This window comes from Rhodanobacter panaciterrae, assembly GCF_014651895.1.
GTDB classification, from domain to species: domain Bacteria; phylum Pseudomonadota; class Gammaproteobacteria; order Xanthomonadales; family Rhodanobacteraceae; genus Rhodanobacter; species Rhodanobacter panaciterrae.
Genome location: NZ_BMXT01000001.1, coordinates 629,640 through 686,238 on the forward strand (window position 1 = coordinate 629,640; position 56,599 = coordinate 686,238).

General features: G+C 64.2%; 51 protein-coding genes, 1 tRNA gene, 1 pseudogene and 1 riboswitch (1 of these 54 running past the window's edge). Of the genes and pseudogenes, 24 read left to right on the plus strand and 29 right to left on the minus strand.

From position 1 onward, the window contains the following. Positions 1-39: 39 nt before the first annotated feature. Positions 40-429: a cytochrome c gene (locus tag IE071_RS02830; RefSeq protein ID WP_189439651.1), complete on the minus strand. Its 390-nt coding sequence runs from the start codon at positions 427-429 to the stop codon at positions 40-42. Between the two features lie 144 nt (positions 430-573). On the opposite strand from IE071_RS02830, the gene IE071_RS02835 reads away from it, so the two are divergent. Beyond that, on the plus strand, positions 574-1,359 hold the full coding sequence (locus tag IE071_RS02835) for a tRNA threonylcarbamoyladenosine dehydratase (protein WP_189439652.1): 786 nt from the start codon (positions 574-576) through the stop codon (positions 1,357-1,359). A gap of 151 nt (positions 1,360-1,510) precedes the next feature. Here the strand turns inward: IE071_RS02835 and phbB are convergent, their stop codons facing one another. Both phbB and gluQRS read right to left on the minus strand, forming a co-directional pair. Then, positions 1,511-2,251: an acetoacetyl-CoA reductase gene (gene phbB / locus IE071_RS02840; RefSeq protein WP_189439653.1), complete on the minus strand. Its 741-nt coding sequence runs from the start codon at positions 2,249-2,251 to the stop codon at positions 1,511-1,513. A 110-nt stretch (positions 2,252-2,361) separates the two neighbouring features. Then, entirely contained in the window at positions 2,362-3,228 is an 867-nt protein-coding gene (gene gluQRS / locus IE071_RS02845) for a tRNA glutamyl-Q(34) synthetase GluQRS (protein WP_189439654.1), read from the minus strand. Positions 3,229-3,374: 146 nt separating this feature from the next. Between gluQRS and htpX the strand changes: the two genes are divergently transcribed. The 3 genes from htpX (at position 3,375) to IE071_RS02860 (ending at position 7,307) form a co-directional block, all read left to right on the plus strand. Next, on the plus strand, positions 3,375-4,268 hold the full coding sequence (gene htpX / locus IE071_RS02850) for a protease HtpX (RefSeq protein ID WP_189439655.1): 894 nt from the start codon (positions 3,375-3,377) through the stop codon (positions 4,266-4,268). 156 nt (positions 4,269-4,424) lie between these two features. Next, on the plus strand, positions 4,425-6,293 hold the full coding sequence (gene htpG / locus IE071_RS02855) for a molecular chaperone HtpG (RefSeq protein ID WP_189439656.1): 1,869 nt from the start codon (positions 4,425-4,427) through the stop codon (positions 6,291-6,293). A 207-nt stretch (positions 6,294-6,500) separates the two neighbouring features. After that, entirely contained in the window at positions 6,501-7,307 is an 807-nt protein-coding gene (locus IE071_RS02860; RefSeq protein WP_189439657.1) for an isocitrate lyase/PEP mutase family protein, read from the plus strand. A gap of 401 nt (positions 7,308-7,708) precedes the next feature. Here IE071_RS02860 and IE071_RS02865 read toward each other — a convergent pair whose 3' ends face one another. The 4 genes from IE071_RS02865 to IE071_RS02880 form a co-directional block, all read right to left on the minus strand. Continuing rightward, positions 7,709-8,344, minus strand: a complete 636-nt coding sequence (locus IE071_RS02865) for a hypothetical protein (protein WP_189439658.1) — start codon at positions 8,342-8,344, stop codon at positions 7,709-7,711. A 9-nt stretch (positions 8,345-8,353) separates the two neighbouring features. Then, positions 8,354-9,181, minus strand: a complete 828-nt coding sequence (locus tag IE071_RS02870; RefSeq protein ID WP_229792711.1) for an HNH endonuclease — start codon at positions 9,179-9,181, stop codon at positions 8,354-8,356. A 231-nt stretch (positions 9,182-9,412) separates the two neighbouring features. Beyond that, entirely contained in the window at positions 9,413-10,375 is a 963-nt protein-coding gene (locus IE071_RS02875) for a restriction endonuclease (RefSeq protein ID WP_189439659.1), read from the minus strand. 344 nt (positions 10,376-10,719) lie between these two features. Further along, entirely contained in the window at positions 10,720-11,616 is an 897-nt protein-coding gene (locus IE071_RS02880; RefSeq protein ID WP_189439660.1) for a LysR family transcriptional regulator, read from the minus strand. A 107-nt stretch (positions 11,617-11,723) separates the two neighbouring features. On the opposite strand from IE071_RS02880, the gene IE071_RS02885 reads away from it, so the two are divergent. The 4 genes from IE071_RS02885 to IE071_RS02900 all read left to right on the plus strand — a co-directional run bounded on the left by IE071_RS02885 (position 11,724) and on the right by IE071_RS02900 (position 15,996). Beyond that, on the plus strand, positions 11,724-12,593 hold the full coding sequence (locus tag IE071_RS02885; RefSeq protein WP_189439661.1) for an aldo/keto reductase family oxidoreductase: 870 nt from the start codon (positions 11,724-11,726) through the stop codon (positions 12,591-12,593). A gap of 152 nt (positions 12,594-12,745) precedes the next feature. Next, entirely contained in the window at positions 12,746-14,146 is a 1,401-nt protein-coding gene (locus IE071_RS02890; RefSeq protein ID WP_189439662.1) for an ATP-binding protein, read from the plus strand. Position 14,147: 1 nt separating this feature from the next. After that, positions 14,148-14,813, plus strand: a complete 666-nt coding sequence (locus IE071_RS02895) for a response regulator (RefSeq protein WP_189439663.1) — start codon at positions 14,148-14,150, stop codon at positions 14,811-14,813. An 82-nt stretch (positions 14,814-14,895) separates the two neighbouring features. Next, a complete protein-coding gene (locus IE071_RS02900) occupies positions 14,896-15,996 on the plus strand; it encodes a S41 family peptidase (RefSeq protein WP_189439664.1) in 1,101 nt (366 codons plus the stop codon). Positions 15,997-16,126: 130 nt separating this feature from the next. Here the strand turns inward: IE071_RS02900 and IE071_RS02905 are convergent, their stop codons facing one another. The 7 genes from IE071_RS02905 to IE071_RS02935 form a co-directional block, all read right to left on the minus strand. After that, positions 16,127-16,669 carry a PAS domain-containing protein gene (locus tag IE071_RS02905; RefSeq protein WP_229792713.1) on the minus strand — a complete coding sequence of 181 codons (543 nt, stop codon included), beginning with the start codon at positions 16,667-16,669 and terminating at the stop codon, positions 16,127-16,129. 168 nt (positions 16,670-16,837) lie between these two features. Continuing rightward, positions 16,838-17,770, minus strand: a complete 933-nt coding sequence (locus IE071_RS02910; protein WP_189439666.1) for an alpha/beta hydrolase — start codon at positions 17,768-17,770, stop codon at positions 16,838-16,840. Positions 17,771-17,910: 140 nt separating this feature from the next. Next, on the minus strand, positions 17,911-19,038 hold the full coding sequence (locus IE071_RS02915) for a flavin-containing monooxygenase (protein ID WP_189439667.1): 1,128 nt from the start codon (positions 19,036-19,038) through the stop codon (positions 17,911-17,913). Between the two features lie 59 nt (positions 19,039-19,097). Then, positions 19,098-19,757, minus strand: coding sequence for a DUF4124 domain-containing protein (locus IE071_RS02920; RefSeq protein ID WP_229792714.1), 660 nt, complete (start codon positions 19,755-19,757; stop codon positions 19,098-19,100). A gap of 73 nt (positions 19,758-19,830) precedes the next feature. Further along, positions 19,831-20,412, minus strand: a complete 582-nt coding sequence (gene pnuC / locus IE071_RS02925; protein ID WP_189439668.1) for a nicotinamide riboside transporter PnuC — start codon at positions 20,410-20,412, stop codon at positions 19,831-19,833. Next, positions 20,412-22,625 (minus strand): TonB-dependent siderophore receptor, encoded by a 2,214-nt coding sequence (locus IE071_RS02930; RefSeq protein ID WP_189439669.1) that lies wholly within the window; start codon positions 22,623-22,625, stop codon positions 20,412-20,414. The genes pnuC and IE071_RS02930 overlap by 1 nt, the downstream gene beginning before the upstream one ends. Positions 22,626-22,682: 57 nt before the next feature. Beyond that, a riboswitch (TPP riboswitch) is annotated at positions 22,683-22,779 on the minus strand. 21 nt (positions 22,780-22,800) lie between these two features. Continuing rightward, positions 22,801-23,937: a phosphotransferase enzyme family protein gene (locus IE071_RS02935; protein WP_189439670.1), complete on the minus strand. Its 1,137-nt coding sequence runs from the start codon at positions 23,935-23,937 to the stop codon at positions 22,801-22,803. A 136-nt stretch (positions 23,938-24,073) separates the two neighbouring features. On the opposite strand from IE071_RS02935, the gene IE071_RS02940 reads away from it, so the two are divergent. From IE071_RS02940 to IE071_RS02955, 4 genes are all read left to right on the plus strand, one after another. After that, a complete protein-coding gene (locus IE071_RS02940) occupies positions 24,074-24,967 on the plus strand; it encodes an AEC family transporter (protein ID WP_189439671.1) in 894 nt (297 codons plus the stop codon). A gap of 71 nt (positions 24,968-25,038) precedes the next feature. Continuing rightward, a complete protein-coding gene (locus IE071_RS02945; RefSeq protein WP_189439672.1) occupies positions 25,039-25,629 on the plus strand; it encodes a response regulator in 591 nt (196 codons plus the stop codon). Positions 25,630-25,692: 63 nt separating this feature from the next. Beyond that, the gene (locus IE071_RS02950) at positions 25,693-26,091 is read left to right on the plus strand and encodes an RNA-binding S4 domain-containing protein (protein WP_189439673.1); all 399 of its coding nucleotides are present in this window, start codon (positions 25,693-25,695) and stop codon (positions 26,089-26,091) included. A gap of 94 nt (positions 26,092-26,185) precedes the next feature. Then, positions 26,186-26,830 carry a response regulator gene (locus IE071_RS02955; RefSeq protein WP_189439674.1) on the plus strand — a complete coding sequence of 215 codons (645 nt, stop codon included), beginning with the start codon at positions 26,186-26,188 and terminating at the stop codon, positions 26,828-26,830. A 56-nt stretch (positions 26,831-26,886) separates the two neighbouring features. Here IE071_RS02955 and IE071_RS02960 read toward each other — a convergent pair whose 3' ends face one another. Continuing rightward, positions 26,887-28,329 carry a catalase gene (locus IE071_RS02960; RefSeq protein ID WP_189439675.1) on the minus strand — a complete coding sequence of 481 codons (1,443 nt, stop codon included), beginning with the start codon at positions 28,327-28,329 and terminating at the stop codon, positions 26,887-26,889. 410 nt (positions 28,330-28,739) lie between these two features. Between IE071_RS02960 and IE071_RS02965 the strand changes: the two genes are divergently transcribed. Further along, complete coding sequence (locus tag IE071_RS02965; RefSeq protein WP_189439676.1) at positions 28,740-29,087, plus strand: hypothetical protein; 348 nt, start codon at positions 28,740-28,742, stop codon at positions 29,085-29,087. 252 nt (positions 29,088-29,339) lie between these two features. Here the strand turns inward: IE071_RS02965 and IE071_RS02970 are convergent, their stop codons facing one another. Then, positions 29,340-29,816: an Lrp/AsnC family transcriptional regulator gene (locus IE071_RS02970; protein WP_189439677.1), complete on the minus strand. Its 477-nt coding sequence runs from the start codon at positions 29,814-29,816 to the stop codon at positions 29,340-29,342. Between the two features lie 94 nt (positions 29,817-29,910). Here IE071_RS02970 and IE071_RS02975 point away from each other — a divergent pair, with 94 nt between their 5' ends. Next, positions 29,911-31,095: a trans-sulfuration enzyme family protein gene (locus IE071_RS02975; RefSeq protein WP_189439678.1), complete on the plus strand. Its 1,185-nt coding sequence runs from the start codon at positions 29,911-29,913 to the stop codon at positions 31,093-31,095. A gap of 65 nt (positions 31,096-31,160) precedes the next feature. Here IE071_RS02975 and mutS read toward each other — a convergent pair whose 3' ends face one another. Beyond that, on the minus strand, positions 31,161-33,737 hold the full coding sequence (gene mutS, locus IE071_RS02980; RefSeq protein WP_189439679.1) for a DNA mismatch repair protein MutS: 2,577 nt from the start codon (positions 33,735-33,737) through the stop codon (positions 31,161-31,163). 84 nt (positions 33,738-33,821) lie between these two features. Here mutS and IE071_RS02985 point away from each other — a divergent pair, with 84 nt between their 5' ends. The 6 genes and pseudogenes from IE071_RS02985 (at position 33,822) to IE071_RS03010 (ending at position 39,304) form a co-directional block, all read left to right on the plus strand. Then, positions 33,822-34,331: a CinA family protein gene (locus tag IE071_RS02985; protein ID WP_189439680.1), complete on the plus strand. Its 510-nt coding sequence runs from the start codon at positions 33,822-33,824 to the stop codon at positions 34,329-34,331. A 135-nt stretch (positions 34,332-34,466) separates the two neighbouring features. Continuing rightward, positions 34,467-35,374: pseudogene (gene recA, locus IE071_RS15960) on the plus strand (recombinase RecA). Positions 35,375-35,406: 32 nt separating this feature from the next. Next, positions 35,407-35,946 (plus strand): regulatory protein RecX, encoded by a 540-nt coding sequence (locus IE071_RS02995; RefSeq protein WP_189439681.1) that lies wholly within the window; start codon positions 35,407-35,409, stop codon positions 35,944-35,946. Between the two features lie 84 nt (positions 35,947-36,030). Beyond that, positions 36,031-38,658: an alanine--tRNA ligase gene (gene alaS, locus IE071_RS03000; RefSeq protein ID WP_189439682.1), complete on the plus strand. Its 2,628-nt coding sequence runs from the start codon at positions 36,031-36,033 to the stop codon at positions 38,656-38,658. A gap of 272 nt (positions 38,659-38,930) precedes the next feature. Next, complete coding sequence (gene csrA, locus IE071_RS03005) at positions 38,931-39,134, plus strand: carbon storage regulator CsrA (protein ID WP_189439683.1); 204 nt, start codon at positions 38,931-38,933, stop codon at positions 39,132-39,134. Between the two features lie 77 nt (positions 39,135-39,211). After that, positions 39,212-39,304, plus strand: a tRNA-Ser gene (locus IE071_RS03010). A gap of 313 nt (positions 39,305-39,617) precedes the next feature. On the opposite strand, the gene IE071_RS03015 is transcribed toward IE071_RS03010, so the two are convergent. From IE071_RS03015 to IE071_RS03045, 7 genes are all read right to left on the minus strand, one after another. Beyond that, positions 39,618-40,346 carry a UDP-2,3-diacylglucosamine diphosphatase gene (locus tag IE071_RS03015; protein WP_189439684.1) on the minus strand — a complete coding sequence of 243 codons (729 nt, stop codon included), beginning with the start codon at positions 40,344-40,346 and terminating at the stop codon, positions 39,618-39,620. 8 nt (positions 40,347-40,354) lie between these two features. Next, positions 40,355-41,059 carry a peptidylprolyl isomerase gene (locus IE071_RS03020; RefSeq protein WP_189439685.1) on the minus strand — a complete coding sequence of 235 codons (705 nt, stop codon included), beginning with the start codon at positions 41,057-41,059 and terminating at the stop codon, positions 40,355-40,357. A gap of 71 nt (positions 41,060-41,130) precedes the next feature. Continuing rightward, entirely contained in the window at positions 41,131-42,651 is a 1,521-nt protein-coding gene (locus tag IE071_RS03025) for a Ppx/GppA phosphatase family protein (RefSeq protein WP_189439686.1), read from the minus strand. Positions 42,652-42,718: 67 nt separating this feature from the next. Then, on the minus strand, positions 42,719-44,812 hold the full coding sequence (ppk1, locus tag IE071_RS03030) for a polyphosphate kinase 1 (RefSeq protein ID WP_189439687.1): 2,094 nt from the start codon (positions 44,810-44,812) through the stop codon (positions 42,719-42,721). Positions 44,813-44,860: 48 nt separating this feature from the next. Then, the gene (gene phoR / locus IE071_RS03035) at positions 44,861-46,129 is read right to left on the minus strand and encodes a phosphate regulon sensor histidine kinase PhoR (RefSeq protein ID WP_189439688.1); all 1,269 of its coding nucleotides are present in this window, start codon (positions 46,127-46,129) and stop codon (positions 44,861-44,863) included. Between the two features lie 79 nt (positions 46,130-46,208). After that, the gene (gene phoB, locus IE071_RS03040; RefSeq protein ID WP_189439689.1) at positions 46,209-46,898 is read right to left on the minus strand and encodes a phosphate regulon transcriptional regulator PhoB; all 690 of its coding nucleotides are present in this window, start codon (positions 46,896-46,898) and stop codon (positions 46,209-46,211) included. Between the two features lie 91 nt (positions 46,899-46,989). Further along, entirely contained in the window at positions 46,990-48,717 is a 1,728-nt protein-coding gene (locus tag IE071_RS03045) for a beta-barrel assembly-enhancing protease (protein ID WP_189439690.1), read from the minus strand. 125 nt (positions 48,718-48,842) lie between these two features. Between IE071_RS03045 and grxC the strand changes: the two genes are divergently transcribed. The 4 genes from grxC (at position 48,843) to IE071_RS03065 (ending at position 51,932) form a co-directional block, all read left to right on the plus strand. Then, on the plus strand, positions 48,843-49,106 hold the full coding sequence (gene grxC, locus IE071_RS03050) for a glutaredoxin 3 (protein WP_189439691.1): 264 nt from the start codon (positions 48,843-48,845) through the stop codon (positions 49,104-49,106). Further along, positions 49,103-49,483, plus strand: a complete 381-nt coding sequence (locus IE071_RS03055; protein ID WP_189439692.1) for a carboxymuconolactone decarboxylase family protein — start codon at positions 49,103-49,105, stop codon at positions 49,481-49,483. Before grxC ends, IE071_RS03055 begins: the two co-directional genes overlap by 4 nt. A 171-nt stretch (positions 49,484-49,654) precedes the next feature. Beyond that, the gene (locus IE071_RS03060) at positions 49,655-50,668 is read left to right on the plus strand and encodes an isocitrate dehydrogenase (RefSeq protein WP_189439693.1); all 1,014 of its coding nucleotides are present in this window, start codon (positions 49,655-49,657) and stop codon (positions 50,666-50,668) included. Between the two features lie 115 nt (positions 50,669-50,783). Further along, positions 50,784-51,932 carry a helix-turn-helix domain-containing protein gene (locus tag IE071_RS03065; RefSeq protein WP_189439694.1) on the plus strand — a complete coding sequence of 383 codons (1,149 nt, stop codon included), beginning with the start codon at positions 50,784-50,786 and terminating at the stop codon, positions 51,930-51,932. Here IE071_RS03065 and IE071_RS03070 read toward each other — a convergent pair. The 5 genes from IE071_RS03070 to IE071_RS03090 all read right to left on the minus strand — a co-directional run. Further along, positions 51,890-53,305: a serine hydrolase domain-containing protein gene (locus tag IE071_RS03070; protein WP_189439695.1), complete on the minus strand. Its 1,416-nt coding sequence runs from the start codon at positions 53,303-53,305 to the stop codon at positions 51,890-51,892. The two genes, IE071_RS03065 and IE071_RS03070, sit on opposite strands and share 43 nt — an antisense overlap. Before the next feature lie 172 nt (positions 53,306-53,477). Further along, a complete protein-coding gene (locus tag IE071_RS03075; RefSeq protein WP_189439696.1) occupies positions 53,478-53,933 on the minus strand; it encodes a carboxymuconolactone decarboxylase family protein in 456 nt (151 codons plus the stop codon). Between the two features lie 37 nt (positions 53,934-53,970). Continuing rightward, the gene (sigJ, locus tag IE071_RS03080) at positions 53,971-54,876 is read right to left on the minus strand and encodes an RNA polymerase sigma factor SigJ (RefSeq protein WP_189439697.1); all 906 of its coding nucleotides are present in this window, start codon (positions 54,874-54,876) and stop codon (positions 53,971-53,973) included. A gap of 57 nt (positions 54,877-54,933) precedes the next feature. Further along, the gene (locus IE071_RS03085; RefSeq protein ID WP_189440868.1) at positions 54,934-55,890 is read right to left on the minus strand and encodes an aspartyl/asparaginyl beta-hydroxylase domain-containing protein; all 957 of its coding nucleotides are present in this window, start codon (positions 55,888-55,890) and stop codon (positions 54,934-54,936) included. A 41-nt stretch (positions 55,891-55,931) separates the two neighbouring features. Next, positions 55,932-56,599: the 3' portion of a class I SAM-dependent methyltransferase gene (locus IE071_RS03090; RefSeq protein ID WP_189439698.1), read on the minus strand. The gene runs 454 nt beyond the window's last position; 668 of the gene's 1,122 nt are visible here — the last part of the coding sequence; the start codon falls outside the window, past its right edge; it ends in the stop codon at positions 55,932-55,934.

Genomic DNA, 56,599 nt, shown 5'->3' on the forward strand with positions numbered 1-56,599 from the left:
AGGGGGAGGAGCAAAGCGGTGCTCCTTGACCACTACAGTTCAGCGATATTGCTGATGGCAGCTCTTGCAGGTTTCGCCGATCGGCTTGACCACCGCAGCCAGCGCCGCGCAATCCGCCGGCGCCGCCTGCACGGCCTGCTGCAGATGGGTCTGCAACTCGCCCGCCTTGTCGGTGAACGATTTTTCGTCGATGCCGAACACCGGCACGATGTCGGTGGCGGTGGACTGCAGGCGTTCCAGGTGATGCTGGATCGTCGCCGCGTCGCACTGCTTGGCCTTCAGTGCATGGCTCAGTTCGCCCATGTGATAACCCATGGTATGCATCACTGCCTTCGGCATCGGATTGCGCGCGGCCAGCGCGTTCATGACCTGGCTCGTGCCGAGCACGCCAATCACCAGTCCCAGCAAGATCAACAGGGCAACGCGCATCGGTTCGATTCCGTGACAGACGAAGAGAGCCGCAAGAATAACCCGCGTCGACGCCGCACGCGATAAAATGGCCGTCATACCGCAGCAGGCCACACCCGTGACACTCACAAACACGATCAAGCGCGCCGTCGGCAGCCTGCCGGCATGAGCGAGATGGAATTTCCGGCCGAACGCTTTGCCGGCGTCGAACGTCTCTACGGCACCGGCAGTGTGGCCACGCTGGCGCAGGCGCATGTATGCGTGATCGGCATTGGCGGCGTCGGCTCATGGGCGGCCGAAGCACTGGCGCGCAGCGGCGTGGGCCGGCTCACCCTGATCGACGCGGATGAAGTCTGCGTGTCCAACACCAACCGCCAGCTGCATGCGCTGGACGGCGAGTTCGGCAAGTCGAAAGTGGGCGTCATTGCGGCGCGGGCGAAGGCGATCAATCCGGCGATCCAGTTGGAGCCGATCGAACGTTTCCTCACGCCATCGACACTGGACGAACTGCTCGATCGCGGCTACGACGTGGTGCTGGATGCCTGCGATGCGTTCCGCGTGAAGCTGGAGACGATCGCCTGGTGCCGTCGGCGCAAGCTGCCGATCGTCAGCGTGGGCTCGGCCGGCGGGCGCACCGATTCCACCCAGATCCGCGTGCGCGACCTGTCGCGCACCGAGCACGATGCGATGTTCAGCTTGATCCGCAAAAAGCTCCGCACCGATTTCAACTTTCCGCGCAATCCTGATCGCTACTTCGGCGTGTCCGCGGTGTACTCGTTGCAGAACGTGCAATACCCACAACCGGACGGCACCGTGTGCGGCAATCGGCCGCCGGGCGGGGATGCGTTGAATCTTGCCTGTGGTGGAGGGCTGGGCGCGGCCACGCATGTCACTGGCGCGTTTGCGTTTGCAGCGGTGGGCAAGGTGCTGGAGAAGTTGCTCCAACCGTGATTCTTCTCCCCTCTGGGGAGAAGATGCCCGCAGGGCAGATGAGGGGCGGGTGCTCGCGGCGAGGAGGATCGAAGCGTGCTCTGATGCAACATCAGTCGACCGTGACCCCTCACCCCAACCCTCTCCCCGCAGGGGAGAGGGGAAGCGGCACTTACCAACCCATGTAATGCCCGCCATTGATCGCCAAGTTCGCTCCGGTGATCCAGCTGGCCTGATCGCCAGTGAAGAACGCCACCGCATGTGCGATCTCATCCGGCCGACCAAGGCGTCCCACCGGAATCTGCGCCACGATCTTCTCGCGCACTTCCTCGGGCACTGCCATCACCATGTCGGTGCCGACGTAGCCCGGCGAGACGGTGTTCACCGTGATGCCGAACTTCGCGTTCTCCTGCGCCAGCGAGATGGTGAAGCCGTGCATACCGGCTTTGGCGGCGGCGTAGTTGGCCTGACCGTACTGGCCCTTCTGACCGTTGATCGAGCTGATCTGCACGATGCGGCCCCACTTGCGCGCACGCATGCCGTCGATCACCGGGCGGGTGACGTTGAAGCACGCGTTCAAATTGGTGCTGATCACGTCCGTCCACTGCTGGTAGTTCATCTTGTGGAAGGTGCTGTCGCGGGTGATGCCGGCGTTGTTGACCAGGATGTCGATCGGGCCGCATTTCTCTTCGATCGCGCGGATCATCGCGTCGCAGGCGGTCGGATCGGTGACGTCACCCTGCACCATGCATACCTCGATGCCGTCCTTCGCCATCGCGTCGTGCCATGCCTCGGCCTTGGCCTGATCGCGGTAATTGGTGGCGACCCGATGCCCTTGGCCGGCGAGGTAGCGGATGATCGCGCTGCCGATGCCGCCAGTGCCGCCGGTGACCAATGCCGTGCGCTGTGTCATGTCCCTGATCTCCTGAAGAAGGTGTAGCGGAAGGCTGTGGCGTCGGAGCATGACAGGCCAAGATTGCAGCCATGGTCACGAAGCCGGCGCGTCTGCGCATTTATAGCCTTTCAGGCGAAAGAGTGACCGCTGCACTGCGGCAAAAGCGCGGGATCGAAATTTGCCAGCGCATGCGCCAGCAAATCCTGCACCTCGGTCGCGGTAGCCAGGACCGGCACCGACAGGAACGCCAGCGCCTGTCGCAACGCGGGCAGCGGGTCTGCTGGATCGACCGGGCTGGCCTGCTCGGACTTGGACAGCTTGCGGCCGTCCGCCCCCATCACCAGCGGCAGATGCCGATACGCCGGCGTCGGCAGGTCCAGGCAGCGCTGCAGCCAGATCTGCCGCGCGGTGGAATCGAGCAAGTCGCTGCCGCGCACCACTTCGGTGATGCCCTGGAACGTATCGTCCACCACGCAGGCCAGTTGGTAGGAATAGAAACCCTCGGCGCGGCGTATCACGAAGTCGCCGACGCTCTCGCGCAGGTTTTCGTGCTGTGGCCCCAGCAGCGCGTCGTCGAAAGCCACCTCGATGTCCGGCACGCGCAGGCGCCATGCCGGCAGCCGATCCGGGTCGGCGGCGGCCACACACTGCCCATCGCGATGCAAACCGCCGCCGGCAGCCAGCTCACTGCGGCTGCACCAGCACGGAAACAACTGGCCTGCCGCACGCAGCTGCTCGAACGCCACGTCATACGCCTCGATGCGCTGCGACTGGAACAGCGGCGGTGCATCTGCCACCAGCCCGAACGCCGGCAGCGCGGCGAGGATGCTTGCGGCCGAGCCAGCCACTTCACGCGGCGGGTCGATATCCTCCATCCGCACCAGCCATTGCCCGCCGGCGTGCCGCGCACACAGCCAGCTGCCCACCGCTGCCACCAGCGAGCCGAAATGCAGTTGTCCGGTGGGTGAGGGGGCGAAGCGGCCGTGGTAGGTCATGCCGCCATTTTAAGGCACAGCTCCGCCGTCGACAGACACCCCACACCCTTGAAACTGTGCACTTGCGCCCCGAATTTTCATCCACGCGCCAGTGTCTACACCGACGTGTATCCCTTTCATGACTGCCACACCCAAGAGAGACAGCCATGCGTCGCATTGCATTGTTCATCGGTACCAATCTCGCCGTCCTGCTCCTGCTGAGCATCGTCTGCCACCTGTTCGGCATCGACCAGATGGCTGCAGCCCGCGGCTATGGCGGCATGGGCGGTCTGCTGGCCTACGCCGCCGTGTTCGGCATGGGCGGCGCCTTCATCTCGCTGGCGATGTCCAAGATGATCGCCAAGTGGACCACCGGCGCGCGGGTGATCACCCAGCCGCAGAACGAGACCGAGCGTTGGCTGGTCGATACCGTGCGCCGCCACGCGCAGAACGCCGGCATCGGCATGCCCGAGGTGGCGATCTACGACGCGCCGGAAATGAATGCGTTCGCCACTGGCATGACGAAAAACAGCTCGTTGGTCGCGGTCAGCTCCGGTCTGCTGCAGCAGATGGATCGCGAGCAGGTCACCGCCGTGCTCGGTCACGAGATCGGGCATGTGGCGAACGGAGATATGGTCACGCTGACCCTGATCCAGGGCGTGCTGAACACGCTGGTGATCCTCGCCGCGCGCATCGTCGGCCGGCTGGTCGACAGCTGGATGTCAGGCGGCCGCGACGACAACCGTGGCGGCGGTGGCATCGGCTACTTCGTGGTGGTGATGGTGCTGCAGATCGTGTTCGGCCTGTTCGCCTCGATGATCGTCGCCGCATTCTCGCGTTGGCGCGAATTCCGCGCCGATGCGGCGGGCGCCAAGTTCGCCGGCAAGGGCGCGATGATTTCCGCACTACAGCGGCTGCAGGCGAACCATGGTGAAAGCACATTGCCGAACACCATCGCCGCGTTCGGTATTTCCGGCCCGCTGGCTGACGGCTTCAAGAAACTGTTCATGAGCCATCCGCCGCTGGACGAGCGCATCGCCGCGTTGCAGAACGCCGTTTGACTAACTCCCTCCCCTGCTTGCAGGGGAGGGCTGGGGAGGGGTTGCTCTTCGCCACGAAGTCAACTCAAGATCAAAAGCGAACCCCCTCCCAACCTCCCCCTGCTTGCAGGGGGAGGGCCATTTTCCTTAATCAACGCATCAACGGAACATCCACGCATGACAGCACCCGCCGAAACCCGCAAATTCGAAGCCGAAGTCGCCCAGGTGCTGCACCTGGTCACGCATTCGCTGTACTCGCACAAGGAAATCTTCCTGCGCGAGCTGATCTCCAACGCCTCCGACGCCTGCGACAAGCTGCGCTTCGAGTCGATCGCCAAACCCGAGCTGATGGCCGGCGACAGTGAGCTGCATATCGACGTGAGTTGGGATCCGGACGCGCGCACCGTCACCATCCGCGACAACGGCGTCGGCATGAACCGCGACGAGGTGGTGGCCAACATCGGCACCATCGCCAGCTCCGGCACCAAGCGCTTCCTGGAAGCGATGTCGGGCGAGCAGAAGGCCGACGCGCGACTGATCGGCCAGTTCGGCGTGGGCTTCTATTCCGCCTTCGTGGTCGCCGACAAGGTCACCGTCATCACCCGCCGCGCCGATGCGCCGGCAAGTGACGGCGTGAAGTGGGAGAGCGACGGCAAGGGTGAGTATTCGCTGGAGCAGGTCGAGCAGGCCGAGCGCGGTACGTCCGTCATCCTGCACCTGAAGACCGACGAGGACGAGTTCCTCAAGCGCTGGCAGCTGCGTTCGCTGATCACCAAGTACTCCGACCACGTCGCCTTCCCGATCCGCATGCCGGTGGAGAAGGACGGCAAGCCGACCGACGAATGGGAAACCATCAACGCCGCCTCGGCACTGTGGACCAAGCCGAAGTCGGAGATCAGCGACGAGGACTACCAGAGCTTCTACAAGTCGCTCGGCCACGATTTCAACGACGCGCTGGCGTGGACGCACAACCGCGTCGAGGGCAGCCAGAGCTTCACCACCTTGCTCTACATCCCGTCGCAGCCGCCGTTCGACCTGATGATGGGCGGTCGCGACGAGCGCAAGGGGCTGAAGCTCTACATCAAGCGCGTCTTCATTATGGACGCGGCCGAAGAGCTACTGCCGAACTACCTGCGCTTCGTGCGCGGCGTGGTCGATGCCGACGACCTGCCGCTCAACGTCAGCCGCGAGATCCTGCAGCAGAACCGCCAGCTCGAGCGCATCAAGTCCGCCTGCGTGAAGCGCGTGCTCGACCTGATCGAGAAACTGGCCAAGGACGAGCCAGAGAAATTCGCCACCTTCTACAAGGCGTTCGGCAACACGCTCAAGGAAGGCATCAGCGAAGACGCCAACAACCGCGAGCGCATCGCCAAGCTGCTGCGCTTCGCTTCCACCATGGGCGACGGCAGCGCGCAAACCGTCTCGTTCGACGACTACATCGGCCGCATGCCGGTGGGCCAGGGCACCATCTGGTTCATCACCGCCGACAGCTACGCCGCCGCGCTGGGCAGCCCGCAGCTGGAAGCGTTCAAGGCCAAGGGCATCGAAGTGCTGCTGATGTCCGACCGCATCGACGAATGGATGCTCGGTTCCTTGAGCGAATACAGCGGCAAGAAACTGCAGAACGTCGCCAAGGGCGAACTGCCGCTGGACGAAGCGGACAAGAAAAAGCAGGAGGAATCCGCCAAGGAGGCCGAGCCGCTGGTCAAGAAACTCAAAGAGCTGCTCGGCGATCGCGTCGGCGACGTGCGCGTCTCCGCCCGCCTCACCGATTCACCGTCCTGCCTCGCGCTTGCCGACTATGAGATGGCTCCGCATCTGGCCCGCCTGCTGCGCGAAGCCGGCCACGACATGCCCGACAACAAGCCGACACTGGAGATCAATCCGCAGCACGCGTTGTTGAAGCGCGTCGAGGCGGAAACCGACGAGGCGAAGGCGAAGGATCTGGCTACGCTGCTGCTGGAGCAGGCGGAGATTGCAGCGGGTGCGCAGTTGCCGGATCCATCGGCATTTGTGCAGCGGATGAATCGAGTATTGCTGGGGTGAGGCGCGGAGCGCCTTGCTGATATGAAGAGGCCCGCCACTCGGCGGGCTTTTTCTTTACCCCCTCTCCCCTTGCGGGAGAGGGCTGGGGAGAGGGGGTAGGTGTGCGCTTCGCGATATCACTGCGAACCGTTGCAAATGCGTGCCTGTCGCCGTGATGAAACTTCAAGCAGAATGCACGTCCCCATCGGTGATGCATCGGAGCTCGACATGTCAGCGAACGCAGCCATCTTCCGTCAATTGCATAGTGGTCCGCGGCCACTGCGGCTACCCAATGCCTGGGACGCCGGCAGTGCCAGGTTGTTCGAAAGCCTGGGCGCTGCGGCCATCGCCACCACCAGCGCGGGTTTGGCCTGGGCGCTTGGCTACGCGGATGGAGGAAAGCTGCCGGTGGACGCCGCGATCCATGCCGCAGCCGGCATCGCGCGCGTCCTCACGGTGCCGTTGTCGGTCGACATGGAAAACGGCTACGCCGATGATGCGGCGACAGTAGGCGAGACGATCCGGCGACTGCTCGATGTCGGCGTCGCCGGCATCAATATCGAGGACGGTTCCCACGCGCCGGCCGTGCTCGCCGCGAAAATCGAAGCGATCAAGAACACTGCAGCAAAGGCAGGTTCGGACATCTTCGTGAATGCACGCACCGACGTGTATCTGGCCAACCTGGCCGATGCCTCGCGACGAGTCGATGAAACGCTGTCACGCGGCGCGATCTATCGCGCCGCCGGTGCCGACGGCTTGTTCGTTCCCGGCCTGCACGAACCGGCGGAGATCCAGGCCATCGTCGCGGGAGCAGGATTGCCGCTCAACGTGATGGCGTGGCCGGGCCTGATGCCGGTCCACGAGCTGGGTCAGCTCGGCGTGCGGCGCTTCAGCGCAGGCTCCGGCATTTCGCAGATGCTGTGGGGGCAGGCGGAAACACTGGCGCGGGACTTTCTCGATAGCGGGCGCTCCGAGTCGCTGGCTACTGGTGCTATGCCTTACGGCCGGATCCAGGCGTTGTTTGCGGGAGCGTAGGCGACAAGCCCGAGGTGTTGCCCCTGATTGGTCGCCGGTTCATCGGTGCGAATTTCACCGCTGACGAGCAAGAGCTTTCGTGCCGCTGCGCGGCCCGAGTTACTTTCTCTTGCGTGGCCAAGAGAAAGGTAACCAAAGAGAAGGCCACCCCGCTTGGCGCTTGCCGGGCATCCATGCCCGGCAAGTCCGTGAGCTGTGGCCGGGCTTTTCGACAGCACATCCCTGTGCTGGCGAAAAGGAATCGGCCTCCTGCCGATTCCCGCTACGCGGCCTGTCGTCCCCAGCTCACCGCCGCACAGGGGCCCCGGGTAGAGCGGCGGGCCATCCTGGCCCGCACTCGGTGCGCCCGCTGCGCGGGCAAACGTATCCAACGCGAGTGACTACGCCGTCTCCAAATCGAATCAGAAGCAGTTGGGAGACAATGAGCAATCCCATTTGCCATCCGTGCGTAGGAATCGGCATGTCAGATCTCGCAGGCCACCCCACAATGGGAGCGAAGCGATTTCTTCTGCTGTGGCCGGGCGGAGGCCCTGAAATTCATGGAAAGCGTGATCGTCATCGGTAGGACCACCACCAAAGGTAAAGAGCTGATCGCACAGTGCGGGCACTCCGACTTGCTCGGCAACGAAGCATCCATCCGCGTCACAACACTCGCGGATTAGATCTTCTTCAACGTCTCGGCTTGCGCCGTAAAGAAGCAACATACCACCGGCCTTGTAATTCGAGGCGTCACGGTACTGATAAATGAAGACTTGGCGCTCGCCATCGTCTTCGTCCTCATGCCGAAAATAGATGGCATCAGGAGTGTCCGAAGTCCACTCGCGTCGGGTCATGATGTAGCCCAGCTTGTTTACGATGTGAAACCCCGGCATGGCGTACCAGTTTTCATCTTCGTAAGCACCGGTATCTACGATGGTCCACACGCGTTCGAGCGGCTCATCTTTGACGTCGTCGAAATCGAACATGCCACCATCGGACGTTTGGATAACGCCCCAGTCATCCCAGAATTCGTCTTCGGAAATGTATTCGTCGCTCACTGGCTGACCTCAGTCGATAGGGTATGAGTCAAGCATGGTGCGTCGATGTTTTGCTATGAATGACGGATCGGGCGCGAAGCGCTCGGGCATTTCGATTTGCTTGCCCTCGCTTGGCCAGAACACCTCACGTAGGAAGGTGTCTTTGCTGGATTTTATGCGCGACGAGAGCACGACCTGCCAGTCGTCACTGAGTGTGAAAAGGTGGTTGTCAAAAGCTTTGTCGTGTATCGCGGACAGGCACAAGCCGTTGCTTGGGTTTAGGCGGTTCGCTTTGTCGGCGCTCCACGGCACGATATGGCTCGCAATGAGTAGGCGCTTGTCGGATACACCGGAGATGCAGCAGCGGTCGCGATAGCTGCTGAGGACGGCACGACGGAAGAAGTTCTGTTTGACGCGCTGCTGGATGATCGCTTGGCGTGTTTCGCCAGTGAAGTCGGTGAGTGGAAACTCGTCAGCGCGTGCGGATGGCACCTGTGCCGATAAGCCATGCTCTTGTAATAGGTGCTGGCGTAGCTGCTCACATTCGACCGTAAGGCGCTCCCAGTCGGCGTGGAATTCGTTCCAAGTTTCTCGGTCTAGCGCCGATGCGCCGCTCAAACCTTTGCGACCGGTTCCGGTGATCGAAGGATCGAGACTGGCAAAGTTGACCAATTTCATCGCTAGAGCGCTGGGCGTACGACCGATGAGCTTCGCCAGTTCGATAATCTGCGGGTTCCTGCTGTGCAGCTTGCCGAAAGGCGTTTGGCAGTAGAAATAGAATGCTAGCTTGAGCTGTTCGGCGGTCCAGTTTCCTTTGCTGACAAACGCATTTGGCGGAACGTTAATCGAATCGATCACGATGGTTTCCTTGAGAAGTAACTTGGCAACTACGGACTCTGCCAATAACGAACCGACCAGCGGAAACAGTGGTAGTCGTCCGTCTCATTTGGCGCGACTGCACTGCGATGGTTGCTAAGCAGATGCGCAGTTAGCCGCATAGCATCAGGGAGGACGTAAAATTTCAGGACGGGGCTTAGCAAGTTTGGGCTCATAGACATTTCATTCTAGACATGATGGTGCGAGACGACGTCAGCGCAACGGCATCTCCTTCGTCGTCTTCTCCAGAATTTTCATCGACTCCGCATTCCGTTTCTTCCAGTCGCGCAGCTGTGCGTCGTCCTGCGAATCGTTCATATAAATCGTCGATTGTTGGCGCGGCGGTGATGTTACGGCGGGGTGGTACGTGAGCGCTGGCATCGGTTGGGCTGTGGGTTGCATGGCAGCAGGTGGCGGGATGACGGGTGGTGGCGTGGTCGTGGTGACCGAAAATGCGCCGATCACCAGCAAACTCGCGACCATGCTTCCACTCAGCGCAAGCGGCGAGTCCAGCGGTCCTGCAGCCCGTGCCTTGGAGGCTTGCAGCGAACGCACCGTAGAGATCAGTTCGCCGCCATGGATGAGCTCGATTGGTTTGCCTTGAGCGAAACGCTGTGCGTCCGTGGTGTAGTCGCCGAGGGCGACGATCTTCACGGAGGCGGCTTTGTGGTGCACCAGCAGGCCGTACATTTCGCGCACGACTTTGACGCCGACCTGCCAGTTCTGCCACTGCTTGCACTGCACCAGTGTGGTCTGGCCGTTCTTGCGCAGGATCAGGTCGATGCCGCCATCGGCACCACCGAGGCCGGTTTCTTCGACGGCGTAGCCTTGGCGGCGAAACGCTTCGCCGGTCAGCATCTCGAATTCGCTCCAGCGCATGGCGCGCAGGCTTTCGATGCCGGTCTGCGAATCGAGGAGCCGGCGGCGCTTGCACCGGTTGAAGAATGAGGCGAGCGCGCCGATCCAGCAGCCCACGAGCAACATCCATGCGAGCGGCGCCAGCATGCCGTCGCGGGCATCCTTGGCGATGCCTGCGGAAAGTGGATCGGTGTGGCTGCCGACATACAAGCCGACGCCGTAGCGGATGGCGAGATAACCGATCAGACCGAGTAGGACACCTGCCTGCCATGGCATCGAGGCTATCTGCTCGATGCCGCTTTGTTTGCGTTTCGCCATATCACTCCCCCTGAGTGCTCCTTGGCAGGGCTAACCATACTGCGAATCTTTCAACTCGGTCATACCACCCCGATTCTCGATTCGCCGGACCTTTCTCCCGGCATCCGGAGAAATTTTCTCGGCAGTCCGAGCAAAAAGCTCCGAGGTTCGAGCTATTTGCTCGAAAGCACGAGATTTTTTGTCGGAGCGTCGAGCTCATCTGCTCGGCGCGCCGAATTACTTACTCGGTCGGCCGAGCTTTTTTCTCGGGCTGCGGAGCTTTTTCCCGCGTGTGCCGGGCAACAAGATCTGCGCACCGTGCTTTTTCTGCGGCGATTGCGGAAATTGCTCCGGATCGTCGGTGGTCAGGCTTCGCGAATGAAATCTACAAACGCCCGCAGCGGCGACGGCAGATGGCGGCGTCCGGAGTAGTACAGGAACGGGCCGCTGAAGCTTTGCCACCAGGGTTCGAGGACGGGTATCAAGGCGCCGCTTTCGAAATGCGGGCGTAGCCAATCCTCGAACAAGAGGATGATGCCGAGCCCGTCGATGGCGGCTTGCACGGCCAGGTCGAAGGCGGCGCCCTGGCGAACCTGCAAGGGTCCCTGCGGGTCGATGCGCACGATTTCGCCGTCGCGCTCGAACTCCCAGACGGGTATCGCGCCGCCGGAGAACTGGCCGCGCATGCAGGCATGCTGCAGCAGGTCGCGTGGATGCTCGGGGCGTCCGTGGGCTTCGAGATAGGCGGGCGCGGCGGCGGTCACCAGTCGTTGCGTGCGCGGGCCGATCGGTACGGCAATCATGTCTTGCGCAAGGCGCTCGTCGTAGCGGATGCCGGCGTCGCAACCGGCGGCCAGCAGGTCGACGAAACTGTCTTCGACGATCACTTCCAGCCGGATCTCGGGGTAGCGTTTGAGGAACGGCGTGATGATCGGTGGCAGCACGGTGCGCGCGACGTTGGCCGGCACGTTGAGTCGCAGCGTGCCGGCGGGGCTGTCGCGGAAATGATTGACCACGTCGAGCGAGGCCTGCACTTCGGCCAGTGCCGGCGTCAGTCGTTCGGCCAGACGCTCGCCTGCTTCGGTGGCCGACACGCTGCGCGTGGTGCGATGAAGCAGGCGCACGCCCAGTTGCGTCTCCAGGCGTTTCACCGCCTCGCTCAATTGCGAGGCCGAGCCATTGCCGGTTCGCGCAGCCTCGCGGAATCCGCCCGCCTGCATCACCGCCAGAAAGGCGAGGAGGTCCCGCATGTCTGTTGCCATTGTTCGGCACTCCGTACAGCCCGTGCGGATTGTGGCGGATTATCGTGCAGGAAGGACGCGCCTATAGTCGGTTCCTCCCCATGATCGATAGCCCCCAGGAGCAAGACATGAGCCACCTCAAGCAAGCCGGCACGTTCCCGCTCGGCGACCGCACCGTCAACCGCATGGGCTACGGCGCCATGCAGCTCGCCGGCCCCGGCGTTTTCGGGCCACCCAGGGACCATGCTGCCGCGTTGGCGGTGTTGCGCGCGGCGCTGGAAGCCGGCGTCAATCACATCGACACCAGCGACTTCTACGGTCCGCATGTCACCAACAAGATCATCCGCGAGGCGCTGCACCCGTATGCGGACGATCTGGTAATCGTCACCAAGGTTGGTGCGCTGCGTGGTGACGATGCCTCGTGGAATCCGGCACAGAGTCCGGCGCAACTGGAGCAGGCCGTGCACGACAACCTGCGCAATCTCGGACTCGACGTGCTGGATGCGGTCAACCTGCGCATCATGGGCAACGTGCACGCGCCGTCCGAAGGATCGATCGAGCCGCAGTTCAGCACACTGGCCAGGTTGCAACAGCAGGGTTTGATCCGCCACTTGGGTCTGAGCAACGTCACTGCCACGCAAGTGGCCGAAGCCCAGCGCATTGCCCCCGTGGTCTGCGTGCAGAACCAGTTCAATCTGGCTCATCGCGAAGACGATGCCTTCGTCAATGCACTCGTCACGCAAGGCATCGCCTACGTGCCGTTCTTCCCGCTCGGCGGCTTCAGTCCGCTGCAATCGCAGACGCTCTCCGACGTGGCTGCGCGTCTCGGCGTCACGCCGATGCAGGTCGCGCTGGCGTGGCTGCTCGCCCGTGCACCCAATATCCTGCTGATTCCCGGTACGTCGTCACTGGGTCATCTGCGCGAGAACCTGGCAGCGGCGGAGTTGACGCTTGGCGAGGACGTGATGGCCGAGCTGGACGGCATCGGCAGGGGCTGATGGCTTGGGGTGCCATCGAACGGAGGGCAGACCAGCTGGAGCCTGCGGAGCTGCAAGGACTGGGGTAGCGGTCAGCCATACCGCCCGCTCCACCTTGCTACCACTCCTGATCTCCACTAGCTTGCGCCGACTGGCATCGCGGGATCACGCGCTTGAGAGTTTCCATCGGCAAACGCCTGTTCTTCGCGGTGCTGCTGTCGATCATGGCGGTGGCGGGCATTGGCGTGGAGCTGGTGCGCTGGAAGTTGTCCGACCATGCTTCGCAGGCGGCCGTTAGCAGCGACATGGATCGCCTCGGCGGCTTGGTCGACGCGTTGTCCACCCAGTATCGGCAACATCACGACTGGTCGTTTCTGCCTGCATCATCGGATCAACGGAAGCGCTGGTTGCGCGATGAGCTGGCGCGCGTGCAGCTCGCTCAGAAACCCGGCGCCCCGCCGTTGTCGTCGAACCTGGCTTATCGCATCGGGTTGCTGGATGACAACGGGCATTACCTGGCCGGTGCGATCGCGAACCGGATCATGGTGGTGGTGGCGTCGATAGATCGGGTCCAGCGCCCCATCGTCGTCGACGGCAAGGTCGTCGGTTATCTCGTCGTCGCCAAGTCGCAGAATTCCGACGACGAGCTGGCGATCGCCTTTCTGATCGAGCAGCAGAGAAACCTGGCGATCCTCGCGGCGATCGGCGTGTTGCTGAGTGTGCTGGCAGCCGGTTTGCTGGCAGCGCATTTCCGCAAGCCGGTGAAGCAACTGGTCGACGGTGCGCGCCGGCTGGGGCAGGGGCAGTTCGCTACGCGGCTGTCGATACGCCGCAGCGACGAACTGGGCGAGCTGGCTGACACCTTCAATCAGGTCGCGGCGCGGCTCGACGATACGGAGCGCTGGCGCCAGCAGTGGGTGGCCGACACCTCGCACGAATTGCGCACACCACTGTCCGTGCTGCGTGCGCAGATGGAGGCGCTGCAGGACGGTATCCGCACGGCCACGCCCGATACCATCGCGCTGATGCTGCGGCAGGTGCAGTCGCTGACCAAGCTGGTCGACGAACTGTACGAGCTGGCGCGCGCGGACCTGGGTCAACGGCAGTACGACAAGGCGTCCACCGATGCATGGCTGCTGGTGCAGGACGTGTTCGCGGGCTTCGCCGAGAAGTTTCGCGTCGCGGGGTTGGTCGCTTCGATCGGTACGCTGCCATCGCGCACGGTGGTTCTGGGCGATGCCGAGCGGCTGCGCCAGGTCGTCGGCAACTTGCTGGAGAACAGCGTGCGCTACACCGATGCCGGCGGTCGCATCATGGTCAGCGGCGTGGTGGTCGGCCATGAGTTGCACATCGCGATTGACGACTCGACGCCAGCGGTTCCGGTGGACCTGCTCGATCGCCTGGGCGAACGCTTCTTCCGCGTCGAATCCTCGCGCAACCGGCAACTCGGCGGCACGGGCCTGGGGCTGGCACTGAGCCGGCACATTATCGAGGCGCACGACGGCCGGCTCGTGTTCGCCGAGTCGCCGCTGGGCGGCCTGCGCGCCATCCTCGTGTTGCCGCTGGAAAGCTGAGATGAGCGCAAGCATCCTCATCGTCGAAGACGAAGCCGACCTGTCTTCGGTGATGGCCGACTACGTGACCGCCGCGGGCTACACGGCACGGGTGATCGCCGATGGTCGCGCAGCACTCGCCAGCGTGCAGTGCGCCGCACCTGATCTGATCGTGCTGGACATCATGCTGCCGAGCCTCGATGGCCTGGCGCTGTGCAAGGCAGTGCGGGAATTTTCCGAGGTGCCGATCATCATGGTCACCGCGCGCGTGCAGGAAATCGACCGGCTGTTGGGTCTGGAAAACGGTGCCGACGACTATCTGTGCAAGCCGTTCAGCCCGCGTGAACTGGTCGCGCGCATCAAGGCCATCCTGCGTCGTGCGCGCAAGCCTGACGACAACGCACGGCAGGTCGAGATCGACGAGGCCGCGCGCAGCGTGCGCATCTACGCGCAACTTCTGGACCTCACGCCGACGGAATACAGCCTGCTCGCTGCGATGGCGAAGCGTCCGGGCACGATCTTTTCGCGGGCGCAACTGCTGGATCTGGCCAGCCGCGACAACCTGAATGTCGCCGACCGCGCGATCGACAGCCACATCAAGAATCTGCGCCGTAAACTCACCGCAGTGCTGCCTGATGCCGAGGTCATCCATTCCGTCTACGGGCTTGGCTACCGGTTCGAGCTGTAAGGCATCCCCACAATGTCTCCACATTTCCTTGTGACGCTGGGTTCATCGGCTACCGATGAAAACCCCAACGAGGAGTGTGCAGATGGATACCAAACGAAAGACCAGGACGGCACGCATCGCCATGCTGGCCGGTGCTGGTGTGCTGGGTGCGGCAGGATTTGCGCTGTTCGGCATGCCCAGCCATGCCCAGTCCGGGCCGCCTCAGAAAGACATGGCCGTGGACAAGGCCACCCGCAGCGAAGTGATCGACGGCATCGTTACCAATCTCGACCGTGCCTATGTTTTTCCGGACAAGGCTGCGGTGATGGGAAAGAATCTGCGCGCTCAATTGCAGCATGGTGATTTCGATTCCGTGATCAGCGCCGAGAAATTCGCCGATACGCTTACCAAGGCGCTGCAGCGCGACAACCACGACCAGCACCTGGTGGTGCGCTATTTCGAAGACGCGATCCCGCTGAAGTCGGAGCAGGGCGACTCGCCCGTCGACAAGGCAGCGGAGCTGGCCGAGGAACGCCGCTTCAATTTCGGCTTCAGCGGTGTCGACCGGCTCAAGGGTGATATCGGCTACATCGACCTGCATCAGTTCAGCCGTCCCGAAGGTGCCGCGCCACGGATCGCTGCGGCAATGGCACTGCTCGCCGATACCAAGGCATTGGTCATTGACCTGCGCCACTGTGACGGCGGCGATCCGGAATCGGTGATGCTGTTTGCCAGTTACCTGTACGACAAGCCCACCCACCTCAACGACGTCTACTGGCGTGATGAGAACCGCACCGAACAACGCTGGACGCAGGCCAGCGTCCAAGGTACGAGATACGGCGAGGCACGCAAGCTCTACCTGCTGACCAGCGGCGACACATTTTCCGGCTGCGAGGACTTCGCCTATGCGCTGAAGAACAACCAGCGTGCCACCGTCGTCGGCGAGACCACCGGCGGTGGCGCCCATGCAGGCAGCCCGCATCGGCTGGATGCGCACTTCATGATGTTTGTGCCATCGGGTCGGCCGATTAACCCGATCACCCATACCGATTGGGAAGGCGTGGGCGTAGTTCCGGACGTAAAGACCTCGGCAAAGAACGCGCTCGATGTCGCACAGCTCGCCATCCTCAAGCAGCTGGTTGCTGCCGAGACGGATCCGGTTTGGCAGCAGAAGTTGAAGGACCGCATCCGCGAGCTGGAGTGACGTCGGATATCAGGGTGTTGGCGTGCAGTACTGAAAACAAGAAGGCCGCCTGCGATGGCGGCCTTCTCTTGTTTCCAATCATCCGGTTTCCGGAGAGGGGTTCATTTCATCCGGATGCCATGGCTTTCGTTCAGTGCCCAGGCTTCGGTGCGGGACTGGGTGCGCTGCTAGCGGTGTTTTGAATCGGTGGGGGTGGTGTGCGCGGATAGTTGGGGTTATTCCACGTCGGATATTCGCGTTGAGTATCGAAGTGGGGATGTGGCTGGCGGTTGTTGAGGTCGTCCCTGTTCGCCAGCGCCAGCCGATAGCCGTCGACGTGCACCCAAAACCACGATCCGTTCGGAACCGGCGAACTGGATACGTAGACAAATCGGGCGAGGTAATCGCCTTCCGGCCGGGGCGAAGCCTGCACGGCGAGATTGATGACGAACTGGCTGCTGACGGGCCGTCCGTGCTCGGTGGCGGGCTTGGAGATCATTTCGTCCAGGCTCTGCCGCAACAGCCGGTTGACCTTCGGCGAGAGTTCGGCGGACGGCGAGACTTCGGTGACCTTGCCCTTGGCATCCACGTGCACAAGCACCGGCATGACGCCCGGCCGGAACTCGTTGAGTGAGCCGGAAGACGCCACCGCGGCACTTGCGCCGACGGTCAGTACGCCTGCGAACATCATCATGGAAAGCCGTTTCATAAATCCTCCGTGGATCACGAATCAGTGCTGCCAGGGAAGCTGCCTACCAGCAGACATACGCCCGTATGCCTACTGTTCTCCCAAACGCACGACCGGTCAATCAGGATGACGTGACGACAGGCGCCGGGCGCTCTTTCAGCACGGCTCCCGGCGTTATTTTGGCAGCGCCGCCAGCCACGCCAACACCGCATGCGACAGCTCGATGCGCTGGTCGGAATAGGCGTGGTCGGTGGGCAGGTGCACGCTGGTTACGTGGGTATCGCCGGCGTTGCGAAGGCCGGCCGCGAACGATTCGGCCGGCTTCGCCAGGCCATCGTCCGAGGTGACGATCAGCGCCGTACGGTTTTTCAGCGCGTCGACCTTCGAGCTGAATGTCCACGTCGCCGCGTGATCGGCGAGTTCGCGCGCCAGCCCGTCAGGCGTGCATCCGTTCAGCGGGGCCATGCCTTCGTTGGCCAGGCCCGCGCTCATCTTGTGCAAGGCGTCCGGTTTCGGGCCGCTGGCCAGCATCTGCTGCATCGCGCCGCCCATGTCGGCGGCCGAGATGAGGGCGAAGGCCTTGATGGCGGGATCGGCGGCGGCGCCCTGGACGGTCATGAAGCCGCCCATGCTGTGTCCGATCAGCACGATGCGGGTCGGGTCCAGCCGCAGCTTTTTGGCAACGTCCGGCTGGCGCAGGTAGGCCAGTGCGGCGGCGGTGTCTTCGATGCCGTGCGAGAACGAGAAGTCGCCCGGCGTGCCCCACGAACCGCGGTAGTTGAAATAGAGCACGTCCCAGCCGGCGCGGCGCATGTCCTGCGCCAGATCCAGGTTACGCTCGTTGCCCGGAAAGCCGTGCAGCAGGATCACCGCCGGATGCGGACCCGCGCCCGCCGCGACGTAGACCAGCGCGTTCATCAGCGCGCCATGACTGGGAATCTGCATCGTCTCCATCGAGGCACGATTGCTGCCATTCGGTGCGGACAGCAGCGCCGTCGTGGCTGCGTGGCTGCGGGCTGCCTGCAGTCCGCCTGCGTAGCACGGGATGGAGGCCAGACAGGCAGAAAGGCAGGCCGCCAGGAACAGGGGTTTCGAATAGTTGTTCACGTGTTCTCCAACTTCAGCGTGTTGTGCGGACGAGGAGTGCGGAGGCCGGTTGCCTGATCACATGACTATAACTTTTCCTGCGGGTGCCGGATCGCCGGCATCGGGCATTGAATTAGCCATGCCCGTTCAAGTGTCGAACCTCAGTGCGCCAGATGGATGGCGGCAAGCTGTGCAATGCGCTTCGCTTCGATGCCGATCTCGCGCAGTTGCCCGGTGGGCGAGGCGATCAGGCCGCAGAAGAACAGCCCAGGTTCGGCTGTGGTGCGCCCCGTCGCGACCGGCATGCCATGGTCGGCGAAGACACCGCGGGAATCGGGCAGCAGCTTGCGCAAGTCGGGGCGAAAGCCGGTCGCGAGAATGACGTCATCGAACGGTTCCGCCGGCGTCTCGGCAAACACCACGCCATCGGCGGTGAATCGTTCGATGCCGCCGCGCAGCTTGATCGCGCCGTCCCTGATCCGAGCCAGCGTGCCGACATCGAGCAGCGGTACGCGGTGATCCTCCTCGATCATCCGGCGTGGTCCCTTGCGTGCGATCTTCAAACCGAGATTCCGGACCGGACCGACTGCAAGACGGATCGCCGGTGCATTGATGAAATCGGCCACCCGCGCGGGCAAGCGTGCCTGGGCGATCGCCCAGGTCAGGATCGGCAGGCCGAGCAGTTCACGCGGCAAGATCTGCACCGGGCCACGCACCGCCAGCGTCACGTCGACGCCGGCTTCCGCCAGGTCGAGCGCAATCTCGCCGCCCGAATTGCCGAAGCCCACGACGAGTACGCGTTTGCCTGCATAGGCCGCCGGATTGCGATATTCGCTGCTGTGAATGACGGCGCCTTGATACGCATTCGAGCCTGGCCAGCTCGGACGGTGGGGAAAGTCGGCCCAGCCGGTCGCGATCACCACGACGGGCGCTGTGAACTGTTGCTGCGCCGTCTCCACGCGCCAGCCCGCGCCGTCACGGCGGACGGTTTGCACCGCGCTGTTGAAGATCGGGTGCAAGCCGAACTGCATCGCGTAGCTTTCAAGGTAGTCGACCACCTGCGCGCGCGACGGATACCTTGGGTACGTCCGTGGCATGGTCATGCCAGGCAAGCCGGAGTGCCCCCGATCGGTGTGCAGATGCAGCCGGTCGTAGTGGCGCCGCCAGACCGGAGCGACCGCGTCGGCCTTCTCCAGAATCACCGCCTGGAGGTTGAGCTCGCGCATGCTCGCGGCGCAGGCGAGACCGGCAGGACCTGCGCCGACAATGATGGCGTCTGCTTCAAGCATGGGTTCCCCCGTTCCCGGCTATCAACCCGGTAGCGGTCGCGTCGGCGCATATGCCGTCTTCAACACTGCACCTGACCGCCAGCAATCTGCTTGCATGGGTGGAACACGGGCTCTTTCGACGGTGGTGGGCGATGCGGGCCATGATCGCGATCATGGTCGTGATCTTGATCACGGTCGTGGTCGCGATGGCCGTTCCAGTACGGCGCGACACCCCAGTAGGCCGGCGGAGCATTGTAGGCCGGCTGGGCCAGTTGATCGCGGTATGCGTCGTTCTGCTGGCGCAGCGCATCGTTTTCGGCGCGCAGCCGGTCGCGGTTGGCGGCATCGTCAGCCAGTGCCTGCTGCCGTGCTGCCGCGTCGCGCTGTTGCGCGGCGATCGCCTCGTCGGCCTGGCGCTGGGCCTTGTCTGCTATCGCTTGTTGATAAGCGGCGAGGCGCTGCTGGTAGAGCGCTTCGATATGGTGTGAATCGGCGTAGTTCTTCGCCTTCGCGTCCTGACCCAGGCGCAGGTACTGGTCGATGATTTCGCTGTCGTCGGCCTGATGGATCAGCTCGCCCTTGCCATCGCGGCAGGGATGATCGGTGTATTCGAGCTGCCCGGTCCGCGTCGTGCATTTGTAGATGTTCTGCGCAACGGCAGCCGGCGCCATGACCAACAGCATGATGGCGACAGACAGGACCCGCTTTCTGGCAACGGAGGCTTTCATCGTGGCGGCCATTTTGCACCGGCCGCGGCGAGGTTGCGTAATGAAAATGTCGAGACCGGGGGGACGGAGGTTTGCCGGGCTGGACTCAGGTGGTTTCGAAACCGGCGTGAGCCTGCCGACTGGCCTGCTGCCAGCTGCGCAAGCCGATCATCGCCAGCACGATAAACCCGGCATATAGCACCGAGGTGATCATCAGCGACTTGTAGACGTACTCGCCGATGTAGATCACGTCGACCACGATCCACAGCCACCACGCGGCGACATGCCGACGGCCCTGCCACCACTGGGCGACCAGGCTGAAGGCCGTCAGCGCGGCATCGAGCCAGGGCAGGGCGGCGTCGGTCCAGCGGTGCATGGCGAAGCCGAGCACGAGCGCACCAACGGCGCCCAGGAGCAGATGCGTGACGGCCTGCGTCGCGGGCAATGGCGCGATCTGCACCAGGCCGTCGTCGCCCAGGTTCTGCAGCCAGCGTACCCAGCCATAGACGATCAAGCCGCCGAACGCGACCTGCAGCAGGGCGTCCGAATAGAGCTTCGCATCGACGAAGATCCACGCGTAGAGTGTCACTGACAGCAGGCCGATCGGCCAACACCACGGCTTGCGCCGAGCGGTGAGCCACACGGCCCACGCGCTGATCAAGGCACCGATGAGTTCGATCCAGGACATCAGAAGTCGAACGTCACGGAGAGTCGCGCCAGTCGCGGCGAACCCGGGAACAGGTAGCTGTCGCCGCCGGAGGTGCCGGTGTCGCGCCAGTAGAAATGGTTGAACACGTTGTCGACGTTCAGGCGCAGGGTCAGCGCATGGCCATTCCATTGCGTGATGTAACGCAGGCCGGCGTCGAACACGTGATAGGCCGGCACTCGGGTGAGGCCATTCGGCGTGGCCACGTTGCTGCTGGCGTAGCGCCAGCCGCCGAGCAGGCTGAGATCGGCGGCGAACGGCAGGCGGTAATCCAGATACAAAGCCGTGCGCAGGCGCGGCACATTGACGACCTGATGGCCTTCGTAGTCCGGCGTGCCGGTGTTCTGCGCGCGCGCCTGGATCAGGTTGAGGCTGGCGGTGAGGCGCAGCTTGTCGGTCACTCGTCCGGCGGCGTTGAATTCGAGTCCGCTGTGCACTTCGTCGCCGTGCTGCACGAAGGTGAAACCTTCAGCGGTGTGGTCCGGCTGGGCGAACTGGTACGGCTGGCGGATGCGATACAGCGCGGCCTGCAGGCTCAGCGCGTCGCTCCAGGCGTACTTCACGCCGGCCTCGGTCTGGCGCGACAGCAGCGGTGCCAGCGTGGCGCTGCCGTTGGAGGTCCAGTACGGCGCCTCGTTGCCCAGCGACAGGCTTTCGCTGTAGCTGAGGTAGGTGGTCAGCTGCGTGGTGGGCTGCCACAGCACGGCGGCCTGCGGCAGGAATTTGCTCAGGCGGGTGTCGCGTTCGGGGGCGCCGCTGTCGTCGTACGCCCGCTCGTGCAGGCGCACGAAGCGGCCGCCGGCCAGCAGCTGCCATTGCGGGGCCAGATGCACGCGATCGAGGGCGAACACCGAATGCTGCCAGCTGGTCAGCCGGCGTGCCGATGCTCCGGGCTGGTTCGGTGACGGTGCGAAGTAGGGCGGATCGACTTCGTCGATATTGGCGGTGCCTACGTAGTCGTAGACGTAGGGCCGACGGTCGATGCTGCGGCGGAACGCGCTGGTGCCAAGGCTGACTTCGTGGCTGAGCGTGCCGGTGTCGAACGAACCCTTCAGCACGACGCGGGCCTCGTCGTTGACGCGGGTGTCGTCGGGGCTGCGGTAGTCGTAGACGTCGTAGTCGCCGTTCGGCGCGAAAAAGTAGCCCGGCGTGACACCGCTGGCGCAGGCTGGCGAGTAGAAGCAGCCGTAGGCGAACGCGACGTTGTCGTCGATCACGACATGGCTGTGGCCGGCCGACAGTTGCGTGCTCCAGTTGTCGCTGAAGCGGTAGTTGAAGCGCAGCGTGCTGTTGCTGGCGTCGATGCCGACCGGTCGCTGCCACGGTTCGAAGCCGAGCATGCGGGTGCGGCTGGGATGCGCCGGAATCATGCTGCCGCCGAGCAACTGGTAGCCGGAGACCGAGCGCTGTCCACTGGTCTGGTAATCGGTGTCCAGCTGCAGCGTGGCGTTCGAGCTGATCTTCCAGTCGGCGGCCAGCGAGAAGAATGTGCGGCGACCATCGGCGTGCTGCACGTAAGAGTTCATGTCCTCGTGGGCGGCGTTCACGCGCACGCCGAAGGTGGGCGTCAGCCAGCCGCCGACATCCATCGCGACGTAACGCGAGCCGTGCGAGTCGGTGCCGACGGTGGCGCTGTGCACATCGGCCGGACGCTTGCTGACGTAGTTGATCAACCCGCCCGGCGCGACCACGCCCGCTTCGAGACCGCCGAGGCCCTTGAGGATTTCCACGCGTTCCTTGTCTTCCAGCGGCTGCAATTGCTCGCCGACCAGGCTCATCTCGTTGAAGCGGAAGCCGGTGGCCGGATCCAGCGCGTAGCCACGGATCGCGATGTCCTGGTAGTAGCCGACCGGCGCGTAGCTGTCGCCCAGCGCGGCATCACCGCGCGCCAGTTCGCTGAGCGTTCGTGGCTGGCGGTCGTCGATCTGGTCACGGGTGATCACCGTGATTGCGGCCGGCGTGTCCTGCAGCGGCGCGTTGCCGAAGCTGCCGAAGGTGTCCATCTGCGCGTCGTCGGCGTGGTAGCCACGCGGGCTGTTGGCCTTGACGTGCACCGGCGCCAGCGGCGTGGCCTGCGGTTTGGTCGTGGTGCTGTCGTCGCCGGCGTGGGCGAGCGCCATCACCGACATCAGCGCAAGGATCAGGGGCGTGCGGGCAAAGGAAATGCGGAGAGCTGAAATATGGAATGAGGCCATCGTCATCGTCTTCTGGGGAACGGACGAAGCGACGGCGATCCGGACGTCCGAATGGACGCGCCGAATCAGCAAGCTCCCTACGCCGGTACAAACCGGATCAGGTTCCAAGGGACTCTCTCAGCCCGGCAAACGCCGGGCACCCCCGCTTCAAGAACGCCTATTGAACCACGGATTGTCAGGCGCCGTCGCGGATGACTTGCAACAAGGCCTGTCCGGGTGGCGTGCTAAACCAGGCCGCGTGGCCACGCAGGAAAGTGTCGTAGGCCACGTCGGCGTTGGAACGCGAGCGGGTGATGGCGTGGAAATACTCGACCTCGGACAGCGCGAAATCCACGTGCACCAGCGGCAGCAGGTCGGCCAATAGCCGGGTGTCGGCGGCACTCAGCGGGCGCTGCTGGCGATAGCCTTCGATCAGCGCGCGTGCGATGTCCGTGTGCGCGGCGGCGAAGCCAGTGTCCAGTGCCAGCCATGCAATCGCGTTGCGTTCGATCGCGGTGGCCAGATCGAACAGCGCGCCGTTGGCGGCGGCGAGACCGAAGTCGAGTACGGCGTCGATGCGCGCGTTTGCGCTGCTGTCGCTCCAGCACAGGTTGGAGACGTGCCAGTCGCCATGTGTCCATAACCGTGGCTGTTGTGCCAGTCGCGCTTGCGCGGCAGCGTGCCAGGGAGCGAGTAGGTCGGCGAGATCGGTCGGCCAGTCACGGCCTTGCAGATAATCGGCCAGGCCGGGCCGCGCGGGCAGCTGCGCCTGCAGCGTGGCGATCGGATCGGGTGAGCAGATCAACTCGCTGCGCGCGACCAGGATGTGGGTGTTGCGCTGGGGTGCCTCGTAACCCTCGGCCGCATTATGCAGGGCGGCCAGCATGCGGCCGGCGCTGCACGCGTGCTCGCGGTTCGGCAACGGCGACCACGAGATCGCCTCGCGGTACAAGTCGACGCCGGTGGCGCGTTCGTGCACCTCGTAAGTCCAGTCGCCGATCGCGACCGCGGTTTGCCCGTGCGTGTCACTCAGCACCGCCGGTATCGGCAGACCGTTGCCGCGCAGGTGCGCAATCAAACGGTGCTCCTCGCTGAGCGTGGCAACCGAACGCACGCTGTGGTGATGGCGTTTGATGAAGACGGTCGCGCGGCTCGTCTCGACCAGGCACGCGGCCGACAGCGGACGCGGGCTGTGCCAGTCGATGCGTGTCGGGGTGCCAAGTGCGGGATAGCCGCGCAGCAGCGTATCGATCTCAAGCGCAGTCAACGGTGGCCAGTCCGGCGGCGTGTTGTCGCCGGCCAGTCCGTGCGCAAGATGAGTGGGGTCGTTCATGGACAGGCAGTGTGCTTTCGCTGACGGCAAGCGCCGGATTATCGCCGATAAGGATGCGCTGCCCGCTTCCGGACATGTGCGGCATCGCGTTTAATGGGCGCATCTCCCCGAAATGTACCGCTGCCAGATGAGTGCGATGTTGCTGCTGTTTGTCTGCCTGATCCTCGGCACCGTGGTGGCGCGGTTTGCGAAACCGCCGGCGGGCATCGTGCCGGGCATCAACTGGTGGGTGCTCAATGTGGCGCTGCCGGCGCTGGTGCTGGAACTGATCCCGAAGGTGAAGTTCGATCCGCAGCTGTGGTTTCCGGTGGCGGCGATGTGGCTCACCTTCGGCGGGGCGTGGCTGCTGTTCGGCCTGCTTGGGCCGCGGCTGGGCTGGTCGCGGCAGCGCACCGGTGCGCTGATCCTGGTCTGCGGGCTGGGCAATACCGCGTACATGGGCTATCCGCTGATCGAGGCGTTGCATGGCAAGCCGGGTCTGGCGCTGGCGGTGGTGGCCGACCAGATCGGTGCGTTTCCGGTGCTGGCATCGGCCGGCATCGTGGTGGCCTCGATCTATTCCGGGCGCACGCCGCAGCCAGGGCTGATCGCCCGGCGCATCGTCACGTTTCCCGCCTTTGTCGCGCTGGTGATCGGCATCGTCGTGGGTCTGTTCGGCGGCTGGCCGGCATTGCTTGATGGTGTGTTTACACCGATCGGCGCCACGCTGACGCCGCTGGCGCTGTTTTCGGTCGGGCTGCAGTTCAAGTTCCATCCGGGTCAGCGGCAACTGGGTGCGGCCAGCTGGGGTCTGGGCTGGAAGCTGCTGCTGGCGCCGCTGTTGTGCTGGGTGCTGGGCGTGGCCACCGGTGTGGGCGGACTGGTGCTTACGGTTGGCGTGCTGCAGGCGGCGATGGCGCCGATGGTGTCGGCGGCGATCCTGGCCGACGAGTACGAGCTGGAGCCGACCCTGGCGAACACCGTGCTGGGCGCCGGCATCGTGCTGTCGCTGATCACCATACCGCTGGGCAATCTGCTGCTCGGGCGCTGACATGGCAGCTTGCGCCCGGCATCGGCTGCACCGAGACTAGTAATGGATTCTCAGGGGCGGGGGCTCGTGTCATGGCAGGTTTCGAACTGATCCGGCGGTTCTTCGGGAACGAGCCTGGTGAGCGCCGTGCGGCACCCCGCAGCGGCGTGCCCAAGGGCGCCTGGGTGTTGGTGGTGGACGATTCGGCCACCATCCGCGCGGTGCTCGGCAAGATGCTGAGCCAGGATGGCCATGTGGTGCTGAAGGCGCCGGATGGCGAAACCGCGATTGAGATGGCCCGCAAGGAAAAGCCGGACCTGATCTTTCTCGATATCGTGATGCCCGGCATGAACGGTTTCGCGGTGCTGCGCGCCTTGCGGCGCGAGCCGCAGACGCACGACATCCCGATCGTGATGATCAGCGGCAACCTGCAGGCGACCGAGCAGTTCTACGTGCAACGCTTCGGTGCCGACGATTTCATGAAGAAGCCGTTCGGTCGGGGCGAGGTGTTTGCGCGCATCCAGCATCTGACGCAAAGCGGGCGGCTGGTGGTGCGTGAGCGCACCGCGGAGGACGTCGTGCCGACCGTGCCGGAGCATACCGAGGCCGAACACGCGGCGATTCCGGACATCGCGATGCCGGATCCGCACGACATGGTCGTGCCGCCCGCAGAACCATCCTGACCGGCGCGGCTGCACGGACTCGGTACGTGCGAACGTTGCCGTGATGACACGATAATCACGTCGATGAACAAGCCGCCAGTCAATCCGGTCACCGATCTGCGCGCCGACCAATGGCTGTGGGCAGCGCGCTTCTTCAAGACCCGCAGCCTGGCCAAGCAGGCGATCGATGGCGGCAAAATCGAGGTCAACGAGGCTGGCTGCAAGCCGGCTAAGGCATTGCATGTCGGCGACATGCTGCGGATCTCGCGCGGCGAGGAGCGGCTGGAAGTCGAGGTGCTGGGCTTGTCCGACAAGCGCGGTCCGGCCAGTGTGGCGCAGACGCTGTATCGCGAGACCGAGACCAGCCGCGTGGCGCGGGAAGCCGCGCAGCAGCAACACCAGCTGATCGGCGCAAGCGGCCCGTTGAAACGCCCGGACAAGCATGCGCGACGCGATCTGCGGCGATTGAAGGACGCGCGCTGAGCAGTGCATCGCAGATTGGCCGGCCGATCTGCGGGAACATCCACGCCAATCCAAGGGGACTGCGCCTGTGCATCCCCACGACCCGGGGTGTGGCATGGACGGATTCGCGCGGATGGCCGGCGGCATCGGCTTTATCAAGCGTCTGCTCGGCAACACGGATGGCGAACAGCCTTCGGTGCCGCACGTGCAGACCGCACAGGGTGCACGCATGCTGGTGGTCGACGATTCGCCCACGATCTGCGCCGTGCTCGGCAAGATGCTGGGCCATGAAGGTTACGCCGTGTCGAAGGCGACCGATGGCGAGAGCGCGATCCAGCTGGCGCGCGACGAACAGCCGGCGCTGATCTTTCTCGACATCGTCTTGCCCGGCATGAACGGTTTCGCGGTGCTGCGCGCACTGCGCCACGACCCGCTGACTCAACACATTCCCATCGTGATGATCAGCGGCAACCAGCAGGCGACCGAGCAGTTCTACGTGCAGCGCTTCGGCGCGGACGACTTCATGAAGAAGCCGTTCGGCCGTGACGAGGTGTGCAAACGCATTGAGCAGCTCGTGCTGTCGGGGCGGCTGGCCGTGCGCAAGCCGTCGGAACCGGTGAGCGTGCCGCTGCTTGAATTGTCCGAGGAGGCTCTGGCTGCGATTCCAGATATCGCGATGCCTTATGCGGATGAGGTACACGCGATTGCTCCGTCCCCGCGGCCTCGTCCCGGCCTGCAGATGGCACATAGCGTGTATTGAGTGTTCGTGGTGCGAGCCACGCAGGAGTTTCCTCCGGCGTGGCCGGTATCTACGGCTCAGTTCTGAATGCCCAGTGCTTTGGCCACGCCGGCCGCGTAAGCCGGATCAGCTTTGGCGAAGTGACCGAGTTGGCGCCGCACGATCTCTTCCGGCACACCCTGCATCGCTGCTGCGATATTGCTGAACAGCTGCTGCTTCTGGTCCGTGCTCATCAACCGGAACAGATCGCCGGGTTGCTTGTAGTCGTCATTGCCGACGCGATGATCGTAGCGGTCGGCGTCGCCGGAGATTTTCAGCGGTGGCTCCTTGACCAATGGATCCTCGACCGGTCCGCCGAACGAGTTCGGCTCATAGTTCACGCCGCCGCCGCCGTTGTCGCCGTAGCGCATCGATCCGTCGCGCGCATAGTTGTGCACCGGGCAGCGTGGCTGGTTCACCGGCAGCTGGTCATGGTTCGCACCGAGCCGGTAACGCGCCGCGTCGGCATAGGAAAAGATGCGGAACTGCAGCACCTTGTCCGGCGAGAAACCGATGCCCGCTACCACGTTGGCCGGCGAGAAGCTGGACTGCTCGACCTGGGCGAAATAGTTGTCCGGGTTGCGGTTCAATTCCATCACACCGACTTCGATCAGCGGGTAATCCTTGTGCGGCCATACCTTGGTCAGGTCGAACGGGTTGTACGAGGTTTTCTCCGCGTCGGCCTCCGGCATGATCTGCACGTACAGCGTCCACTTCGGGAAATCCTTGCGTTCGATCGCCTCGTACAGGTCGCGCTGGTGCGATTCGCGATCTTCGCCGATCAGTTTGGCCGACTCGGCATTGGTGATGTTCTTGATGCCTTGCTGGGTCTTGAAGTGGAACTTCACCCAGTAGCGCTCACCGGCGTTGTTCCAGAAGCTGAAGGTATGACTGCCGAAGCCGTGCATGTGGCGCAGGCTGGCCGGGATGCCGCGGTCGCTCATCAAGGTGGTGACCTGGTGCAGCGATTCGGGCGACAGTGACCAGTAGTCCCACATCGCGGTGGCGTTGCGCATATTGGTGCGTGGGTCGCGCTTCTGCGTGTGGATGAAGTCGGGGAACTTGTACGGGTCACGGATGAAAAACACCGGCGTGTTGTTGCCGACCAGATCCCAGTTGCCTTCCTCGGTATAGAACTTCAGCGCGAAGCCGCGCACGTCGCGTTCGGCATCCGCCGCGCCGCGCTCGCCGGCCACGGTGGAGAAGCGCGCCAGCATCGGCGTCTGCGTGCCGGGCCTGAACACCTTGGCGCGGGTGTACTTCGTGATGTCGTGGGTGATGGTGAGCGTGCCGAACGCAGCCGAGGCCTTCGCATGCACCACGCGCTCGGGGATGCGCTCACGGTTGAAGTGGGCATGCTTCTCGAACAGCTGGTGATCCTGCACCAGCAGCGGACCGCGCGGGCCGGCGGTAAGGCTGTTCTGGTTGTCGGCCAGCGGCGTGCCGGCGTCGGTGGTCAGGGTCTTGCGATCGTGGCTCATGGGCGGCTCCTGCTCGGTGGGGACTTCCTGCAAGGTACGCCCAGCCATGCATCGAGGGAATTCGATTGTGTGGATGCTTGCGATAGCCGGCGACTATCGGGAATGCGTCGTTGGCATCCTGATCTGGTCCAGGCGGCAGACGCGCGCGGTGCAACGATGACTGAACAGATGCCCACATCGGCGCGGCGACGGTCAACGCGATTCACGGCGATGCCGTTCCTCGCATTGTGCCAGCCAGACGATGACGATCTGGATCAATGCGGGGGAAGGGGGTTTCCTTGTTCGATCGCGAATGATTCAGCGTGCGAGTGTCGGTCATGGTGCACGGATGCCGTGTTTTTGCTGGGGCGCCGGTGCGGTTCTCTCCGAAACAAGTCCAGTCCTGCCAACTACTCAACGAGGCTCTACTCATGAATGCAAAGACGACTTTCCGCAACAGCTTGATCGGCCTGCTGCTGTCCGCCGCGCTCGCTTCCGGTGCCGCGATGGCACAGACCGATGTACCAGGCCATCCGCGCGTCAATGAAGTCAACAACCGCCTTGAGAACCAGCAGGATCGCATCCAGGCAGGTGTGAAGGATGGTCAGCTCAATGCCAAGCAGGCAACGCGCGACGAAACCCGCGACAACAATATCGCTGCGCGCGAAAGCGCGGATCAAGCCAAGCACAACGGTCATCTGACCAAGCGCGAACAGCGCAACCTCAACAAGTCGTTGAACAAGGACAGCCGCAACATTCATCGTCAGCGCAAGAACTGATCGAATCTGCAAGCGGCGATGGACTTGCCGCTTGTACGATCATTCGAAGCCTCCCCGCTTGTGCGGGGAGGCTTTTTGATGCGTGCCGTTGGGTGACACCAGCGCTAATGGATTAGAGTTTTCCGAGTTGCTTCAGCCGATACGGTATGTCCAGCGTTTCGTGAGGGATCAACGTATCGAGGTCGATTTCGTCCGTGCGCTTTGCATCATCGCGGACCTTCGTGGCTACAAGGGCGCGATGCCGGGAGCTACTCACTCATCGTCCTCTGCCCGGTAGATCGGCACGTCGGGATTGCGGCGAAAGGTGAAGATCAGGCTGGTCTCGATATGCGCTACTTCCGGGCGCGTGGTGAATGCGTCCAGCGCGAAGTCGCGCAGGTGGTCGCTGTCGGCTACCGCCACATGCAGCAGGTAATCGTTGGCACCGGCGACGTGATAGAACGCCAGCACCTCGCGCATGGTCAGCAGATAGGCATGAAACGCATCCAGATCCTCGCGCGAATGCCGCGCCAGCCGCACACTGATCATTGCCTGCAGACCGATGCCGACCGCCGCCGGCGCGATCTCCGCGTGGTAACCGGTGATGGCGCCGTGCTCGCGCAACCGGCGCACCCGTTCCAGTGCGGTCGACGGCGCCACGCCGACGCGTTCGGCCAGATTCTTGTTCGGCAGCCGTGCGTTCTTTCGCAACTCGCGCAGTATCGCGAAGTCAATTCGGTCTAGGCGCATAAAATGGCTCTTATCGAAATAAAATTCGGAAGGTGATTTTTAGTATGGGGATTGATTCTAGTATCAGGCAATTCTTTCGAATGGAACTGGAATCATGGCACGTCCTGAAACGCTCGGTGTCCACGCCGGCCGCGAAGACTTTTCCGAGTTGGGTGTGCATGCGCCGCCGCTGGATCTGTCCACCACCTATCCGGTGCGCGACCTCGACGAAGGCACGACCAGCTTCGACGCGCTGGTCGGCGGCGCGGCCACGGCGGCCAATCCGATCTATGCGCGGCTGCACAATCCCACCGTGGCGCGTTTTGAAAACGCGCTGGCGCAGTTGGAGGGCACGACCGACGCGGTGGCGTTTGGTTCGGGCATGGCCGCCATGTCGGCGTGCCTGCTGGCCGCCGGCCAGCGCGGCAAGCATGTGCTGGCGGTGCGTCCGCTATACGGCACCAACGATCATCTGCTGAACTCGGGCCTGCTCGGCATCCGCACGCGCTGGGTCCGGCCGGAGGAGGTGGCCGGAGCGATCGATACCGACACCGCGCTGGTGATCATCGAGACACCGGCCAATCCGACGCTGGATCTGATCGACATCGCCGCGGTGGTGAAAGCGGCCGGTGCCGTACCGGTGCTGGTGGATTCCACCTTCGCCACGCCAGTGCTGCAGCAGCCGGCGACGCTCGGAGCAACCCTGGTGCTGCACAGCGCGACCAAGTTTCTTGGTGGCCATGGCGACGTGATCGCCGGGGTGGTGGCCTGCAATGCCGACTGGGCGGTAGCCTTGCGCCAGGTGCGTGCGGCCACCGGCGGCCTGCTGCATCCGCTCGGTGCGTATCTGCTGCATCGTGGCCTGCCGACGCTGTCGTTGCGCGTGCTGAAGGCGCAGGAGAACGCGCAGATCCTGGCCGAACGGCTGGCCGCGCACGCGATGGTGGCGAAGGTCAGCTATCCCGGCCTCGGTACGGTGGCCAATGCCCACCTGGTGGGTACGCAGATGCGAGGACCGGGCAGCCTGATGGCATTTGAGATGTGCGGCGGCCATGCGGCAGCGGCGAGGGTCATGGCGGCCGTGAAACTGGCCACGCCGGCGGTGAGCCTGGGTTCGGTCGATACCTTGATCCAGCATCCGGCCGGGCTGACTCACCGCGTGGTGGATGCTGCCACGCAGGCGCAGCACGGCATCACGCCGGGCTTGCTGCGGTTGTCGGTCGGCATCGAGCATGTCGAGGACCTGTGGAGCGACCTCAGTCAGGCATTGGATGCAGCTCGGCTCAGCGCCGCGGCCTGAACCCCGGCGGGCGTTGGTGGCATGGTGCGGCGGCACGGATCAGGTATGCGCTGCCCACCAGCTTTTCAGGCCAGCGCCTTGAGCTGGTACAGCGCCTCCAGCGCCTCGCGCGGGGTCAGGGCATCCGGGGCGATCGCTTCGAGAGCTCGCTCCACGGCAGAAGGAACGGAGGGTGCGAACAGGCCCAGTTGGGGCGAACTCTCGGCCAGGGATTTCCCCGTCGACGCGTGCTGATGCATGCCGCGTTCGAGTTCTGCCAGCGTGCGCCTCGCATCGGCGATCACCGATTTCGGAAGCCCTGCGAGCGCGGCCACCTGCAGGCCGAAGCTGCGGTTGGCCGGGCCGTCCTTCACGGCGTGCATGAACACCAGTTGCTCGCCGTATTCCACCGCGTCCAGGTGCACGTTCGCGATGGTCGAATACTCGTTGGCCAGCTCGGTCAGCTCGAAGTAGTGGGTCGCGAACAAGGTATAGGCGCGACTGTTGCGCGCCAGATGCACGGCGGCGGCACGCGCCAGCGACAGGCCGTCGTAGGTGCTGGTGCCGCGGCCGACTTCGTCCATCAGCACCAGGCTATGTTCGGTGGCGTTGTGCAGGATGTTCGCCGTCTCGCTCATCTCCACCATGAAGGTGGACTGGCCGCGCGACAGATCGTCGCCGGCACCGATGCGGGTGAACACACGATCGATCGGACCGATCACGGCACGTGATGCGGGTATGTAGCTACCGATATGCGCGAGCAGCACGATCAGCGCGTTCTGCCGCATGTAGGTGGACTTGCCGCCCATGTTCGGACCGGTGATGACCAGCATGCGGCGGCCATCATCGAGGGCGAGGTCGTTCGGCTCGAACGGTTCGTCGCGCACTTTCTCGACCACCGGATGACGGCCGCGTTCGATCGCGATACCAGGCTCGTCGGTGAGTTCCGGCGCAGCCCAGTCCAGCGCTTCGGCACGCTCGGCCAGGGTGGCGAGTACGTCGAGTTCGGCCATTGCGGCGGCGGCGGCTTTCAATGGCTCGAGTTTTTCGGTGAGTGTGTCGAGCAGCGCTTCGTACAGCGCGCGCTCGCGCATCAGCGAGCGCTCCTTCGCCGACAGCACCTTGTCCTCGAACGTCTTCAGTTCTTCGGTGATGTAGCGCTCGGCATTCTTCGTGGTCTGCCGGCGCGTGTAATGCGTGGGTGCCTTGTCGGACTGACCCTTGCTGATCTCGATGTAGTAGCCGTGCACGCGGTTGTAGCCGACCTTCAGCGTGCTGATGCCGCTGGCAGCCTTCTCGCGTTCCTCCAGTTCGACCAGATACTGATCGGCATGGGTGGACAGGCGACGTAGTTCGTCGAGCTCCGTGTCGTAACCGTCGGCGACCACACCGCCATCGCGCTGCAGTACCGGCGGCTGCGCCACGATGGCGCGGGCGAGCAGGGCGACCGAGTCGGCGTGATCACCGATGCGTTCGACCAGGGTGTGCAGCAGCGGGCTGTCCAGCGTGGCGATCTGCTCGCGCAACATCGGCGCGGCGGCAAGACCGTCGCGCAAGGTGGACAGGTCGCGTGGCCGAGCCGAACGCAGCGCCACGCGGGCGAGGATGCGCTCAAGGTCACCGATGCCGCGCAGCTGTTCACGCAGCGATTCGTAGCGACGGCTGTCGATCAGCGTGCCGATCGCCTGATGGCGCTGGCGCAGCAACTCGCGCGAGCGCAGCGGCCGATTCAGCCAGCGACGCAGCAGGCGCGCACCCATCGGCGTCACCGTTTCGTCGAGCACGCCGAGCAAAGTGTGTTCAGTGCGACCACTGGGATGGGTGTCCAGTTCCAGGTTGCGCCGGGTGGCAGCGTCCAGCGCGATCGTCTCGCTGGCGCTTTCCACCGCCATACCGGTGAGATGCGGTAGTGCGCTCTTCTGGGTTTCCTCGACATAGCCGAGCAGGCAGCCGGCCGCGGCGGTGGCGAGCGACAGGTTGTCCACGCCGAAACCGCCGAGATCGCGGGTGCCGAAGAAGCGGTTCAGCTCGCGCTTCGCCGCATCGCTGTCGAAGTGCCACGGCGGTCGCTTGCGCAGGCCGGGCAGGCTGCTGACCAGTTTCGGCCACGCGACACTTTCGTCGACCAGAGTCTCGGCCGGTTGCAACCGGGCCAGTTCGGCGGCCAGCGTTTCGGCATTCGGCACTTCACTGAGCAGGAAGCGACCACTGGACAGGTCGACCCAGGCGAGACCGTACGCACCATTCGATCCCGCCGCGATCGCCAGCAGCAGGTTGTCGCGACGTTCTTCCAGCAGTGCGGCATCGGTCACCGTGCCCGGCGTGACGATGCGCACCACCTTGCGCTCGACGATGCCCTTGGCCAACGCCGGATCGCCGATTTGCTCGCAGATCGCCACCGATTCGCCGAGGCGCACCAGCCGTGCCAGATAATTTTCTGCTGCGTGGTATGGCACGCCAGCCATCGGGATCGGCGCACCACCCGATTGCCCGCGCTGGGTCAGCGTGATGTCGAGCAGTCGTGCCGCCTTGCGTGCGTCGTCATAGAACAGCTCGTAGAAATCGCCCATGCGAAAGAACAGCAACACTTCCGGATGCTCGGCCTTGGCCGAGAGGTACTGGCGCATGAACGGGGTGTGTTTGGTGAGGTCGTCTTGGCTCATGCAGGTCTTGGCGTGGTCGCGCGGAACAGGTAGAACGGTGCCTCTGCGCATGGCGCAAGGTTCATTCAAGTCCGGGAGTCTCGCATGGAGTTGTTGTCCGTTCCTACCGATGTCGAATTGCTGGCGCTGGCTGGCGCGGTCGCGACCGAAGTGCAGCAGCACAGGCTGACCCTGGTCACGGCCGAATCCTGCACCGGTGGTTGGATCGCCAAGACGCTGACCGATCTGCCCGGCAGTTCGGCCTGGTTCGACGCCGGCGTGGTGACCTACAGCTACGAGGCGAAGGAAGCCCTGCTGGGAGTCAACCCGCGCACGCTGGAACATGCCGGCGCTGTCAGCGAAGAAACCGTGCTGGAGATGGTTTCCGGCGCGCTGGCGCGCTTCGGTGCCGGTGTGGCGGTGGCGGTGACCGGCATCGCCGGTCCATCCGGCGGTACGCCGGGCAAGCCGGTTGGTACGGTGTGGATCGGCTGGAAGCGTCGCGGCGGCTACGGCCATGGGCGGCTGTTCCACTTTCCCGGCGATCGTGAGGCGGTGCGGCGACAAACGGTGGCCGCGGCGCTCATCGGTTTGCGCAAAACACTGACGGAATGAGATGGCACGGGCGGTCAGGCTGGCTTGACCGGTATGGGATACTGCCAGCCTGCAAGCGATCCGAGTGATCGCAGCCCGTGAGACCCGATCCGGGCATCATGTTCACCATTCACACCCCAACCGGAATTCAAGACGATGGATGACAACAAGCGCAAGGCACTTACTTCCGCCCTCGGCCAGATCGAAAAGCAGTTCGGCAAGGGCGCGATCATGCGCATGGGCGACCGCGTCAACGAAGCGATCGAAACGGTCTCCACCGGCTCGCTCGGGCTGGATATCGCGCTCGGCGTCGGTGGCCTGCCGCGTGGCCGCGTGGTCGAGATCTACGGCCCGGAATCGTCCGGCAAGACCACCATGACCCTGCAGGCGATCGCCAGCTGCCAGCGCGCCGGTGGCACCGCCGCGTTCATCGATGCCGAGCACGCGCTCGACCCGACCTACGCGGAAAAGCTGGGCGTCAAGGTCGACGACCTGCTGGTGTCGCAACCGGATACCGGCGAGCAGGCGCTGGAAATCGCCGACATGCTGGTGCGTTCGGGCGCGGTCGACATGGTCGTGGTCGACTCGGTCGCCGCACTGACGCCGAAGGCGGAAATCGAGGGCGAGATGGGCGACTCCCACGTCGGCCTGCATGCCCGCCTGATGAGTCAGGCGCTGCGCAAGCTCACCGCCAACATCAAGAAGTCCGGCACCCTGGGAAGGGCGACGAGATCATCGGTTCGGAGACCCGCGTCAAGGTAGTCAAGAACAAGGTAGCGCCGCCATTCCGCCAGTGCGAATTCGAAATCCTGTACGGCGAGGGCACCTCACGCGAAGGCGAGATCATCGAGTTGGGTGTGGCGCAGAACCTGATCGACAAGTCCGGCGCCTGGTACAGCTATAACGGCGACCGCATCGGCCAGGGCAAGGAAAACGTGCGCCAGTTCCTGCGCGACAACCCGGCGATCGCCAACGAGATCGACAAGCAGTTGCGCGAGCGCCTGCTGGTGCCGGTCGGCAAGCCTGCCGCCGCCGCGCCGGAAGAGGCGCTCGAGGAAGCGTGAGCCGTGACGGCTAGCTGTCTCCTGAGCAAAGCATGGCCCGGCTCGCCCGGGCCATGTCCGTTTGCATGGCCATGAAACGCCCGCCCGGCAAGGACGACCCGGTCAAGCCGAAGCGCAGCGCCTACGACAAGGCGCTCGGGCTGCTCGCCCGCCGCGAGCACTCGCGCAGGGAGCTGAAAACCAAGCTGCGCCAGGGCGGCTACGAAGGCGAGGAAACCAGCGAGGCGATCGACCGCCTCGGCGAACAGCAATACCAGGATGACGACCGCTTCGGCGAAGTGCTGCTGCGCAGCCGGATCGCCCAGGGCTACGGCCCGATGCGATTGCGGATGGAGCTGAAAACCCACGGTTTGTCCGACGCGCGTATCCGCGAACTGCTGGACGCGGCCGAGGTCGACTGGGACGCTTCCGCCGCCACCCAGCTGCGCCGCCGCTATGGCAAGGCCGGTGTGGCCGATGCTGCCGAGCGTACCCGCAGGGCGCAATTCCTCTTGCGCCGCGGCTTTGCCGCCGCCACAGTACGGAATGTTACCCACGCCGATGTGGACGAAGCCGACGACGATGTTTCCTGAAACCCATCACCCAGGGGTGATGGATGGACTGATCGAGTGGCTGGGCCGCGGTGTGGCCATCTAACGCCAGCCACCATGATCCGCATGAAAACCTCCGAAATCCGCGCCACTTTCCTCGACTACTTTCGCTCCAAGGGCCACACCATCGTGCCGTCCAGCTCGCTGGTGCCGGCCAGCGACCCGACCCTGTTGTTCACCAACTCGGGCATGGTGCAGTTCAAGAACGTGTTTCTCGGCAGCGAGAAGCCGGGCTACGTGCGCGCAGCCGACGTGCAGCGCTGCCTGCGTGCCGGCGGCAAGCACAACGATCTGGATGCGGTGGGCTATACCGCACGCCATCACACGTTTTTCGAGATGCTCGGCAACTGGTCGTTCGGCGACTACTTCAAGCGCGACGCGATCATCTATGCATGGGAGCTGTTGACCGGCGTGTTCAAGCTGCCGGCGGACAAGCTGTGGGTCACCGTCTACCACACCGACGACGAAGCATTCGACATCTGGAACAAGGAAGTCGGCGTGCCGGCCGAGCGGATCGTGCGCATCGGCGACAACAAGGGCGCACCGTTCGCTTCCGACAATTTCTGGCAGATGGCCGACACCGGCCCGTGCGGCCCGTGCACCGAGATCTTCTTCGACCACGGTGCCGAGATCGCCGGTGGGCCGCCCGGTTCGCCGGACGAGGATGGCGACCGCTACATCGAGATATGGAACCTGGTGTTCATGCAGTTCGACCGCGCGCCCGACGGCACGCTGAGCCCGCTGCCGGCACCGTGTGTGGATACCGGCATGGGCCTGGAGCGCCTTGCTGCAGTCTTGCAGCACGTGCATTCCAATTACGAGATCGATCTGTTCGCGCACCTGATTCGCGTGGCGGGCGAGCTCACCGGTATGAAAGATCTGGCGAACAAGTCGCTGCGCGTGATCGCCGACCATATACGCGCCTGTTCCTTCCTGATCGTCGACGGCGTGCTGCCGTCCAACGAAGGTCGCGGTTACGTGTTGCGCCGGATCATCCGCCGCGCCTTGCGGCATGGCTGGATGCTCGGCGTGCGCGGCGATTTCTTCTGGAAGATGGTTGCCCCGTTGGTCGAGGAAATGGGTGTGGCGTATCCCGAGCTGTCGGCGAAACAGGCCTTCGTTGAGGAAGCGCTGCGCACCGAAGAACAGCGCTTCGGCGAGACGCTGGAGCACGGCATGCGGCTGTTCGACGAGGTCGCTGGAAAATCCGGCAAGATCATTCCCGGCGCAGATGCGTTCCGCCTGTACGACACCTACGGTTTTCCAGTCGACCTCACTGCCGACATCGCACGTGAACGCGGACTGGAAGTCGACATGGACGGCTTCGATCGGTCCATGAACGAGCAGCGCGAGCGCGCTCGCGCCGCCGGTCGCTTCGAGGCCAAGGGCCAGATGCCGGCCGAGCTGGCCAGTCAGCTTAAGCCCACGGTCTTTCTCGGTTACGAAGCGCTGCACAGCCACGGCAGCAAGCTGCTTGGCATCGTGCGTGGCGGCAAGCAGGTCGATCAGCTCGGCGAGGGCGAGGAAGGTCTGCTGATCCTCGACCGCACACCGTTCTACGCCGAGTCGGGTGGGCAGGTCGGCGATACCGGCGAGCTGATCACCAAGGCTGGTCGATTCGAAGTCGATGACACCTTGAAGATGGGCGGCGTGTTCTTCGGTCATGCCGGTCGCTGGCAGGGCGCACAGCCGCTGCGCACCGGCGATATCGTCGAGGCCAGCGTGGATGCTCCGCGCCGGCAGGCGATCGTGCTCAATCATTCGGCCACCCATTTGCTGCATGCAGCACTGCGCAAGGTGCTGGGCGATCATGTGACCCAGAAGGGATCGCTGGTTGCGCCCGAACGTCTGCGTTTCGACTTCTCGCATTTCAAGCCGATGAGCCACGACGAGCTGGCCCAGGTCGAGGCGATGGTGAATGCCGAAGTGCGCCGCAATGCGGCCGCCGAAGTGCACAACATGGGGTACGACAAGGCGATCGAGTTCGGTGCGATGGCGCTGTTCGGCGAGAAGTACGGCGACGAAGTGCGCGTGCTGAAGATGGGCGAGTTCTCCACGGAATTGTGTGGTGGCACCCACATCGGTCGCACGGGCGATATCGGCTTGTTCAAGATCACCAGCGAAGCTGGCGTAGCTTCCGGCGTGCGCCGAATCGAGGCCGTCACGGGCATCGGCGCACTAGCGCATGTGGATGATGAAGAGCGTCGTCTCGGCGAGCTGTCGCAACTGCTTTCCAGCAGCGGTGACGATGCTGTGGAAAAGTTGCGCCAGCTGTTCGACAAGCAGAAAAAACTCGAACGCGAACTGGACTCGCTGCGCAGCAAGGCTGCCGGTTCTGCCACCGTTGATCTGGCCGGTTCGGCCAAAGATGTCGGCGGCATCAAGGTGGTCGCTGCACGACTAGAGGGGCTCGACGCCAAGTCGCTGCGTGACAGCGTGGATCAGCTCAAGCAACAGCTCGGAGATTGCGTGATCCTGCTGGCCGGCGCGGCGGATGGCCGCGTCTCGTTGATCGCCGGTGTACACGGCAACGCACTCGGCCGGGTCAAGGCCGGCAGTGTGGTGGCACATGTCGCCGCGCAGATCGATGGGAAGGGTGGCGGTCGTCCGGACATGGCCCAGGGCGGCGGGTCGGATACCCCGAATCTGCCGGCCATTCTGGCCGCGTTGCCGGAGTGGATTTCAGCCCAATAAGTGGGCTCAGATAAAGCCTGTACATGCCATGTGTCACGATCCCGACGCATTGCGCAGGTGAATCAGGCTCAGTTACTATCGACCAAGTGTCGGTGCGATCGGTAACGATAGTGCCGCCAGTCAGGACGCTCAGGAGTGTTTTGGCTGTGAGCCGGGAAGGCGGTAGGGCCTTCGATGGATCAATCGTCGAACTGTGGACGGACGGCAGCTCAGGGGTGAGGCGCCGTCAGCCACAGGCCTATGACCAACAGCATTTATGGAGAGCAGCAATCATGTTGATTCTGACCCGCAGGGTCGGTGAAACCCTGATGATCGGCGACGAGGTGACCGTCACCGTTCTTGGCGTGAAAGGCAACCAGGTACGTATCGGCATCAACGCACCGAAAACCGTTGCGGTTCATCGTGAAGAAATCTATCAGCGGATCAAGGGCGAACACGAAGCCGGCAGCACGCCTGACGAGTCCGCCGAACACTAATTCGTGAATTAAGCCTTTACCTCGACCTCGCCGGTCAGTATCCTTGCCGGCTCCGCAGCGATGCGGAAACAAACCCCGGAGAGATGCCCGAGTGGCCGAAGGGGCTCCCCTGCTAAGGGAGTATAGGGTCAAAAGCCTTATCGAGGGTTCGAATCCCTCTCTCTCCGCCAGATACGCAAAACGCCCCCACGTGGGGCGTTTTGCGTATCTGGCGGAGAGACGGTGGTGGACGAACCCAAGTGGGTTCGACGAATTTGTCAGGAAAAAATTCGGACAGCCGCAGGCTGGCCCCGGAGCGCGCAGCGCGGAGGGGTGAGGCCCATGGATGGGCCGAACAATCCCTCGCAAGCCCCACGACACCTTGCCGCTCATCGAAGACGTTTCATTACGCTCCAAACGTCGATTCACTCGAGAGCTGGTGGGTAGCATTCGTTTTATGAAGCGTATCGATCAGCTTCCCGACGTCGCGCAAACAGCAGCGCTCTACCCAACCGCCAACCCACGCAATTCAACCCCGTCCTTGTCCACCCGCAACACCGACCCCTGCTCATACCAATCCCCCAGCACGATCCGCTCGGCCGCTTTCCCATCCAGCTCGAACGCATGCACCGCCGGCCGATGCGTATGCCCATGGATCAGCCGCGTCACGCTGGCCTCGCGCATGGCTTCGGCCACGGCATCACCGTTCACGTCCATGATGCTTTCCATCGTGCTGCCGGTGTGCGCCTTGCTGTCTTCACGTGCCTTCGCCGCAAACGCGCGACGCGCTTCCAGCGGCATCGACAGGATCTGCTTTTGCCACGCGGGATTGCGCACTTGCTGGCGCACGGCTTGGTAAGCGACGTCGTCGGTGCACAGCACGTCGCCGTGCATCAGCAAGGTGGCGCGACCGTGGATGTCATGCACGGTGCCATCTTCGAGCAGGGTCAAGCCGGCGCGTTCGGCGAATGCCTCGCCGAGCAGGAAGTCGCGGTTGCCGACCATGAAATACACCGGCACGCCGGCGTCGCGCACGGCGCGAGTGGCGGCGGCGATGCGTCGCGGCAGTTCGGCGTCATCGTCGTCGCCGATCCATGCTTCGACCAGATCGCCCAGGATGTATAGCGCGTCGGCGTGACGGACTTCGTCGCTGGCCAGATAGTTCTCGAATAGATCCGTGATCTGCGGCCGACTGGGATCCAGATGCAGGTCGGAGATGAACAGCGTGGCCATCGCGCCCATCAACCCTTGCTTGCCGGTTTGGTGGCTTTCTTGGGCGCGGGCTTGGTCGTTGTGGACGTGGCCTTGGCCGGCGCGCTGGGGGCGGGCACATGGGTTTCCTCGCCGACGACGTTGGCGCTTTCGATCAATACCAGCGGATTGGGCACGTCACCGGCGAACGGGCCGAGCGCGCGCGTGGGCAGGGCGGCGATCTTGTCGACCACGTCCATGCCCCGGATCACTTTGCCGAATACGGCATAGCCCCAAGTCAGACCGCTCTGGTTGCCGACGAAATCGAGTCGGCGGTTGTCGACCAGGTTGAAGAAGAACTGCGCGGTGCCGGAATTCGGATCGGCACCGCGGGCCACCGCCAGCGTACCGCGCAGATTGGACAGGCCGTTGTCGGCCTCGCTGGACACGGCCGGACGCGTGCGTCGGGGCTGCAGGTCGCGGGTGTACAGGCCGCCCTGCACCAAGTAGCCGGGAATGGCCCGATGCATCAGGGTGCCGTCGTAAAACCCGTCGCGCACGTACTGCAGGAAATTCGCCACGCTCTTCGGCGCCTTGTCCGGATACAGCTCCACCGTGATGTCGCCTTGCGAGGTGCGCAGCAGCACCTGCGGTGGTGGCGTGGCGGCAGCGGCTGCCGGCGCCGGCTTGACGGTTTGTGCCGTCAGCGTCAGCGGCAGGATCAGGAGCAGGGTGGCGAGCAGGGATTTCAACATGGGCGTCAAACTGGTTTGGGCGTCCGCGCATGATACGCGGCCACGGCGAGAGCTGGCTTGCCGGGTTGAGACTATCCGCTGCTGATGAGGTCCAGCTTCAGGCCCAGTTCGGCCATCGGCGACTGCTCCTGCTGCAGGTCGGCCTCGGTGAGGGGGTGCTGCTCGAACCAGGCCAGTGGCAGGCTCAGGCGCAGCGATTTGCTGCTGGCGGCGAGCCGCATCTGCGGTAGCGACTCGGCCCGACGGGCACGCCGGAACAGCACGGCCAGGCGCAGCAGCGCCGTGGTATAGCGGGCCAGCTGGCGGTAGCGCTGCGGCAGCGCAGCGACCATCGCCTTGTCCGGTTTGCGCCGGTGCATTTCGACCACCGCGGCCAGCAGCTGCTGTTCCTGCCGCGAGAAGCCGGCCAGGTCGGCATGACGCAGGATGTAGGCACCGTGATGGTGATGCTGGCTGTGCGCGATGGCGAGGCCGATTTCATGCACCCGCGAAGCCCACGACAGCCACTCGCGCGCATCCGCGTCCAGCTTCCATGTGCGTGCGACCTGGTCGAACAACATCAGCGCGGTCGATTCCACCCGACGCGCCTGGGCGCGATCCACGCCGTAGCGGGTGGCCAGTGCGTCGATGCTGGCGGTGCGCGGATCGCTGCCGCCGGCGCGGCCGAGCAGATCCCACAGCAGGCCTTCGCGCATCGAACTTTCGCATACACGCAGTCGCTCGATGCCGAGCGCGGCGAACGCGGCCTCGAAGATCACCACGCCACCGGCGATCACCGGCGCGCGATCCTCGATCAGACCCGGCAGTTTGAGCGTGCCGATCTGGCCCTGCTCGATCAGCGCGTCGCGGAGCGAGGCGAGCGAGGCCGGGGTGATGCCGTCATCGGAGAATTTCATCGCCTGCACGACGGCGCCGATCGACTTGGCGGTGCCAGAGGAGCCGTACGCATCCTGCCAGCCGGATTCGCGGTAGTCCTCGGCAAACTGCTGCAGCAACACGCCGATTTCGCTGCGTGCGTGCTGCCAGCGCTTGCGGGTGAGCTTGCCACCGGGAAAGAAACGCAAGGTCGAGGCGATGCAGCCGGCCTGCACGCTTTCGGTGTGCAGCGGCGCCAGACCACGGCCGATGATGAATTCGGTGCTGCCGCCACCGACGTCGATCACCAGTCGCGGCTCGCGCGAGGCGGGCAGGTCGTGGGCGGCGCCGAGAAAGATCAGGCGGCCTTCCTCGCGGCCGGACACCACTTCGATCGGATGTCCGAGCGCGGCCTCGGCGGCGGTCAGGAATGTCTGTGGCGAAGCGAGTCGGCGCACGGTATTGGTGGCCACCGCGCGTACCCGGATCGAGGGCAGGCCGGCGATGCGCTGGCCGAACCGGGCCAGGCAGGCCATCGCGCGGGCACGCCGCTCGGCGTCCAGGGTACCGTCGGCGCGCAGGCCGGCGGCCATGCGCACGGTGTCGCGCAGTCGGTCGATCACCCGCGGTTCGCCGTGTTCCATGCGCGCTACCACCATGTGGAAGCTGTTCGAGCCCATGTCCACCGCGGCGATCAGCTCGCCATCACGGATCGGTGTGTGTTCGGATGGACTCACGCCCACGCTCCCGCAATGACGAAGTGCGGATTCTCGCATGCACGTGTGAGGCTGAGGCGAAGCCGGTTCACTGGCAGAACCTGTCGAGCAGGCCTTGCTGCGCGCTGTAGGGTGGATTCTCGCCCGGCTCCGCGCGCGCATAACGGCCGTCACTGCCGAGCAGCCACGCCTGGGTGTTGTCGGCCAGCCCGTTGGCCAGGGTTTCCTCGAACACCCGCGCTGCGAGTTCCGGATCGAGGATCGGGAAGGCCACCTCGATCCGTCGCATCAGGTTGCGCTCCATCCAGTCGGCGCTGGCGCAATACAGCTCCGGATCGCCGTCGTTGGCGAACCAGTACACCCGGCTGTGTTCGAGAAAGCGGCCCACGATCGAGCGCACGCGGATGCGTTCGGAAATGCCGGGCAGGCCCGGGCGCAACGTGCAGGCACCGCGCACGATCAGGTCGATCTCCACACCAGCCTGCGAGGCGCGGTACAGCGCTTCGATCACGTGAGCCTCGTTCAAGGCATTGAGCTTGGCCACGATGCGTGCGGGCCGGCCGGCTTGGGCGTGCGCGGTCTCACGCTCGATCTTGGCAAGCACGCTCGGGTACAGCGTGAACGGCGAATGCAGCAACCGCTTCAGCTCGATCATCGGGCCCAGTCCGGACAATTGCTGGAACACCTTGTGCAGGTCCTCGCCGATCTCGGGATTCGCCGTCATCAGACCGATGTCGGTATACATGCGGCTGTTGGCCTGGTGGTAATTGCCGGTGGACAGATGCACATAGCGGCGCAGCGTGTCGCCTTCGCGCCGCACGATCAGCATCATCTTGGCGTGGGTCTTGTAACCGACCACGCCGTAGACCACCTGCACGCCGGCTTCCTGCAACCGCGTGGCGAGGCGGATATTGGCCTCCTCGTCGAAACGCGCACGCAATTCGATCACCACGGTGACGTCCTTGCCGTTGCGCGCAGCCTCCACCAGCAAACCAACCAGCGGAGTGTCCTCACCCGCGCGGTACAGTGTCTGCTTGATCGCCAGCACCTGCGGGTCGGCGGTGGCTTGGCGCAGCAGGTCGATCACCGCGGCGAAGCTCTGGTACGGGTGATGCAGCAGCACGTCGCGCTGGCCGATCAGGTCGAACTTGTTGCGGGCGCTTTCCAGCGCTGGCGGCAACTGCGAATTGAAACGCGGGAATTTCAGTTCCGGCCGATCCAGCCAGTCGTAAATCAGCCCTGCACGGATGATGTTGACCGGACCGTCGCAGCGATACACGTCGGTTTCTTCCAGCTGGAAGTTCTCGATCAGCATCGTGGTGATCGCCTTCGGGCAATCGTTGGCGATTTCCAGTCGCACCGGACGCGCGTAGCCGCGGCCGATCAGTTCCTCGCTGAGCGCGAGCGCGAGGTTTTCCACCTCGGCTTCCTCGACGATCAGTTCGCTGTTGCGGGTGACCCGGAACTGGTACGAACCGACCACCTTGAGGCCGGGAAACATCAGGTCGACGAACGCCTGCAGCAGTTCGGCCAGGAACACGAAATGCTCGCCCGGACCGCTGACCTCGGCCGGCACGCGGATGATTCGTGGCAGCGAACGCGGCGCGCGCACCAGCGCCATGTGCCCTTCGTGCCCGAACGCGTCGCGACCTTTCAGCACGACGGCGATGTTCAGCGTCTTGTTGAGGATGCGCGGAAACGGATGTGCCGGGTCCAGCCCCAACGGCGACAGTACCGGCAGCACTTCATGCTCGAAATAGCCCTGCAGCCAGCGCCGCTGGCGCGGAGTCCAGTGCTTGCGTGTGAGGATGTGAACCTGCTCGGCATCGAGCTGCGGGCTGATCTGCTCCTGCCATGCGGCGTACTGCTCGGCGACCAGGTCCAGCACGCGGCTGCGGATCCGTGCCAGCAACTCGCCGGAGGGAATGCCGTCCGGTCCCGGCGCGGCCGAGCCGTAGGCGTGGTGATGCTTGAGCATCGCCACCCGCACCTCGAAGAATTCATCGAGGTTGTTGGCGACGATGCTGAGGTAGCGCAGCCGTTCCAGCAGTGGCACGGCAGGGTCGCGCGCCATCGCCAGCACACGGAAGTTGAATTCCAGCGCGGCCAGCTCGCGGCTGAGATAAAGGCCGGGAGCGGTCAGATCGGGTTCGCTGGGAAGGGCAGGCGAGGGATGATGCATGCTGCATTCTGGCCCATGGAGCGGGCCAAGGAAACGCCGACGCGGGCCTCAACCTTCGTCGCTGCCACCGGCAGTCAGCAAGCGTGCATGACCGAAGTGGCAGGCGAAGGTGGAGCCGACGCCCGGCGCACTCTCGATCTGCAACTGCGCCTGATGCAGGTTCAGCACGTGCTTGACGATCGACAGGCCCAGCCCGGTGCCGCCACTGTCGCGCGAACGGCTGGAGGAAATTCGATAGAAACGTTCGGTGAGTCGGGCCAGGTGCGTGGCCGGAATGCCGAAACCGGTATCGCTGACCGAATACACCGCGCCGTCGGCTTCGCGCTGCCAGCGGATCGTGATGCTGCCGCCGGCCGGCGTGTAGCGCACCGCGTTGCTGACCAGGTTCGACAGCGCGCTGTGCAGATCTTTCGGCGAGCCGAGCAGGTCTGCCTCGGCGGTGGACTCGAGCAGGATCCGGTGACGGCCCTGACTGAGTGCCTCGGCTTCCTTGCGCACGGTCGCCAGCAGCGACGCCATCGGCACCCGTTCGTCGGCAACCTGATGCTGGGTTTCCAGCCGCGACAGGGTCAGCAGATCCTCGACGATCTGGCCCATCCGTTTCGACTGCGCGCGCATCTCGCTCAGCACCGGTGCCAGTTCGGGCACATCCTCTGGATCGATCAGTTCGAGATAACCGTGGATTACGGTCAGCGGCGTGCGCAATTCGTGCGAGACATTCGCCACGAAGTCGCGGCGGATCTGTTCGAGCCGGTTCAGATGGCTGATGTCACGCGCCAGCAGCAACTGCTCGTGGTCGCCGAACGGCAGCATGCTGACATTGAGCTGGCTGTCCGCCTGTCCGGGTGCGGTTGCATCGTTGAGCGGCTCGTGCGCACCATCGCGCAACCATGGGGCCAGTTCCGAGCCAGCCATCCGTTGCTGCAGCAGCACCCCGCGATCCTGTGGCCGGCGCAGTCCCAACAGGGCTTCGGCGGCGTGGTTGAACCAGCGTATCTGTTGCTGCTGATCGATCAGCACCACCGCATCCGGCAATTGGCTGGCGGCATTGCGCAGATCGCGCAGGTTGGAGGCGATGCGACGGGAACGCGTCATGAAACGGTCATGCTGGAGAGGGCTGACGGCAGCCGGTGTGGTCATCATGAGCTGCGTTTGATGACGGATCCGAGTCAGCAGCAAGACGACTTCGGCCAGCGCGACCAGCGCAACGCCGGTCGCGACATGGCCGCCGACAAACCAGCCCAGCGCGGCGCCGACGAGCAGGGCGGCTGCGAGAGCAGCAGGCAATTTCCAGGGCGGCGTTGCGGGCTGGATCATTCAGGGGTGGCGCGGCGGCGCTTGGGGGCAAGCTGCCAGCATCGGCAAAAGCTGGCGCCGCCGCAAGCGCGAGGCCGGCTCAAACGCTGATCGAGAAGCGGTAACCGGTGCCGCGCACGGTCTGCACCAGGTCGTCGAGCTTCCACGGTTCCAGCGTCTTGCGCAGGCGCCGGATGTGCACGTCGACGGTGCGCTCTTCCACGTACACGCTGCCGCCCCAGACATGGTCGAGCAGTTGCGTGCGCGAATAGACGCGCTCGGCATGGGTCATGAAGAAATACAGCAGGCGGTACTCGGTCGGCCCGATCGGCACCGGATCGTCGCCGGCGAACACGCGGTGCGCCGGGCCGTCGATGCGCAAGCCACCGGCCTCGACCATGCCGGAGCCGTCGTCGCCATGACTGCGTCGCAGCACCGCCTTGATCCGTGCGATCAACTCGCGGGTCGAGAAGGGTTTGACCACGTAATCGTCGACACCGGCTTCCAGCCCGTTGACGCGGTCCATTTCTTCGCCCCGCGCGGTCAGCATGATGATCGGGATTTCGCGGCTGAGCTCTTCCTTGCGCAAGCGTCGGGCCAGCTCCAGCCCGCTGGTGCCGGGCAGCATCCAGTCGAGCAGGATCAGGTCGGGCACCTGCTCGGCGATCGCCAGCTGGGCGGCGCGCGCATCAGCCGCCTGCATCGCGTCCATGCCGGCTTTGCGCAGGGCAAAGGCGATCATTTCGCGAATCGATGTCTCGTCTTCAACGATCAGGATGCGTTTGTGCACGCCGTGGTCTGCCGGTGGCTTATGACGGGGATATTGCAACGGATGAATGTTACGCGTCCATGACACCGGGCAGGTGTGGCGGGCTCGATGTTCACCCGTGCGGCTGGCTGGCGTCGAAGGGCGTCGTGCCGGAGCCCGTGTCGGCCGGGCCGGCACTGATGCCGAAGCATAGCCGTCCGCTGCAACTGTCGTGCGACTGCAGCTGCTGCTTGCCGTCGGGGTTGTCGTCGGTCTGGATCTTGCGTTTGTGCAGTTCCAGCACCAGCGGGGTCAGTTCGGCGATGCGCGCCTGGATGCGCACACGTGCGTAGTAATCCAGGTCGTTGCGCTTGAGCAGGCGTTTGAGTTGCTCCATCGCGTCGAACGGACGGCCGGAGTAGTAGCTGGCATCGGCGAAAGCTTCGCCGGCACGCACGCTGTCGCCGGCCTTGTCGTTGGCGCGGGCGTAGGTGCTGTAGATCGCGGGTTCGCTGGCATTGTCCAGCAGCGGCCGCAACAGGTTCGTGGCGAGACGCGCCTGCTCCTTGTCGCCGTCGGCGGTAAGTGCCTGGGCGTAGGCAAGCGCCACGGCACGGTTGCGCGGCGACTGCGTATTCAGTGCGCTGTAGAGGGCCAGCGCGGCAGCCCGTTGCCCGGCTTGCAGGCGGGCGTCGGCCAGCGCCAGTTTCAGGATCAGGTTGTCCGGCGTGGATTGCAGCAACGGCTGCAACTGCTCGATCGCCTGTGCGCCACGACCGCTGCGGATGAGCGCCAGCGCATAGCCGTAGTGGTTCGCTGGCGTGTCGAAGCCACGCTGATGTTGCAGGCTGGAGCCGTAGTAGATGGCCAGCTTGGGGGCATCACCTGCCAGCACGCGCACGCGTTCGCGCATCAGCGCATAGGTGTTCAGGTTGCCGCTCTTCGGTGTCGTTACCAGCACCGTGGGGTCTTTCACGAACAGCATCGGTGCCGTGCTCTTTTCCCATTGCAGCTTGTCCATGCCGGAGCCGGACGGGCGCAGCTTCTGTGCAGCAATCAGCGCGCCGGCACGCGCCTTGGCGTCGCTGATCCGCATCGTCGTCACCGGGTGGGTCTGCAGCAGGGCCGGTACGTCCTCGCCACCGGCGCCGGCGCTCATGGCGTCTTCCATGCGCTCGAAAAAGTTGGCCATCGCGTTGGGATCGTAGCCGGCATTGGCCAGCGTCTGGATGCCGACGCGGTCGGCTTCGACTTCGTCTTTCCGGGTGAAGTTGATCGACTTCTGTGCGAGCAGGCCCTGACCACCGGCCAGCACCGCCATCGGCGCGTCGCCGCTGTGGCTGCCGGCACCGGCGGCGATCGCGCCAAGCAGGACCAAGGCCATCAGCGGTGCGTCCTTCCTGGAATCCTCGAATGCACGCTGCAGGTGGTTCTGCGTGATATGGCCGATCTCGTGGGCGATCACGCCGGCCAGCTCGCTTTCGTTCTGGGTAATCGTCAGCAGCCCGGAATTCACCGCGATGTAGCCACCAGGTGCGGCAAACGCATTGATCTCCGGGTCCTTGACGATGAAGAACGCGTAGTGATCCTTCGGCTTGTCGCAGTTGGCGACTAGGCGGTAGCCGAGATCGTTGATGTAGTCGTCCAGCAGCGGATCGTCCACCACCATGTCCAGCGCGCGCATCTGGCGCAGCATCGAGGCGCCGTAATCCTGCGCTTCCTGCGGCGAGATCAGCGCGTTCGCCGAACTGCCCAGATCCGGCAGGCGCACGTCCTGCTGCGCACCGGCAGTACAGGACAGTGCGGCGCAGAGCAGGGCCGTCAGCAGGCGCGGGGCGGGTCGTCGTGGTGTCATGGTCATGGGTAAGCGACAATAGCACTGTGACCGTGCTTCGCCGCTTCTGTTCAGTGCGGCCGGGCCGCTTGAGCTGGTAGCGGTGCGGCCCCATTTGATGACGGTCTTTCCCCAAGTTGCGGAGTGTTGTGATGTCCAAGATCGAGGTCTATTCCACGGCAGTGTGTCCGTACTGCGTGGCGGCCAAGAACCTGCTCAAGTCGAAGGGACTGGAGTGGAGCGAGGTGCGCGTCGATACCGACCCGGCCCAGCGCGACGCGATGCTGGCGCGCAGTAACGGACATCGCACGGTGCCGCAGATCTTCATCAACGACCAGTTCGTGGGCGGCTACGACGAGCTGGTCGCGGCCGACCGCAGCGGCAAGTTGACGCAGTTGCTGGAGCAGGGCGCATGAGTGACAAGCTCGCCGAATTCACCGCGTTCCGCCAGCGCATGAACGAGCGCATCCTGGCCGAAGACAACCAGGTCGTGCGGCGCTTCTTCGCACTGGACACACAGACCTACAAGGCCGGCGCGCTCGATGTGAAGACCAAGGAGATGCTCGGTCTGGTCGCCTCGCTGGTACTGCGCTGCGACGACTGCATCAGCTACCACGTGGCGCAGTGCAAGGAAGCCGGTGTCGAGCGTGATGCGTTTTTCGAGGTGTTCAGCGTTGGATTGGTGGTGGGTGGTTCGATCGTGATCCCGCATCTGCGCCGGGCGGTGGACCTGCTCGACCAGCTCGAGTCGGGCGCTGCTGCCGATGCAGCGTGCTGCACCGATCACGCCTGAGCACGCTAGGCTGCGGCTTTTTGCAATGCTGCGTGCGAGTATTTGCAACGCCTTACGCGGCCTTCGCCCTGTTCGCGTGGCGCTGCATCGGGGATAATTGACCGGTTTCAGCATGTGCCCGTTGTTCCCCCGCACGTGCTGCTCGTCAGTTTCCGTTATCAGGAGTTCCCCATGAGCAAGACAATTGCCGTGATCCCCGGCGATGGCATCGGCCCGGAGATCATGTCGGCCACGCTGCGCGTGCTTGACGCGCTGGATTGCGGTCTCAATTACGAGTTTGTCGACGCCGGCATGGTTGCGCTGGACAAGCACGGCGAGCTGCTGCCACAGGCCACGCTGGACAAGATCGCCGAGCGCAAAGTGGCGCTGAAAGGCCCGCTTACCACGCCGATCGGCGGTGGTTTCACCTCGATCAACGTGACCCTGCGCCGGCACTTCGACCTGTACGCGAACGTGCGCCCAGCGGTCAGCTTTCCGGGCACCAAGTCGCGTTACCAGAACATCGACATCATCACGGTGCGCGAGAACACTGAGGGCGCCTACCTGTCCGAGGGACAGACGCTGTCCGAGGATGGCGAGACCGCGATCTCGATGATCCGCAACACCCGCACGGGCAGCAGCCGTATCGTGCGTTACGCGTTCGAGCTGGCGGTGAAGAAGGGCCGCAAGAAGATCACCGCCGTGCACAAGGCGAACATCCTGAAGACCAGCTCCGGACTGTTCCTCAACGTGGCGCGCGAGATCGCCAAGGAATATCCGCAGATCGAGTTCAACGAGATGATCGTGGACAACACCTGCATGCAGCTGGTGATGAAGCCCGAGCAGTTCGACGTGATCGTCACCACCAACCTGTTCGGCGACATCCTGTCCGACCTGTGTGCGGGTCTCGTCGGTGGCCTGGGTCTGGCGCCGGGTGACAACATCGGCACCAACGCGGCGATCTTCGAGGCGGTGCATGGCTCGGCACCGGATATCGCCGGCAAGGGCATTGCGAACCCGTGCGCGCTGCTGCTGGCCGCCGCCGACATGCTCGACTATCTGGACATGGTGGCCAAGGGCGACCAGCTGCGCCAGGCGATCCGCGCCACGGTGGAACTGGACCATGCGCAGGTCACACCGGATCTCGGCGGCAAGGGCAGCACCGACAGCTTTGCCGACGCGATCGTCAAGCGCATCAAGGGCTGAGCCGGTTCACGGCTCGTCACGAAAGCCGCGGTCCTTCCGCGGCTTTTTTGTTGGATCAACCTTGGCCGAGCAGCTAGGCTCCCGGCCAGGATTGTGCGACCGCCGGAACTCGTCGATGCCATCACATGCCGTCCCCAGCAGTGCCTACGCGTTGTGGGCATTCATCTACATCGCCGCCGCGGTGCAGGCGGCATTGCTGGCGTTGGCACTATGGCGACGAGCAGTCAATCCCGAGGCGAACCGGGTGCTGGCGGTCTGGGTCGCGCTGACCGGCGTGGACTTGCTGGTCAAGGCGGTGTACTGGAATTCGCTGTCGCCGGAGTGGTTCAGGGCGTACCGCTTCGTCGCGCTGTTTCCGTTTCTCTACGGCAGCCTGTTCTACCTCTACGTGCGAGCGCTGATCGAGGCGCGCGGTTTTCGCCTGCGCGATGGCGTGCACCTGCTCGGTTTCGGCGTGATGCTGGCACTGAACGCGCATGTGCTGATGTTGAGCGAGCCGCAGATGCAGGCGCTGTCCGCGCGTTGGGTAGCGGGCGAAAAAACCATCGGTTCGTGGTTCGACCTTCCCTTGTTCGTCTACAGCCTGTCGTACGTGGCGGCTGCGCTGATGCGCGTGCATCGTTATCGTCGCCGCTTGCGCGAGCGGCGCTCGGATGCCGACCGTATGTCGCTGCGCTGGATCGACGTGATGGCCGCTTGCCAGGTCATCATCTGGATCATTGCCACGACCCAGTGGCTGGCGACGGTACCGGGGATCGACTACCGCCTGCTGTTCGGCGCGGTTGCCGCATGGGTCTGCGTGATGGGCTGGCTCAGCCTGAACCAGTCGCCGGTGGCGAGCGAACCGGTAGCGGTCGCCGAAGAAGATGCCACGTCTGGCGCAGGAGATTCCGACGATGCGCGCTTCCCTGCCGTGGAGGCGCGCCTGTCGCAGCTGATGCGCGGTGACGATGCGCTTTATCGTGAACCGGCGCTCACCATCGGACAGGTGGCCAAGCGCAGCGGCTATCCAGAGTACCTGGTATCGGCGGTGATCAATCGGCGCTTCGGCGGCACGTTCTGGGATTACATCAACCGGTTGCGCGTCGAGGCCGTGCGCGTGCGGCTGGCCGATCGACAGGACGCGCGCACCATCCTCGATATCGCCTACGACTGCGGCTTCACCTCCAAGTCCACCTTCAACGCCGCCTTCAAGCGGCAGATCGGCGAGACACCGAGCGGCTACCGCAAGATGGCGGCGACGGAGGGCCGCGCCGGCGCCTGACGGTGCAGGGCGGCGATGACCGCGGCGACCAGATCGCCGGTATCGTCGCCGTAGTAGAGCGAGATGCCCATGCGCACCACCACCAGCCGTTCCGACGGCACGATCACCACGTACTGCCCGAACGCGCCACGCGCGTAATACATGTCCTTCGGCAACTGCGGCATGCCCCACGGCGCATCCCACACCGGCACGCGGCCGTGGTTCACCAGATTGGTCCAGAAGCCGGCGCCGTAGCCGGTGTCCAGCGTCTGCGAATGGCTGTAATTGACCCAGCCTTCGGGGAGAATGCGCTGGCCGTCGACGACGCCATCGTCGAGGTAGAGCTGGCCGAAGCGGGCCAGGTCGCGGGCCGAGGCGTAGACGTTGCTGGCACCGATCGGCGTGCCGGTGGCGTCGGTCTCGATGACCGCGTCGCGCATGCCCAGTGGTCCAAACAGTTCGCGACGCGCGAAGCGTGCGGCATCGACGGCGTCGCCGCCGGTCGTGTCGCGGATCGCCCGCCCGAGCAGGAGATAGCTGAGGTTGCTGTAGCCCCAGGCCGTGCCGGGTGAGTGGGCGAGCGGCATCTTCGCGGCATAGCCGGCCATGTCCGGTTCGAGGTACAGCATGCGCGTCATCGGGCTGAGCGCACCGTCGGTTTCGTCGAACGGCAGGCCGCTGTCCATGCGCAGCAGCTGGTCGACGGTGACGGCGTGGTGCGGGTCTGTCGGCGAGCGCCACGCAGCGATCGGCGCCGGCTGGTCCAGCCGCAGCTTGCCCTGATGCACCAGAATGCCGATCAGTGCGCTGGTGATCGACTTCGATATCGAATGGGCCCAGATCGGCGTGTCCGGCCCGTAGCTGGGGGCGTAGCGCTCGGCGATCAGCTGGCCATCGTGCAGCACCACTACGGCCTTGGTCAGTCGCGGGTGGGCCGGATCGGGCTCGGCGAAGGCGCGGTCGAGTGCGTGGCGGATCGCCGGGTCGGCCGGTTCGATCACGTTCGCCGGCCAGGTGCTGGCGATCGGCTCGGGTTCGAAGCCGGCGGCCTCGGGTACGGCGCCGTCGCCCTGCACAAGCAGGCAGCCGAGCCCTTCGCGGTACACCGCCCGTGCACTGAAGTCGCCAAATACCGAGGTACGCACTTCGCGCCTGGCGCGGTCGACCTCGTAGTGGATCGCCCAGCCGATGCCGCGCATCAGCGGCAGTTGTTCCTCGGTCAAGGTCCGCTGCGGGTCGAGCCGCGCCAGGAACGCGCTGGTGCACAGCGAGCGGCTGACCGAGCCGGTGGCAGTGCGGAACAGATCCTTGCCGATGGTGCCGATCCAGACGACGGCGGCAAGCAGCAGGACGAGCAGGAAGACGAGAGTGATTTTCAGCAAGCGCAAGGCCATGGTGATCCGCCGGGTCGAGTTGTCGTGGCGGCCAGCATGGGTGGTGCGGGGGCGGTGATCGTCCGATCCGGCGGAATCGTACGGCGCAGGAATGGCGTACGGGTGCGATCCGACCGGCTCGGACGTCAGCCCAGCACGCCATCGGCACGGGCACAACCGTTGAACTCGGGTTTCAGTGTTTCGCCGGCTTGTAGCTGCCCGGCTCCGCACGTGACGGGATGGCGATGCGGTTCCAGCTGTTGATCAGGATAACCGCCATGTTGAGGTCGATCAGCTCTTCCTCGCTGAACTGGGCACGAGCCTCCTCGTAGATCTCGTCGGGTACGCCATGGATCGGGTCGAGCCGGGTCACCGCCTCGCACCAAGCCAGCGCAGCACGCTCGCGCGCACTGTAGAACGGTGCCTCGCGCCAGGCCTGCAGCACGTACAGCCGCTGCTCGGTTTCGCCGGCCGCACGGGCATCCTTGCTGTGCATGTCGAGGCAGTAGGCGCAGCCGTTGAGCTGCGAAGCGCGCATCAGCACCAGCTCGATCAGGCTTTGTTCGATGCCCGAGTTCTTGACGTAGTCGGCCAGGGCGAGCAGCGGCTTGATGGCCTCGGGGTGTTTGTAGACATTGAAGCGGGGCATGGGGTTCTCCTTGCGGTTTGCGGCCGGTACTGGCCGTTCAATGCAAGGACGTGGACGCCGCCGATTTCGTGACAGCCGCCAGCCGGGCGAGCTTGCCGGGGTGGCGCAAGGAGTGAATCGCGGTGATGTGCTCGCCGTCGTCGTCGATCCAGCTGGCCGAGATCAGCGTGTCGCCATGCCAGCCGAACAGAGCCGGCGTGCCATTGAGCTGGTGGATCTCGTGGCGCACGCCGCCATGCCGAAGCTGCTGCAGCCCAATCTGCATGTACAACCGGGCCAGCCGCTCGGCGCCGTGCAGAGGATGCAGGGTGGCTCGCGCCAGGCCGCCGCCGTCGGAAACGCTCAGGGCATCTTCGGCAAACAGGGCTCGCAGCGTGGACATGTCCGGTTGCTTCAGCGCCTGCATGAAGCGCTCGAGCAGCCGCCGCTGGATGTCGATGTTCGGCATCGCCTGGCGTGGACGATCTTCGCGCAACCGCTGCTTCGCCCGATGAACGCGTTGGCGGCAGGCGTCTTCGCCGATGCCGAGCATTGCCGCCGTCTCGGCATGGCTGTAATCGAATACCTCGCGCAACAGGAAGGCGGCGCGCTCCTCGGGGCTCAGCCGTTCCAGCAACAGCAGGAAGCTCAGGGTAAGGCTTTCGGCACGTTCCAATTGCGCTTCCGGCTGTTCGGATTCGGCGATCAACGGCTCCGGCAGCCACGGGCCCGGATAGTGCGAGCGCTCGGTCTTGGCGCGGCGCAGGCGATCCAGCGACAGTCGGGTGGTCACGGTGACCAGCCACGCCTCGGCGTCGTCCAGTGCGTCGACATCCTGCGCATCCCAGCGCAACCAGGCGTCATGCAGCACGTCCTCGGCATCGGCCGGTGTGCCGAGCATGCGGTAGGCCAGTCCGAACAGGCGTGAGCGGTGCTGCTGGAACAGGGCGGTTGGCGAATCCATGGCGTTCTCCGGCGAGGTACGCATCAAGGACGCACGAGGGTCACGCGTTGTGACAGTTCAGCGGAAGAGCGGCCATGGCGCCAGGAAGATCAGCCAGATCAGCAGCACGATGCCGGCGTACTTGCAGGCCTTGTAAAGCTTCTTGTACCGGTTCTTGAAGGCCGCTTTCCACGCATGGGTGGCACCCTTGCGGCGCTGGCTCAATGCAAACATGCGGTTGATGAAACCAGTCTTCTCCGCCTCGCCATCTGTGTTCGGTGAAGCGGTGATTTTGCCCATGAACGCGCCGACGCGGTGATTGATCGCGTTCATCCAGCGCGTGCGCAGTGGTCGCTCGACATCGGCGAACAGGATCACCCGGGTCTGCTCGCTGGTGTTCTCGGCCCAGTGCACATAGGTCTCGTCGAACACCACGTCCTTGCCGTCACCCCATGCGTGCTCTTCACCGTCGACGAAGATGCGGCAATTCCTTGAGTTGGGCGTGATCAGGCCCAGGTGATAGCGCAGCGAGCCGGCGAACGGGTCGCGATGCGGATTGAGTTTGCTGCCCGGCGGCAGCAGCGCGAACATCGCCGCCTTCACGCTGGGGATCGACTTCAGCAGCGCCACTGTCTGCGGGCACAGCGCCTCGGCCGAAGCCAGTGGCTCGCCGTACCACTTCAGATAAAAACGCTTCCAGCCCTGCTTGAAGAAACTGTTGAAGCTGGCGTCATTGTTCTTCGCGGCGGCGCGGATATATCCCTCGTCGAACAGGTGCGTCGCCTCGTCGCGAATGACCTTCCAGTTCGCCTGCAGCAGGTCCAGCTGCGGAAAGCCGCGGCGATCGAGGATGGGCTTGGCCGGCACCGCCGAGAACGCGTACATCAGCAGATTGTACGGCGCAAAGATCGCCGAGTGATCGACCAACTGGCGATCGAAGCGCAGCCTTACGCGGCCGCGCAGGTGTACCAGCAGCACGCACAGCACGAAGAACGCGAGCAGAGCGAGCAAGACGAGGCGAGGGGTAAAAATCATGTCGACGAATACAGCCATGCCAGAGTGGTCAGGCGGCCATTCTACTCGCTTGCGGATGGGCGCCATCCACGAGCTGGCACAGTCTTCGCACGTTGCTGCTCGGTCAGGGCCACATGCTGCTCGGCACTGATCGGTTCATGCACCGGTGACTGCGTGACACCGCCCTTGTGGCGCAACGCTGCGATCATGTTGGCGGCAGGGTAGCGGCCTGCCGACAACGCTGCTACATCAATCGCATGGATACGATCGATCAGTGCTTGATCGTCCGCCTGCATCGGATCGAAATTGAAACCGACTCGTCGCTCGATGAAGGGCACGATGGCAGCGCCAAAACTGAAGAAAAGTTCGAAATCGAACTCAGCCAGCAGACAACCGACGATATCCTGTGCACGCACTCCCTCGTTGGAATAGGCGGCGTGGTTGATCGGTCGATAGCGCGTCTGTATCGCGTTGAAGTGACGATCATGCCGTTTGGCCGTGGGCAGCTCGGCCCAGATCAGCTGTACTTCGGCCTCCACGTCGGGCCACAACAGGTGGCCGTTCCGACCGATGATGTCCGAGCTGAGCAGCGTGCCCCGTGGCGCCAGTGAGTCGCGCAAGGAACGACAGAATGTTTCCAGTGCAGTGACGTGATGGAAAAATTGGTTGACGATGATGACATCTTGCGGCGGCAGCTCGAAAGGCAAATTGCAGTCGCGTGCATCGAATG

What these genes read in the sequence shown, in the direction of transcription:
- IE071_RS02830 (WP_189439651.1), bottom strand. Translation starts at nt 429, where the DNA reads ATGCGCGTTGCCCTGTTGATCTTGCTGGGACTGGTGATTGGCGTGCTC.
- IE071_RS02835 (WP_189439652.1), top strand. Translation starts at nt 574, where the DNA reads ATGAGCGAGATGGAATTTCCGGCCGAACGCTTTGCCGGCGTCGAACGT.
- phbB (WP_189439653.1), bottom strand. Translation starts at nt 2,251, where the DNA reads ATGACACAGCGCACGGCATTGGTCACCGGCGGCACTGGCGGCATCGGC.
- gluQRS (WP_189439654.1), bottom strand. Translation starts at nt 3,228, where the DNA reads ATGACCTACCACGGCCGCTTCGCCCCCTCACCCACCGGACAACTGCAT.
- htpX (WP_189439655.1), top strand. Translation starts at nt 3,375, where the DNA reads ATGCGTCGCATTGCATTGTTCATCGGTACCAATCTCGCCGTCCTGCTC.
- htpG (WP_189439656.1), top strand. Translation starts at nt 4,425, where the DNA reads ATGACAGCACCCGCCGAAACCCGCAAATTCGAAGCCGAAGTCGCCCAG.
- IE071_RS02860 (WP_189439657.1), top strand. Translation starts at nt 6,501, where the DNA reads ATGTCAGCGAACGCAGCCATCTTCCGTCAATTGCATAGTGGTCCGCGG.
- IE071_RS02875 (WP_189439659.1), bottom strand. Translation starts at nt 10,375, where the DNA reads ATGGCGAAACGCAAACAAAGCGGCATCGAGCAGATAGCCTCGATGCCA.
- IE071_RS02880 (WP_189439660.1), bottom strand. Translation starts at nt 11,616, where the DNA reads ATGGCAACAGACATGCGGGACCTCCTCGCCTTTCTGGCGGTGATGCAG.
- IE071_RS02885 (WP_189439661.1), top strand. Translation starts at nt 11,724, where the DNA reads ATGAGCCACCTCAAGCAAGCCGGCACGTTCCCGCTCGGCGACCGCACC.
- IE071_RS02895 (WP_189439663.1), top strand. Translation starts at nt 14,148, where the DNA reads ATGAGCGCAAGCATCCTCATCGTCGAAGACGAAGCCGACCTGTCTTCG.
- IE071_RS02900 (WP_189439664.1), top strand. Translation starts at nt 14,896, where the DNA reads ATGGATACCAAACGAAAGACCAGGACGGCACGCATCGCCATGCTGGCC.
- IE071_RS02905 (WP_229792713.1), bottom strand. Translation starts at nt 16,669, where the DNA reads ATGATGATGTTCGCAGGCGTACTGACCGTCGGCGCAAGTGCCGCGGTG.
- IE071_RS02915 (WP_189439667.1), bottom strand. Translation starts at nt 19,038, where the DNA reads ATGCTTGAAGCAGACGCCATCATTGTCGGCGCAGGTCCTGCCGGTCTC.
- IE071_RS02920 (WP_229792714.1), bottom strand. Translation starts at nt 19,757, where the DNA reads ATGGCCGCCACGATGAAAGCCTCCGTTGCCAGAAAGCGGGTCCTGTCT.
- pnuC (WP_189439668.1), bottom strand. Translation starts at nt 20,412, where the DNA reads ATGTCCTGGATCGAACTCATCGGTGCCTTGATCAGCGCGTGGGCCGTG.
- IE071_RS02930 (WP_189439669.1), bottom strand. Translation starts at nt 22,625, where the DNA reads ATGGCCTCATTCCATATTTCAGCTCTCCGCATTTCCTTTGCCCGCACG.
- IE071_RS02935 (WP_189439670.1), bottom strand. Translation starts at nt 23,937, where the DNA reads ATGAACGACCCCACTCATCTTGCGCACGGACTGGCCGGCGACAACACG.
- IE071_RS02940 (WP_189439671.1), top strand. Translation starts at nt 24,074, where the DNA reads ATGTTGCTGCTGTTTGTCTGCCTGATCCTCGGCACCGTGGTGGCGCGG.
- IE071_RS02945 (WP_189439672.1), top strand. Translation starts at nt 25,039, where the DNA reads ATGGCAGGTTTCGAACTGATCCGGCGGTTCTTCGGGAACGAGCCTGGT.
- IE071_RS02950 (WP_189439673.1), top strand. Translation starts at nt 25,693, where the DNA reads ATGAACAAGCCGCCAGTCAATCCGGTCACCGATCTGCGCGCCGACCAA.
- IE071_RS02955 (WP_189439674.1), top strand. Translation starts at nt 26,186, where the DNA reads ATGGACGGATTCGCGCGGATGGCCGGCGGCATCGGCTTTATCAAGCGT.
- IE071_RS02960 (WP_189439675.1), bottom strand. Translation starts at nt 28,329, where the DNA reads ATGAGCCACGATCGCAAGACCCTGACCACCGACGCCGGCACGCCGCTG.
- IE071_RS02965 (WP_189439676.1), top strand. Translation starts at nt 28,740, where the DNA reads ATGAATGCAAAGACGACTTTCCGCAACAGCTTGATCGGCCTGCTGCTG.
- IE071_RS02970 (WP_189439677.1), bottom strand. Translation starts at nt 29,816, where the DNA reads ATGCGCCTAGACCGAATTGACTTCGCGATACTGCGCGAGTTGCGAAAG.
- IE071_RS02975 (WP_189439678.1), top strand. Translation starts at nt 29,911, where the DNA reads ATGGCACGTCCTGAAACGCTCGGTGTCCACGCCGGCCGCGAAGACTTT.
- mutS (WP_189439679.1), bottom strand. Translation starts at nt 33,737, where the DNA reads ATGAGCCAAGACGACCTCACCAAACACACCCCGTTCATGCGCCAGTAC.
- IE071_RS02985 (WP_189439680.1), top strand. Translation starts at nt 33,822, where the DNA reads ATGGAGTTGTTGTCCGTTCCTACCGATGTCGAATTGCTGGCGCTGGCT.
- IE071_RS02995 (WP_189439681.1), top strand. Translation starts at nt 35,407, where the DNA reads ATGGCCCGGCTCGCCCGGGCCATGTCCGTTTGCATGGCCATGAAACGC.
- alaS (WP_189439682.1), top strand. Translation starts at nt 36,031, where the DNA reads ATGAAAACCTCCGAAATCCGCGCCACTTTCCTCGACTACTTTCGCTCC.
- csrA (WP_189439683.1), top strand. Translation starts at nt 38,931, where the DNA reads ATGTTGATTCTGACCCGCAGGGTCGGTGAAACCCTGATGATCGGCGAC.
- IE071_RS03015 (WP_189439684.1), bottom strand. Translation starts at nt 40,346, where the DNA reads ATGGCCACGCTGTTCATCTCCGACCTGCATCTGGATCCCAGTCGGCCG.
- IE071_RS03020 (WP_189439685.1), bottom strand. Translation starts at nt 41,059, where the DNA reads ATGTTGAAATCCCTGCTCGCCACCCTGCTCCTGATCCTGCCGCTGACG.
- ppk1 (WP_189439687.1), bottom strand. Translation starts at nt 44,812, where the DNA reads ATGCATCATCCCTCGCCTGCCCTTCCCAGCGAACCCGATCTGACCGCT.
- phoR (WP_189439688.1), bottom strand. Translation starts at nt 46,129, where the DNA reads ATGATCCAGCCCGCAACGCCGCCCTGGAAATTGCCTGCTGCTCTCGCA.
- IE071_RS03045 (WP_189439690.1), bottom strand. Translation starts at nt 48,717, where the DNA reads ATGACCATGACACCACGACGACCCGCCCCGCGCCTGCTGACGGCCCTG.
- grxC (WP_189439691.1), top strand. Translation starts at nt 48,843, where the DNA reads ATGTCCAAGATCGAGGTCTATTCCACGGCAGTGTGTCCGTACTGCGTG.
- IE071_RS03055 (WP_189439692.1), top strand. Translation starts at nt 49,103, where the DNA reads ATGAGTGACAAGCTCGCCGAATTCACCGCGTTCCGCCAGCGCATGAAC.
- IE071_RS03060 (WP_189439693.1), top strand. Translation starts at nt 49,655, where the DNA reads ATGAGCAAGACAATTGCCGTGATCCCCGGCGATGGCATCGGCCCGGAG.
- IE071_RS03065 (WP_189439694.1), top strand. Translation starts at nt 50,784, where the DNA reads ATGCCATCACATGCCGTCCCCAGCAGTGCCTACGCGTTGTGGGCATTC.
- IE071_RS03070 (WP_189439695.1), bottom strand. Translation starts at nt 53,305, where the DNA reads ATGGCCTTGCGCTTGCTGAAAATCACTCTCGTCTTCCTGCTCGTCCTG.
- IE071_RS03075 (WP_189439696.1), bottom strand. Translation starts at nt 53,933, where the DNA reads ATGCCCCGCTTCAATGTCTACAAACACCCCGAGGCCATCAAGCCGCTG.
- sigJ (WP_189439697.1), bottom strand. Translation starts at nt 54,876, where the DNA reads ATGGATTCGCCAACCGCCCTGTTCCAGCAGCACCGCTCACGCCTGTTC.
- IE071_RS03085 (WP_189440868.1), bottom strand. Translation starts at nt 55,890, where the DNA reads ATGATTTTTACCCCTCGCCTCGTCTTGCTCGCTCTGCTCGCGTTCTTC.